The sequence below is a fragment of the Pelagivirga sediminicola genome, from assembly GCF_003072125.1.
GTDB classification, from domain to species: Bacteria; Pseudomonadota; Alphaproteobacteria; order Rhodobacterales; family Rhodobacteraceae; genus Roseovarius; species Roseovarius sediminicola.
Genome location: NZ_QCYH01000008.1, coordinates 114,351 through 169,108 on the forward strand (window position 1 = coordinate 114,351; position 54,758 = coordinate 169,108).

Annotated in this window: 50 protein-coding genes and 1 tRNA gene; 17 read left to right on the top strand and 34 right to left on the bottom strand. The window is 59.9% G+C overall.

The window, feature by feature from the left end:
- Positions 1 to 58 precede the first annotated feature (58 nt).
- The 3 genes from DC366_RS13875 to DC366_RS13885 all read left to right on the top strand — a co-directional run bounded on the left by DC366_RS13875 (position 59) and on the right by DC366_RS13885 (position 2,745).
- Complete coding sequence (locus tag DC366_RS13875) at positions 59 to 655, top strand: dimethylamine monooxygenase subunit DmmA family protein (protein WP_108692822.1); 597 nt, start codon at positions 59 to 61, stop codon at positions 653 to 655.
- The gene (locus tag DC366_RS13880) at positions 652 to 1,614 is read left to right on the top strand and encodes a PDR/VanB family oxidoreductase (protein WP_108692823.1); all 963 of its coding nucleotides are present in this window, start codon (positions 652 to 654) and stop codon (positions 1,612 to 1,614) included. Before DC366_RS13875 ends, DC366_RS13880 begins: the two co-directional genes overlap by 4 nt.
- Positions 1,615 to 1,677: 63 nt before the next feature.
- On the top strand, positions 1,678 to 2,745 hold the full coding sequence (locus DC366_RS13885) for a heme-dependent oxidative N-demethylase family protein (RefSeq protein ID WP_108692824.1): 1,068 nt from the start codon (positions 1,678 to 1,680) through the stop codon (positions 2,743 to 2,745).
- Positions 2,746 to 2,833: 88 nt separating this feature from the next.
- Here the strand turns inward: DC366_RS13885 and DC366_RS13890 are convergent, their stop codons facing one another.
- On the bottom strand, positions 2,834 to 3,211 hold the full coding sequence (locus DC366_RS13890; protein ID WP_108692825.1) for a rhodanese-like domain-containing protein: 378 nt from the start codon (positions 3,209 to 3,211) through the stop codon (positions 2,834 to 2,836).
- Between the two features lie 110 nt (positions 3,212 to 3,321).
- Between DC366_RS13890 and DC366_RS13895 the strand changes: the two genes are divergently transcribed.
- Together DC366_RS13895 and DC366_RS13900 are read left to right on the top strand one after the other, a co-directional pair.
- Positions 3,322 to 4,044, top strand: coding sequence for a FadR/GntR family transcriptional regulator (locus DC366_RS13895; RefSeq protein ID WP_108692826.1), 723 nt, complete (start codon positions 3,322 to 3,324; stop codon positions 4,042 to 4,044).
- A 132-nt stretch (positions 4,045 to 4,176) separates the two neighbouring features.
- Positions 4,177 to 5,511: a trimethylamine monooxygenase gene (locus DC366_RS13900; protein ID WP_108692827.1), complete on the top strand. Its 1,335-nt coding sequence runs from the start codon at positions 4,177 to 4,179 to the stop codon at positions 5,509 to 5,511.
- 94 nt (positions 5,512 to 5,605) lie between these two features.
- Here the strand turns inward: DC366_RS13900 and DC366_RS13905 are convergent, their stop codons facing one another.
- The 3 genes from DC366_RS13905 to DC366_RS13915 form a co-directional block, all read right to left on the bottom strand.
- Positions 5,606 to 5,917, bottom strand: a complete 312-nt coding sequence (locus DC366_RS13905; protein WP_133176211.1) for a hypothetical protein — start codon at positions 5,915 to 5,917, stop codon at positions 5,606 to 5,608.
- A gap of 287 nt (positions 5,918 to 6,204) precedes the next feature.
- Positions 6,205 to 6,630 (bottom strand): globin domain-containing protein, encoded by a 426-nt coding sequence (locus tag DC366_RS13910; protein ID WP_108692829.1) that lies wholly within the window; start codon positions 6,628 to 6,630, stop codon positions 6,205 to 6,207.
- Positions 6,627 to 8,996: a trimethylamine N-oxide demethylase gene (locus DC366_RS13915; protein ID WP_108692830.1), complete on the bottom strand. Its 2,370-nt coding sequence runs from the start codon at positions 8,994 to 8,996 to the stop codon at positions 6,627 to 6,629. The genes DC366_RS13910 and DC366_RS13915 overlap by 4 nt, the downstream gene beginning before the upstream one ends.
- On the opposite strand from DC366_RS13915, the gene DC366_RS19670 reads away from it, so the two are divergent.
- Together DC366_RS19670 and DC366_RS13920 are read left to right on the top strand one after the other, a co-directional pair.
- On the top strand, positions 8,975 to 9,322 hold the full coding sequence (locus DC366_RS19670; RefSeq protein ID WP_133176212.1) for a hypothetical protein: 348 nt from the start codon (positions 8,975 to 8,977) through the stop codon (positions 9,320 to 9,322). The genes DC366_RS13915 and DC366_RS19670 overlap by 22 nt on opposite strands.
- Positions 9,309 to 10,337 carry a M48 family metalloprotease gene (locus DC366_RS13920; RefSeq protein ID WP_108692831.1) on the top strand — a complete coding sequence of 343 codons (1,029 nt, stop codon included), beginning with the start codon at positions 9,309 to 9,311 and terminating at the stop codon, positions 10,335 to 10,337. Before DC366_RS19670 ends, DC366_RS13920 begins: the two co-directional genes overlap by 14 nt.
- A gap of 84 nt (positions 10,338 to 10,421) precedes the next feature.
- On the opposite strand, the gene DC366_RS13925 is transcribed toward DC366_RS13920, so the two are convergent.
- Both DC366_RS13925 and upp read right to left on the bottom strand, forming a co-directional pair.
- Entirely contained in the window at positions 10,422 to 11,819 is a 1,398-nt protein-coding gene (locus DC366_RS13925; RefSeq protein ID WP_108692832.1) for an SPOR domain-containing protein, read from the bottom strand.
- Between the two features lie 77 nt (positions 11,820 to 11,896).
- On the bottom strand, positions 11,897 to 12,529 hold the full coding sequence (gene upp, locus DC366_RS13930; RefSeq protein WP_108692833.1) for a uracil phosphoribosyltransferase: 633 nt from the start codon (positions 12,527 to 12,529) through the stop codon (positions 11,897 to 11,899).
- Between the two features lie 190 nt (positions 12,530 to 12,719).
- Here upp and DC366_RS13935 point away from each other — a divergent pair, with 190 nt between their 5' ends.
- Positions 12,720 to 14,996 (top strand): NADP-dependent malic enzyme, encoded by a 2,277-nt coding sequence (locus DC366_RS13935; protein WP_108692834.1) that lies wholly within the window; start codon positions 12,720 to 12,722, stop codon positions 14,994 to 14,996.
- Entirely contained in the window at positions 14,989 to 15,378 is a 390-nt protein-coding gene (locus tag DC366_RS13940) for a hypothetical protein (RefSeq protein ID WP_108692835.1), read from the top strand. The genes DC366_RS13935 and DC366_RS13940 overlap by 8 nt, the downstream gene beginning before the upstream one ends.
- A gap of 74 nt (positions 15,379 to 15,452) precedes the next feature.
- Here DC366_RS13940 and DC366_RS20475 read toward each other — a convergent pair whose 3' ends face one another.
- A complete protein-coding gene (locus tag DC366_RS20475) occupies positions 15,453 to 15,584 on the bottom strand; it encodes a hypothetical protein (protein WP_279305762.1) in 132 nt (43 codons plus the stop codon).
- A gap of 306 nt (positions 15,585 to 15,890) precedes the next feature.
- Here DC366_RS20475 and DC366_RS13945 point away from each other — a divergent pair, with 306 nt between their 5' ends.
- A complete protein-coding gene (locus tag DC366_RS13945) occupies positions 15,891 to 17,780 on the top strand; it encodes a propionyl-CoA synthetase (RefSeq protein ID WP_108692836.1) in 1,890 nt (629 codons plus the stop codon).
- Between the two features lie 90 nt (positions 17,781 to 17,870).
- On the opposite strand, the gene DC366_RS13950 is transcribed toward DC366_RS13945, so the two are convergent.
- From DC366_RS13950 to DC366_RS13965, 3 genes are all read right to left on the bottom strand, one after another.
- Positions 17,871 to 18,695, bottom strand: coding sequence for a carbon-nitrogen hydrolase family protein (locus tag DC366_RS13950; protein WP_108692837.1), 825 nt, complete (start codon positions 18,693 to 18,695; stop codon positions 17,871 to 17,873).
- A gap of 79 nt (positions 18,696 to 18,774) precedes the next feature.
- Positions 18,775 to 19,953: a type III PLP-dependent enzyme gene (locus DC366_RS13955; RefSeq protein WP_108692838.1), complete on the bottom strand. Its 1,179-nt coding sequence runs from the start codon at positions 19,951 to 19,953 to the stop codon at positions 18,775 to 18,777.
- Positions 19,954 to 20,204: 251 nt separating this feature from the next.
- Positions 20,205 to 20,966, bottom strand: coding sequence for a DUF1013 domain-containing protein (locus DC366_RS13965; protein ID WP_108692840.1), 762 nt, complete (start codon positions 20,964 to 20,966; stop codon positions 20,205 to 20,207).
- 153 nt (positions 20,967 to 21,119) lie between these two features.
- On the opposite strand from DC366_RS13965, the gene DC366_RS13970 reads away from it, so the two are divergent.
- Complete coding sequence (locus DC366_RS13970) at positions 21,120 to 21,749, top strand: ribonuclease T2 family protein (RefSeq protein WP_108692879.1); 630 nt, start codon at positions 21,120 to 21,122, stop codon at positions 21,747 to 21,749.
- 101 nt (positions 21,750 to 21,850) lie between these two features.
- Here the strand turns inward: DC366_RS13970 and DC366_RS13975 are convergent, their stop codons facing one another.
- The 10 genes from DC366_RS13975 to DC366_RS19935 form a co-directional block, all read right to left on the bottom strand.
- Entirely contained in the window at positions 21,851 to 22,915 is a 1,065-nt protein-coding gene (locus DC366_RS13975; RefSeq protein WP_108692841.1) for a Hint domain-containing protein, read from the bottom strand.
- Positions 22,916 to 23,093: 178 nt separating this feature from the next.
- Positions 23,094 to 23,696 carry a GNAT family N-acetyltransferase gene (locus tag DC366_RS13980; protein ID WP_108692842.1) on the bottom strand — a complete coding sequence of 201 codons (603 nt, stop codon included), beginning with the start codon at positions 23,694 to 23,696 and terminating at the stop codon, positions 23,094 to 23,096.
- Positions 23,696 to 24,088 (bottom strand): ketosteroid isomerase-related protein, encoded by a 393-nt coding sequence (locus tag DC366_RS13985; protein ID WP_108692843.1) that lies wholly within the window; start codon positions 24,086 to 24,088, stop codon positions 23,696 to 23,698. The genes DC366_RS13980 and DC366_RS13985 overlap by 1 nt, the downstream gene beginning before the upstream one ends.
- A complete protein-coding gene (locus DC366_RS13990; protein WP_207768724.1) occupies positions 24,085 to 24,549 on the bottom strand; it encodes an arsenate-mycothiol transferase ArsC in 465 nt (154 codons plus the stop codon). The genes DC366_RS13985 and DC366_RS13990 overlap by 4 nt, the downstream gene beginning before the upstream one ends.
- Before the next feature lie 4 nt (positions 24,550 to 24,553).
- Positions 24,554 to 25,033, bottom strand: a complete 480-nt coding sequence (locus DC366_RS13995) for a UPF0262 family protein (protein ID WP_108692844.1) — start codon at positions 25,031 to 25,033, stop codon at positions 24,554 to 24,556.
- 64 nt (positions 25,034 to 25,097) lie between these two features.
- On the bottom strand, positions 25,098 to 26,399 hold the full coding sequence (hisD, locus tag DC366_RS14000; RefSeq protein ID WP_108692845.1) for a histidinol dehydrogenase: 1,302 nt from the start codon (positions 26,397 to 26,399) through the stop codon (positions 25,098 to 25,100).
- A gap of 27 nt (positions 26,400 to 26,426) precedes the next feature.
- Positions 26,427 to 26,897: a DUF2948 family protein gene (locus tag DC366_RS14005; RefSeq protein ID WP_108692846.1), complete on the bottom strand. Its 471-nt coding sequence runs from the start codon at positions 26,895 to 26,897 to the stop codon at positions 26,427 to 26,429.
- Positions 26,894 to 28,162 carry a UDP-N-acetylglucosamine 1-carboxyvinyltransferase gene (gene murA / locus DC366_RS14010; RefSeq protein ID WP_108692847.1) on the bottom strand — a complete coding sequence of 423 codons (1,269 nt, stop codon included), beginning with the start codon at positions 28,160 to 28,162 and terminating at the stop codon, positions 26,894 to 26,896. The genes DC366_RS14005 and murA overlap by 4 nt, the downstream gene beginning before the upstream one ends.
- A gap of 36 nt (positions 28,163 to 28,198) precedes the next feature.
- Positions 28,199 to 28,534 carry a hypothetical protein gene (locus tag DC366_RS14015; protein ID WP_108692848.1) on the bottom strand — a complete coding sequence of 112 codons (336 nt, stop codon included), beginning with the start codon at positions 28,532 to 28,534 and terminating at the stop codon, positions 28,199 to 28,201.
- Entirely contained in the window at positions 28,531 to 28,689 is a 159-nt protein-coding gene (locus tag DC366_RS19935) for a hypothetical protein (protein WP_165802918.1), read from the bottom strand. Before DC366_RS19935 ends, DC366_RS14015 begins: the two co-directional genes overlap by 4 nt.
- An 82-nt stretch (positions 28,690 to 28,771) precedes the next feature.
- Here DC366_RS19935 and DC366_RS14020 point away from each other — a divergent pair.
- A tRNA-Thr gene (locus DC366_RS14020) sits at positions 28,772 to 28,846 on the top strand.
- On the opposite strand, the gene DC366_RS14025 is transcribed toward DC366_RS14020, so the two are convergent.
- From DC366_RS14025 to DC366_RS19675, 7 genes are all read right to left on the bottom strand, one after another.
- Positions 28,836 to 30,380, bottom strand: a complete 1,545-nt coding sequence (locus DC366_RS14025) for a recombinase family protein (RefSeq protein ID WP_108692849.1) — start codon at positions 30,378 to 30,380, stop codon at positions 28,836 to 28,838. The genes DC366_RS14020 and DC366_RS14025 overlap by 11 nt on opposite strands.
- 26 nt (positions 30,381 to 30,406) lie before the next feature.
- Positions 30,407 to 30,736, bottom strand: a complete 330-nt coding sequence (locus DC366_RS14030; RefSeq protein WP_133176213.1) for a hypothetical protein — start codon at positions 30,734 to 30,736, stop codon at positions 30,407 to 30,409.
- Between the two features lie 233 nt (positions 30,737 to 30,969).
- The gene (locus DC366_RS14035) at positions 30,970 to 31,218 is read right to left on the bottom strand and encodes a hypothetical protein (protein WP_108692851.1); all 249 of its coding nucleotides are present in this window, start codon (positions 31,216 to 31,218) and stop codon (positions 30,970 to 30,972) included.
- Positions 31,219 to 31,240: 22 nt separating this feature from the next.
- Positions 31,241 to 32,851, bottom strand: a complete 1,611-nt coding sequence (locus DC366_RS14040) for a type IV secretory system conjugative DNA transfer family protein (protein ID WP_207768725.1) — start codon at positions 32,849 to 32,851, stop codon at positions 31,241 to 31,243.
- A gap of 203 nt (positions 32,852 to 33,054) precedes the next feature.
- Positions 33,055 to 33,351: a hypothetical protein gene (locus tag DC366_RS14045; protein WP_108692852.1), complete on the bottom strand. Its 297-nt coding sequence runs from the start codon at positions 33,349 to 33,351 to the stop codon at positions 33,055 to 33,057.
- 80 nt (positions 33,352 to 33,431) lie between these two features.
- Complete coding sequence (locus tag DC366_RS14050) at positions 33,432 to 33,761, bottom strand: hypothetical protein (RefSeq protein ID WP_108692853.1); 330 nt, start codon at positions 33,759 to 33,761, stop codon at positions 33,432 to 33,434.
- A gap of 96 nt (positions 33,762 to 33,857) precedes the next feature.
- Positions 33,858 to 34,319, bottom strand: a complete 462-nt coding sequence (locus DC366_RS19675; protein WP_133176214.1) for a hypothetical protein — start codon at positions 34,317 to 34,319, stop codon at positions 33,858 to 33,860.
- 154 nt (positions 34,320 to 34,473) lie between these two features.
- Between DC366_RS19675 and DC366_RS14055 the strand changes: the two genes are divergently transcribed.
- A complete protein-coding gene (locus DC366_RS14055; RefSeq protein WP_108692854.1) occupies positions 34,474 to 35,640 on the top strand; it encodes a hypothetical protein in 1,167 nt (388 codons plus the stop codon).
- A gap of 2 nt (positions 35,641 to 35,642) precedes the next feature.
- Here the strand turns inward: DC366_RS14055 and DC366_RS14060 are convergent, their stop codons facing one another.
- On the bottom strand, positions 35,643 to 36,119 hold the full coding sequence (locus tag DC366_RS14060; RefSeq protein WP_108692855.1) for a hypothetical protein: 477 nt from the start codon (positions 36,117 to 36,119) through the stop codon (positions 35,643 to 35,645).
- 634 nt (positions 36,120 to 36,753) lie between these two features.
- Here DC366_RS14060 and DC366_RS14065 point away from each other — a divergent pair.
- Positions 36,754 to 40,899 (top strand): Eco57I restriction-modification methylase domain-containing protein, encoded by a 4,146-nt coding sequence (locus DC366_RS14065; protein ID WP_108692856.1) that lies wholly within the window; start codon positions 36,754 to 36,756, stop codon positions 40,897 to 40,899.
- Entirely contained in the window at positions 40,896 to 42,575 is a 1,680-nt protein-coding gene (locus DC366_RS14070; RefSeq protein WP_108692857.1) for an AIPR family protein, read from the top strand. The genes DC366_RS14065 and DC366_RS14070 overlap by 4 nt, the downstream gene beginning before the upstream one ends.
- Positions 42,576 to 42,629: 54 nt before the next feature.
- Here DC366_RS14070 and DC366_RS14075 read toward each other — a convergent pair whose 3' ends face one another.
- Complete coding sequence (locus DC366_RS14075; RefSeq protein WP_133176215.1) at positions 42,630 to 44,609, bottom strand: DUF262 domain-containing protein; 1,980 nt, start codon at positions 44,607 to 44,609, stop codon at positions 42,630 to 42,632.
- A gap of 126 nt (positions 44,610 to 44,735) precedes the next feature.
- Positions 44,736 to 47,666: a UvrD-helicase domain-containing protein gene (locus DC366_RS14080; protein WP_108692859.1), complete on the bottom strand. Its 2,931-nt coding sequence runs from the start codon at positions 47,664 to 47,666 to the stop codon at positions 44,736 to 44,738.
- Between the two features lie 450 nt (positions 47,667 to 48,116).
- On the opposite strand from DC366_RS14080, the gene DC366_RS14085 reads away from it, so the two are divergent.
- Entirely contained in the window at positions 48,117 to 49,016 is a 900-nt protein-coding gene (locus DC366_RS14085; protein WP_108692860.1) for an ArdC family protein, read from the top strand.
- Positions 49,017 to 49,071: 55 nt separating this feature from the next.
- Here the strand turns inward: DC366_RS14085 and DC366_RS14090 are convergent, their stop codons facing one another.
- The 3 genes from DC366_RS14090 to mobC all read right to left on the bottom strand — a co-directional run bounded on the left by DC366_RS14090 (position 49,072) and on the right by mobC (position 51,680).
- Positions 49,072 to 49,251, bottom strand: coding sequence for a hypothetical protein (locus DC366_RS14090; RefSeq protein WP_108692882.1), 180 nt, complete (start codon positions 49,249 to 49,251; stop codon positions 49,072 to 49,074).
- A 189-nt stretch (positions 49,252 to 49,440) separates the two neighbouring features.
- Positions 49,441 to 51,255, bottom strand: a complete 1,815-nt coding sequence (locus DC366_RS14095) for a relaxase/mobilization nuclease domain-containing protein (RefSeq protein ID WP_108692861.1) — start codon at positions 51,253 to 51,255, stop codon at positions 49,441 to 49,443.
- The gene (gene mobC, locus DC366_RS14100) at positions 51,252 to 51,680 is read right to left on the bottom strand and encodes a plasmid mobilization relaxosome protein MobC (RefSeq protein ID WP_108692862.1); all 429 of its coding nucleotides are present in this window, start codon (positions 51,678 to 51,680) and stop codon (positions 51,252 to 51,254) included. Before mobC ends, DC366_RS14095 begins: the two co-directional genes overlap by 4 nt.
- A gap of 897 nt (positions 51,681 to 52,577) precedes the next feature.
- Between mobC and DC366_RS14110 the strand changes: the two genes are divergently transcribed.
- On the top strand, positions 52,578 to 54,212 hold the full coding sequence (locus tag DC366_RS14110) for an MFS transporter (protein WP_108692864.1): 1,635 nt from the start codon (positions 52,578 to 52,580) through the stop codon (positions 54,210 to 54,212).
- Between the two features lie 98 nt (positions 54,213 to 54,310).
- Here DC366_RS14110 and DC366_RS14115 read toward each other — a convergent pair.
- On the bottom strand, positions 54,311 to 54,758 hold a 448-nt coding region (locus DC366_RS14115), incomplete at its 5' end, for an MmgE/PrpD family protein (RefSeq protein WP_165802919.1).

A 54,758-nucleotide genomic window follows, 5' to 3' on the forward strand; every position in this document is an offset into this window, starting at 1 on the left:
CCGCCGCAGACCAACCAACGAGACGACCCACGACATCCAACAGGAGACGAAGGCGCACATGTCGAAGTTTGAATTCCCCCCCTCAATCAGCAGCCGCCCCGTCTGGGGCCGGCTTGAGGCGCGCGCGGGCAAGCATCACCTGATGATCGCCGAAGCGGAGGGCGCCGAGGCGATCATGGACATCGCCACGCCCGATCTGATGGCCAAAAGCCACATCATCTATATCCCCAAGGGCACCGATTACGAGGAAAAGCTGAAGGCGCTGAAGCCCGGCATCCTGCATGTCGGACCCAGCTATGCTGCCTCGCTCCCGCGTATCCGCCGCGTGCTGATGGACGCGCATATGGGCCTGCAGGTCTATCTGACCGGAACCGAAGGCATGATGGGCCAGGCCATGAACGAGGCGGTGAATGCCGGCATCCCGCACACCGGCATCCAGACCGAACATCGCGGATCGGTCGCGCGGCGCATGCAATGCGTGCACTGCAAGGGCATCACCGAGGATGTCGAGCTGGATCCCTTCGTGTGCAGCCATTGCGGCCTGAACCTGTTCGTGCGCGATCACTATTCGCGCCGCCATGCCGCCTATCAGGGCGTGTGCGTCGATGCCGAGGATCCGGGCAACGTGCCCGAGCAAAAGAGGATTTACGAATGAGCGGAGCCACCAAGATCAAGGTGCGCGTCACCGACATCGTCCCGCTGAACGATCTGGTCACGCGCTTTCAGTTCGAGCCGGTCGATGGCAGCATGCTGCCCACCTTTTCGGGCGGCGCGCATACCGTTGTCGAGATGAAGGATGGCGATCGCACACGCCTGAACCCGTATTCGCTGATGTCCGATCCGGCCAATCGCAAGGCCTACACGATCTCCGTGCGGCGCGATGACGAGGGGCGCGGCGGATCGCTGTTCATGCACAAGAAGATCAAGGTCGGCGACGAGATGGTCATCTCGAACCCCGTCAACCTCTTCAGCCTCGATCTGCGCGCGAAAAAGCACCTGATGATCGCGGGCGGCATCGGCATCACGCCCTTCATGGCCCAGATCAAGCAGCTGGACCGCAGCCACGGCAACTGGGAGCTGCATTATTGCGCCCGCAACGAGGATCTGGCCAGCTACGCGCGCGAATTGACCTCCGAGCATCCCAATGACGTGCATGTCTATTACGACGTCAAGGGCGAGGCGATCGACCTTGAGCATTTGCTGGACGGTCAGCCGCTCGGCACGCATATCTATGTGTGCGGGCCCAAGGGCATGATCGACTGGGTGCGCGGCACCGCCAAGGATCTGGGATGGCCGCGCGAGGCGATCCATTACGAGGAATTCCTGGCCCCCAAGCCCGGCAAACCCTTCGAGGTCAAGCTGGCGGTGTCCAACAAGGTGATCGAGGTCGGCGAGCATGAAAGCCTGCTGGAAGCGATCGAGAACGCGGGCGTCGATGCCCCCTATCTGTGCCGCGGCGGCGCCTGCGGCCAGTGCGAGACGAATGTTCTGGAATGTGACGGCACGATCCTGCACCGCGATCACTGGCTCGACCCCGAGGAACACGACTCGAACGAGAAAATCATGCCCTGCGTCAGCCGCTTTGAAGGCAAGACGCTGGTTCTGGACCGATAATACATCGCCCCGACCGCCGAGGCCGAACAGCCTCGCCGCGGCCGGGGAACAGGGAGAACTGACATGACGATACAATTCAACGACGAGACATTCCGCGACGATTATTCGTTCCACAATTCCGAATGGGCGATCAAACGCTTCCCCTTCCCGTTCGACAAGGACGACTACATGTATTCGGTCAACATGGAGCCCCATGGGACCGGACGCAAAGGGTCGATTTTCGCCAACCGCTTTGACGTGGACGAGCATTACGTCAGCGAGATGCGCGACCGTGCGCTGGTGCTGGAGCAGGATCCGCTGCGCTGCCAGTCTCTGCCGCATATGACGCTGGCGGGCTGGGATCTGCTGGAGCTGATCATGGTCAGCAAATCCGAGGATTACCCGGACCTTTTCGAGCTGCATCGCGACGGTGACAAGTGGCGCTGGATCAACAAGCCGCTGGGCATCGACGACACGTTCACGTTCCTCGACGACACCACCCTGCCCTATGGCCCGATGGAGTATATCACCCGCCAGACGCAGGGCGATTTCGCGCTGCTGGACCAGCGCGACGACAACCTGTGGATGGACGCCGGGATGGTGACGACACAGGCCGACTGGAGCCTGGATTTCGACATCGGCATGAACTTCTTTGAATGGCACGCGCCGGTGCCGCTCGCGGCCGAGATGGGTATTTTCGTGCGCGCGCTCAAATTCCTGCTGAACATTCAGCAGGGGATGCCGGCACGGCGCCTGAACTGGACCATGACGGTCAATCCGCTGCTGGATACCAGCCCCGAGAACTATCACAAATGGGGCGTCCAGAAGACCGAGCTGACACCCGAGAACATCGGGTCCAAGCAACATCTGCGCGTGGAGTTGCAGACATTCTTCCGCCTGCCCCGCTCGAACGGGATGGTGTTCCCGATCCGCTGCTATCTGTGCTCGTTCGAGGATCTGATGACCGTGCCGAAATGGGGCCGCCGCCTGCACCGCGTGATCCGCGACCTGCCCGAAGAGCTGGCCGAATACAAAGGCTTCATCGCCAACCGGCCGCTAATGCTGGACTATCTGGAAAAGTTCGACGACGGGCTGCCGACGTCGCCGGGCATCTGGCCCGATCTGGAGACCGAGCCGCCGCTGCAGAAGTAACGCGCGGCCGCCCGGTTCGGCATCGTGACACTACAAAAGAGCGGCCATCCACGGGCCGCTCTTTTTCCATGCAAGCGAATGGCGCGCGTCAGTCGTCCTTGGTCATCTTCTTGGGTGCGCCGCTGGAAATGTCGGTGCCGATATACTCGTTTCCGCCCTCTTTCCAGGCCGCCATGCCGCCCTCCATATGTGCGATCCGGTCGATACCGGCCTCAAGGCACATCGCCGCCGCCTTGCCCGACCGCACGCCCGATCCGCAATGCAGCACGATTCGCTTTCCCTCCTGCCCCGGCAGGCAATCGGGCCGAAACTCCTGCAGGGCCATCAACATGGCGCCTCCGATTCGCTCCAGCGCGTGTTCCTGCGGCGTGCGCACGTCGATCAGGACGATCTCGCCGCGTGCCTTGTCCACCTCGGCGGGGGTCCACAGCTCGACAGGGCCATGCTCGGTATCTTCGGTCTTCATATCCGGGTCCTTTCTGCGTCTTTGAGTCATGTCAACGCCGCGGGCAGTTTGGCGATGCATGCTGTCACGGCTTTGTGTAACCTGCACTCAGCAGTCGCGAAAGGACGCCCATGTCTCTGGCCCAGACCACCGCCGCCTTTGCCGCCCAGACCCAGATGAGCGCGACGGTTCAGGCCGTTGTCGACACCATTTTCGGACGGATCCGCAGCGGCGAATACGCGGTCGACGAACGCCTGCCCTCCGAGCGGACGCTGTCCTCGGACCTGGGCGTGGCCCGCAATACGGTGCGCGAGGCGCTGGAAGTTCTGGAAAGTCATGGGCTTATCCGCCGCCGCGCGGGCAGCGGCAGCTTTGTCAACCCGCAGACAAAGGGCGCACCGCAGCCCTCGCATAGCGAAATCGCGGCCTCCTCCAGCCCGCTGGATTTGCAGGTCATCCGCGGCATTCTGGAGCCCGACATGGTGCGCCTTGCCGTGGTCAACATGCCGCCCCGCGACATCGAGGCGCTTGGCGAGATTCTCAGCCAGATGGAAGCGGTCCAGACCGATGCCGACGCCTTCGTGCGAATCGAGGAGGCATTCTATCGCAAGATCGCGGCCGGCACCGGCAATCCGCTGATCGCGGGATGTTATGATCTGGTCATCGATGCCTGCCGCCAGAGCTTTCGCACCGCCCAGTTGCGGCGCCACCTGACGCCCGCGCGCATCGAGGATTATCAAAAGCGATATAACAGCCTGTTCAACGCGATAGCCTCGCGCGACACCGATGCGGCCGTGGAATACATCAAGCTGCACCTGATCGAGGAGCAACGCCAACTGCTGCACGAGCCATGACGAGGCACTGAACGTACCTGAATCAAGTTTCCTCGTAGTCAAAAATCTTGACAGACGGACGGGGCGCCGGTTGAATTGGTTCATACCAAAGGAACCGGCACGTAAACCGGTTTGAACCAACGGGAGTGATCTATGACCAAACGCATCGCAATACTGGGCGCCGGCCCTTCGGGCCTCGCGCAGCTGCGCGCCTTTCAGTCTGCCAAGGAAAAGGGCGAGGATATCCCCGAGATCGTCTGCTTCGAAAAGCAGGACGATTGGGGCGGCCTTTGGAACTACACGTGGCGTACCGGCGTCGATCAGTATGGCGAGCCGGTTCACGGGTCCATGTACCGCTACCTGTGGTCGAACGGCCCCAAGGAGGGGTTGGAATTCGCCGACTATTCCTTTGAGGAGCATTTCGGCAAGCAGATCGCCAGCTATCCGCCGCGCGAGGTTCTGTTCGACTATATCAAGGGCCGCGTCGAAAAGGCCGGTGTGCGCGATCTGATCCGTTTCGAGACCGTCGTGCGCCATGTCGAAAAGATTGACGGCAAGTTTCACGTCACGGTCTGCGATCTGCCAAATGATCGGGAATATACCGAGGAATTCGATCACGTCATCTGCGCGACCGGCCATTTCAGCACGCCCAATGTGCCGGAATTCAAGGGCTTCGACAAGTTTCCGGGCCGCGTGCTGCATGCGCATGACTTCCGCGACGCCGTCGAGTTCAAGGATCAGGATATCCTCATCATCGGAACGTCCTATTCGGCCGAGGATATCGGCAGCCAGTGCTGGAAATACGGCTGCAAATCCGTCACCGTCAGCCACCGCACCGCGCCGATGGGCTTCAAATGGCCGGACAACTGGCAGGAAGTGCCGCTGCTGACGCATGTCGACGGCAACACCGCACATTTCAAGGATGGCACGTCCAAGGATATCGACGCGATCCTGCTCTGCACCGGCTATCAGCACCATTTCCCCTTCATGGAGGACGCGCTGCGCCTGCGCACCGCCAACCGGCTGGCGACGGCCGATCTCTACAAGGGGGTTGCATGGGTGCATGATCCGGACCTGTTTTACCTCGGCATGCAGGACCAGTGGTTCACCTTCAACATGTTCGATGCGCAAGCCTGGTGGGTTCGTGACGCGATCATGGGCAAGATCCAGATCCCCGGCAAAGCCGAGATGGAAAAGGACGTTGCCGATCGCGTTGCGCGCGAAGACGCGGGCGAAGACGATTATGCCGCGATCGAGTATCAGGCCGAGTACATCAAGGAGCTGATCTCCGAGACGGACTATCCCAGCTTCGACGTCGACGGCGCCACCGAGGCGTTCTTTGCCTGGAAAGGCCACAAGAAGGAAGACATCATGACCTTCCGCAACAACAGCTATAAGTCGGTCATCACCGGCACGATGGCGCCCAAGCACCACACCCCGTGGAAGGACGCGCTGGACGACAGCCTTGAGGTTTACCTGCAGAACTGATTGCCGTCTGCTGGCTGAATTGGAAAAGCGCGGTGGGTATCCACTGCGCTTTTTCCTTTGCTTCGGGGGCCGCAAATCTGGCCCTGCCGGATGGCTACAATCTGATCTTGACCCAAGATGCGGCTAAACCGCTGCGCCAGGTCCGCATCGTCCGCTTTGAGCCTGTTGTTTTAATTTCGAATATGTCGCGCATGACTGCCATCTCCAGACGGCCGTAACCCATCAAAAATACGCGGTGGTTTTGAAACGGGCCTAAAGTAGCGAAAATAGAAGCTTGGTCATCCTTGAACTCGATATCCAGCTTGTTGGAGTTGCTTGCTTCAAACCGCACCTCGAACTCGGTCGATGATTCGCTGGCCGCTTCGAATTTCATATTCTTGTCAGCGGATGGGTCGATAATGAACACGTCCCCGTCGTTGACCTGGATGGTTCCACCAGCCTTGATTTAAAATGGTCCGAGCGGGCTCTGGTTGCTGGCAACAATCGTGTAGGTAGGCATAATGCATCCTTTACCGATCCGAAGAGCAATGCAGTCCTATAGACAGTACCACGAATACAGCCAATAAGCGAGGAAGGCCAAAGACCATCCTCTCCGGAACACAGAAACCTTACTTAGAAAATCGCCCGGCCCCTGCCCTGCAAGCGGTTCCGGGCCCGATCAAGATCTTCGCATGTGCAGCTCGGAAACCGTCCCTAGCTGCGCGCCAGCGGCTTGCTGTCGGCCCCCACGACCTCGCCGTCATTGACCAAGACCAGCGCCACACGGCGAAGCGTGGCGCGGATGCGCTCGACATGGGCGCCGGAATGGCCCAGATCGGCCAGCGCGCGGTCCATCAGGCCCAGCCAATCCTCCGCATCCTTTTGCAGGATCGGGATATGCTCGTGGATGAGCTTCACGTTCATGTGGCCGTGAAGCTCCTTGTAGTAATGCCGCCCGCCGAAAAACCCGCAGAGGAAATTGAACTGCTGCTCGCGCGTGGCGGCGATACCGTGCCCGTCCATGTGAAGGCGCACGATCTGCGCGCCTTCGGGACGGGACTCGACCAGATCATAAAAATGCTCGACCAGCTGTCTGAGTGCGTCCTCGCCCCCAAGTTTATCAAGCACCGTTTCCGTCATGAGCGCGGGCGTTCCTTCTTGGGATCATAGGCGGCAAAAGGCACGATGGTTGCCGGCAGACGCTTTTGATGTCCATCCAGCTTGCCGACCTCCACCTCGGTGCCGAACTCGGCATGGGTCACGTCGACGCGGGCCAGCGCGATGTTCTTGCCCAAAAGCGGCGAGATCATCGCCGATGTCACCTCGCCGATCTGGGCGCGGCCGATATGGATGCAATCGCCGTGCCCGACCTGCACCTTGCTGTCGATCTCAAGGCCGACCATCTTGCGCACCGGATTTTCCTTGCGCCGGATCAGGGCATCGCGGCCGATGAAATCATCCTCCTTCGATTTCAGCGGCACGGTGAAGCCGATGCCGGCCTCAAACGGGTCGGTCTGGTCGGAGAAATCATAGCCGGCAAAGATCAGCCCGGCCTCGATCCGGACCATGTCCAGCGCCTCAAGCCCCATCGGCTTCAGCCCGAATTCCTGCCCGGCCTCCCAGATCGCCTTGAAAATCTCGTCGCAATCCTTGGGGTGGCACATCACCTCGTAGCCCAGCTCGCCGGTATAGCCCGTGCGGCTGATCACGAAGGCGGTGCCGGTTTCGCTGTGCAGGCGCGCGGGCGTGAAGCGGAACCATCCAAGCTGGTCGAATTCGGGGTTGTGCGGCGCGGTCCAGACCAGCTTGCGCAGCAGATCGCGGCTGTTGGGTCCCTGCACCGCGACGTTCTGCAACTGGTCGGTGGACGAGCGCACCAGCACCTTCAGCCCCAGTTTCTCCGCGACTTCGCGGATCCACTCGCCGCCATATTCCGTGCCGCCGATCCAGCGGAAATTCTCCTTGCCCAGCCGGAAGACGGTGCCGTCGTCGATCATGCCGCCATGCTCATAGCACATCGCGGTATAGACGACGCCGCCAATCGCGAGCGTCTTCATGTTCCGGGTGAAGACATACTGGCACAGCGCCTCGGCGTCGGGGCCGGTGATCTCGAACTTGCGCAACGGGCTGAGATCCATGATCGCGCAGGCCTTGCGGCAGGCCCAGTATTCCTCGATCGGGCCGGTCTCGGCAAAGCAGTTGGGCAGCCAATAGCCGTTATATTCGACGAAATTGCGCGTCAGCTTGGCGAAGTTGTCGTGAAATCCGGTTTCTTTGGTCATCTTCGCCTCTGAATTGGGTGTCGCGCGATACGCAATCGACCGCGAGAATTTCTCTTCGCCGCTATAGGTGCGGATGTGAATGTCGGTCGGGTTCCAGCCATTCGCGGCTGTCGTGTCGTCCGGGCAGGCCGAACTGACGCAGACGATATCCGTCAGCGCGCGCAGCAGCACATAGTCGCCGGGGCGCGACCACGGCTCGTCCGTATACATGACCCCGTGATCGTCGATATTGGTGTTGAAAAAGAAGTTGATCGCCATCCAGCCGGGCCGCCCGGTGACGTTGTAGGCCGCCAGCGCGTTGTTGAAATTGGTCGAGCAGTTCACATGGCCCGGATAGCCGATATCGTTGTAATATTTCTCGGAACAAGCCATCGCAAAGGCATCGTGACGCCCGCAGGTATCCTGAATGACCTCGACCAGCGGCAGCATTTCTTGATCGTAGTACTTCGCGTGCAGGCCCGGCATCGGATAGGAGTGATGCATCAGGGTGCGCGTGGTGGTCACGTCCAGCGCGTGTTCGATCCCCTTGTCCAGCTTGGAGGCAGAGAAGCATTCGAAATCCGTGCATTGGCGGCCATCGACATCCTGGATCTGGATGTAGTCGCCGGCCTTGACGAAATAGGCCTCGGCGGTGGCGCTGTGAACGCGAATGCTCTGCAGCGGGTCGGCCAGCGGATCGGGCAGCTCGAATTTCGCGTGCCGCTTGATGACGGCGCGCGTCACCATCACGGTCAGCGGCGTCACCGTATCCTGCGCCTCAAGGTCCATCGCGCCGCCGGGCGCCGCGACGATCAGCACGCCGTCGCGCTCGACCGCGAAACCCTGCTCGGCCTTGGCGGGCGTGCCGCCATCCCAGAACCGGTGCGCGCGCGCCTTCGACAGATCCAGACCGCGCGCCTCCAGCCCCATGCGCAGCCCGCGCAGCGAGCCGTCCTGGGTGGACAGGAGCGCCTTCAGCCCGGCCGCGTCGCTGTTGGGCGCGCCGCCGATGATGGCCGGATCGATGCGGCCCTTTTCGTCCGCGGCAACAATCTCGCACGGTTGGCCGCCCTCATCGTTGCTGATGGTAAAGCGGTCGCCCTCCTCGATGCGAATCAGAATCGCGCCGCCGCCGGGGACGACATAGCGCTCGGTGCCGGGGGGCATCGAGAACACCCGCGGTTCGATTATCGAGCTGGGACGCGGCGGACCGGGCCGGACCCTTGCATAGAGATTATCAAGCATCGTCCATTCTCCCCCAACGCGCAGCAATTGCTTCTGTGGAATATTTATTTAACCTTGAGAATATCGACAAAAGCAATCCCAAATCAAGACCAGCCTGCATGATTATGCATGATCATCAAGTCAATTTGATCGGCCGCCGCAAATGCCGCGATGCGGCATGGCTCACGGGGTCTTTCAGCGGTCCTGAAAAACCCCCGCCGCAAGCCCTCGCGATACCCCGGCGCGCCGCCGCGATCGCGCGCGGGCAGGCGATTGCCGCTGGGTGCGCGCGCATGCTAATGTCCGCTGAAAAAGCAGGGCAGACCGGCATAAATGACCGCACTTAGCGAATACCAAAGGCTTGAGGCGTCCGGCCTGTGGCGCAGCACGCCCGGCGATCAGCGTTGCGAGGTGGTCGTATCCATCGGCGATGCCACGCTCGTCATCACCGACATGCGCGACCGCGCGCTGACCCATTGGTCGATCCCCGCCGTCGTGCGGGCCAATCCCGGCCAGATCCCGGCGATCTATCACCCCGATGGCGACACCGGCGAGACGCTGGAGCTGGACGCGGGCGAGCGGCAGATGATCGACGCTATCGAAAAACTGCGCGCGGGCGTGGCGCGACTGCGGCCCCGGCCCGGACGTCTGCGGCTGATGATGATGCTGGGCTCGATGGCGGCGGCCGCGGCGCTGGCGGTGTTCTGGCTGCCGGGGGCGGTGCGCGATCACGCGCTGCGGGTGGTCCCGCCCGTCAAGCGCGCCCAGATCGGCGCGGCGCTGGAGGCGCAGATGCAATCGGTCACCGGCCCGCCCTGCCGCGCGCCCGCCGGCACCGCCGCGCTGACGCGGCTGGCCGAGCGGTTGCCGGCCAAGCGCGGCACCGGCGCGCTGCGGGTGGTGCGCGGCGGCGTCCGCACCACCGCCACGCTGCCCGGCGGCACGATCCTGCTGCACCGATCACTGGTCGAGGATTTCGAGGAGCCCGACGTCGTGGCCGGATACATCGTGGCCGAGCGCGTGCGCGCGCGCGCCTATGACCCGCTGGGCCGGCTTCTGGATCATGCCGACCTGATCGCGGCGTTCCGCCTGCTGACCACGGGCGAGCCGGGACAGGAGGCACTGCGCAGCTATGCCGAATACCTGCTGACCGACGCGCCCGCCGCGCCGCTGGACGACGCCGCGCTGCTGTCGGGATTTCAGGCGTGGTCGGTGCGCAGCACGCCTTATGCCTATGCGCGCGACATCACCGGCGAGACGACGCTGGGCCTGATCGAGGCGGACCCGTTCACCACCGAGGTTCCGCCCGCCCTGCTGAGCGACGGCGATTGGCTGCGCCTTCAGGGCATTTGCGGAAGCTAAGCCGCCTGCCCCGGAAAATGCAAAAGGCCGGGGCCATCGCGGCTCCGGCCTTTCCTCTTTGTATCGGCCATGTTCGTGCGGGCGTCAGCGCAGGGTGGCATTGCCAAATCCGGCGCGCCGGGTTTGCGACAGCGCCGCGTCCAGCGCGCTTTGCGTGTTGTAGGGGCCGCTCAAAACCAGCGTATAGGTCGCGCCGCTCTTGCTCATCCGGCCCAGACGCGCGGGCAGGCCCGCACCGGCAAGGCGCTGCGCGGCCTGCTGCGCCTGTGCGCGGCTGGCATAGACACCGGCCTGAACATAGCTGTGGCTTGCCGCCTGCGCCTTCGGCGCGGCTGAAGGCTGGCGCGACTTGCTCGACACATAGACGGTGCGGCCTGTCGCCCCCTGCCCCGCTGCGGCATTGCTGCGCGCCGACTGCGCCGCGCGCTGCTCCTCATAGCTTGTGTAGGGATAGACCAGACCGGGATATTGCGCGGTCACCTCGCGCCCCGTGTCGGTCAGGATCAGGCGGCGCGGCACGGTATTTGTCCACATCCGGGCCATCGCGGCCTTGCCTGCCAAGGTCTGGTGCGCGCGATGCGGATTCAGGCGCCCGTCCATCCAGACACGCTTGTACCCGTGGGGGATGCTCACGCCCTGCACCGCGTTCACCCGCGCGCGCACCACATGGCGCGGCGCGATGCGCGTTGTATAGGGATCCACGATGCGCGTCCGCGGTGCGACCGCAGTGGCGCGCGGAACAAAGACCGGCACGCCCGACACGGTATACCCCGTTCCGCGATAGAGCGGCGGGGTGTGGACGGGGGGCGAGCGCATGATTTCATATCGCACCGGCGCGGGCCGGGGTGCAGGCGCCGCCGCGCGCGGCGCAACGCGGACCGCCCTGGTGCCCGGCACGCGTGTCACATGCGCCTCGGCCTGCGGGCCGCAGCGCACCGGGTAACCGGGGCCGGGCGACGTCATGTAGCGCGACGATTGCACGCTGGCAGTCGAACAGGCAGGCGTGCGCACGCGGCGCACCTGCACCGGGGTTACCGAGGGCTGGGGCGGGGCGACTCTCACGGGCGTGCGGGGCGCCTGAACCGGAACCGGAACCGGCGCGGCGGTCGCCGCAGGCGCCGGAGTTGCGCGCACAGTGCGCTTGGCCGCGGGTTTTGGCGCCGGGGCGGCGATCACCGCCTGCGGCTTGGGCTGCACCTTGGGCGCAGGCGCAGGTTCGGGCGCGCGTGCGGTCGGCAGCGATGGCTGCTGTCCGCACAATGTCTGGCGCGCGCGCGTGACGCGCGGCACCCACGTCACGTTGCCGTCGATGCCGGCACGCACAAAGACGCAGCCCTTGCTGTCGACATACTGGCGCCCGGTATAGGAACTTGGCGGAAATTCGGCTGGCTCACCGCTGTCACGCAAGGATTTGGCCTGCGCAACCCCCAGGCCGCAGGTCGCGGCAATAACCGCCAACGCGATAACTCGTGTAACTTTCATAATGCCCCCACAATATGTGGGAATATTCTGCCTCAATTCTCGCGCCTAGTAAACAGGCAAGCCGCAACCGGGCTGCCCTATTTCGTGCCGAACATCCGATCCCCGGCATCGCCCAGACCGGGCAGGATATAGCCCTTTTCGTCCAGCGCATCATCCAGCGACGCGGTGACGACCGGCACATCGGGATGCGCCTCCTTCATGCGCGCGACGCCTTCGGGCGCGGCCAGCAGGCACAGGAAACGGATATCCCTGGCGCCGGCCTGCTTCAGCAGATCGACGGCGGCGGCCGAGGAATTGCCGGTGGCCAGCATCGGATCGACGACGATCACCAGCCGCTGGTCCAGCTGGTCAGGCACCTTGAAATAATACTGCACCGGCTTCAGCGTCTCCTCGTCGCGGTAGAGCCCGACAAAGCCCACCCGCGCCGAGGGGATCAGCTCCAGCATGCCGTCCAGCAGCCCGTTCCCGGCGCGCAGGATCGAGATCAGCGCCAGCTTGCGCCCCTCCACGACGGGCGCATCCATCGTCTGCATCGGCGTCTGGATCTTGCGGGTCGTCATCGGCAGCTCATACGTGACCTCATAGGCCAGAAGCTGCGAGATTTCGCGCAACAACTGCCGGAAAACGGCGGTCGACGTGTCCTTCTCGCGCATCAGCGTCAGCTTGTGCTGAACCAGCGGGTGTTTGACGATCGTGAGATGCTCTTGCATGAGGTATCCTTCCGGCGTGTGGCGCTGGGGTCTTTTATCCGGATGGCGGCGCAAAGGGCAATGGGCGCCGCCGCGCCCGAACACGCCCCGCCATTCCCGATTGCACCTTTTTGCGCAAACATGCATCCTCGCACGGGGTTTCCGCAAATTGGTTTAACGCTGAACCAACACACCAAAAAGGAGCGGCCGGATGAGCGACACAGGCGATACGCTGCGACAGGCGGCGCTGAACTACCACGAGTTTCCCAAGCCTGGAAAACTGGAAGTCCGCGCGACCAAGCCGCTCGCCAATGGCCGCGACCTTGCGCGCGCCTACTCGCCCGGCGTTGCCGAAGCCTGCCTTGAGATCCAGAGCGATCCGGCAAATGCCAGCCGCTATACCAGCCGCGGCAATCTGGTGGCGGTCGTGACCAACGGCACCGCCGTTCTGGGCCTTGGCAATATCGGCGCGCTGGCCTCCAAGCCGGTGATGGAGGGCAAGGCCGTCCTGTTTAAGAAATTCGCCGATATCGACTGTTTCGACCTGGAACTGGACGAATCCGACCCGGTCAAGCTGGCCGAGATCGTCTGCGCCCTGGGGCCGACCTTCGGCGCGATCAACCTCGAAGATATCAAGGCCCCCGACTGTTTCATCGTCGAAAAGATCTGCCGCGAGCGGATGGATATCCCCGTATTCCACGACGATCAGCACGGCACCGCCATCGTCGTCGGCGCCGCCGCCACCAATGCGCTGCACGTCGCCAAGAAGCGTTGGGAGGATATCAAGGTCGTCTCGACGGGCGGCGGCGCGGCGGGCATCGCGTGCCTCAACATGCTGGTCAAGCTTGGCGTGCGGCGCAGCAATATCTGGCTGTGCGATATCAACGGGCTGGTTTACGAGGGCCGGGCCGAGGACATGAACCCGCAAAAGGCGGAATTCGCGCAAAAGACCGATCTGCGCACGCTGGATGACGTGATCGGCGGCGCGGATCTCTTTCTTGGCCTGTCGGGCCCCGGTGCGCTGACGGTCGATCAGGTCAGGCGGATGGCGGCGCGGCCCATCATCTTTGCGCTGGCCAATCCGACGCCCGAGATCATGCCCGACCTTGCGCGCGAGGCTGTGCCGGACGCCATCATCGCGACGGGGCGCAGCGATTTTCCCAATCAGGTCAACAACGTGCTGTGTTTCCCTTTCATCTTTCGCGGGGCGCTCGATGTGGGCGCGACGCAGATCAACGACGCCATGCAGATCGCCTGCGTCGACGGCATCGCCGCGCTGGCCCGCGCCACCACCTCGGCCGAGGCGGCCGCGGCCTATCAGGGCGAGCCGATGAATTTCGGCGCCGACTACCTGATCCCGAAGCCCTTTGATCCGCGACTGTCGGGCATCGTCTCGACCGCTGTGGCGCGCGCCGCGATGGAAAGCGGCGTCGCCACGCGGCCGATCGAGAACCTGGACATCTACAAGGCGAAACTGGACGCCTCGGTGTTCAAATCCGCGCTGTTGATGCGCCCCGTCTTCGAGGCGTCCAAGAAGGACGCGCGCCGCATCGTCTTTGCCGAGGGCGAGGACGAGCGCGTGCTTCGCGCCGCGCAGGCCGTGCTGGAGGAGACCAGCGAACAGCCCATCCTGATCGGCCGCCCCTCGGTGATCGAGGCGCGCTGCGAACGGCTGGGTCTCAATATCCGGCCAGGGCGCGATTTCCGGCTGGTCAACCCCGAGGATGATCCGCGCTATCGCGACTATTGGGGCAGCTATCACGAGATCATGAAGCGGCGCGGCGTGACGCCGGATCTGGCCAAGGCGGTGATGCGCACCAACACCACCGCGATCGGCGCCGTCATGGTCCATCGCGGCGAGGCCGACAGCATGCTGTGCGGCACATTCGGCGAATACCGCTGGCATCTGAGATATGTCAAACGGGTGCTGGCCGACGCCGATCACCACCCCCATGGCGCCCTGTCGATGATGATCCTTGAGGATGGCCCGCTTTTCATCGGCGACACGCATGTGCGCGTCTTCCCCACGCCCGAGGATCTGGCCGAGACCGCCATCGGCGCCGCCCGCCACGTGCGCCGCTTCGGGATCGAGCCCAAGGTGGCCTTCTGCTCGCAATCCAATTTCGGGAACCAGGGCGAGGATTCGGGCAAGCGCCTGCGCGCCGCCATCGCCCTGCTGGACGCCAAGCCGCGCGATTTCTGCTATGAGGGCGAGATGAACATCGACGCCGCGCTGGACGAGGAGCTGCGCGCGCGCCTGCTGCCCGACAACCGGATGGAGGGGGCGGCGAACGTGCTGATCTTCTCCAATGTCGATGCGGCATCGGGCGTGCGCAACATCCTGAAAATGAAGGGCGGCGGGCTGGAGGTGGGGCCGATCCTGATGGGCATGGGCAACCGCGCGCATATCGTGTCACCCTCGATCACGCCGCGGGGCCTTTTGAACATGGCCGCCATCGCCGGCACGCCGGTTGCCCATTATGGCTGAGCGCACCAATCGCTGGGGGTTCTGGGCCCGGATCGACGACCGCACCAGCGCGATGGACGCCGTGCGCATGTCGGGCTTGCCGGTGTTCCTGATCGGGCTGACCTTGATGATCAGCGGGGCCGTCATATTGATGGATCCCGTCGGCGCGTCGGGCAACGGATGGTCGCTCTTGGCCCTGTCGGTCCCGTTCGTCGCGCTCGGCCTCGCGCTGCGTGGCGGTGCCGCCGCACTTGCCCCGCTGGCCTCTGCCGTCTTCATCGTCATGGTCGCGATCGAGGCGTGGCTGGCGCCATCCTGGGGCCTGCTGGTGCGGCTCCTGATCGGGCTGGTCGCCATCTCGGGGCTGCGCGGATGGTGGTGGCTGCGCAAGCATCCGGCCTGACGCGCAATTGCGGACATGACTTCGCCGCCCCGTTTCGGGGGCGGCGTCGGTTCCGGCATCACTGCCGGTTCGGCTTACTTGGACTTCGACTTGTCAGCGTCGGTCTGTCCGGGCTTCTGATCGCCGCCCTGACCCGGTTTCTGATCGGCCGTCTGGCCGGGCTTCGCGCCGGGAATTTTCGAGTCTGATTGTTTGTCGTTCGACATGTTGAACTCTCAATCTATGTGGCTTGGCATGATGCCGCGCCTCCACTCGATATCGTGCGCCGATCCTGAAATATAAGGGCGCCGCGCGATTTGGGCTGCAACCCGGGCGCGCAATGGGCGAAGACGCGCCGCATTCCGTGCAATCAGGCGACAAGCGGCCTGCGGCGCCGCCGCGGCGCGGCACCGGGGGAACAAAGGCATCCTGCGGCGCGTTATCACATGCCTGCATGCCGAACCCCACGCATCGCGTCTTGCCCCTACTGCCACCTCGGCTTTACAACAGAAGGTGGCAGTAGGGAGGCTTACATGGGCTACACGGACATTTACCAAAGCTGGAAATCGGACCCGGAGGCCTATTGGCTGAAACAGGCCGAGGCCATCGACTGGGTCGAGGCACCGACAAAGGCGCTCTTTGATCGGGGCGATGACATCTATGAATGGTTCGCCGATGCCAAGGTGAATACCTGCTACAACGCCGTCGACCGCCATGTCGAGGCCGGACGCGGCGCGCAGGCCGCGATCATCCACGACAGCCCGGTCACGGGCATCAAGCAGCGCATCACCTTTTCGGATCTTCAGGCCCGCGTCTCCAGCCTTGCCGGCGCGCTGCGCGCCAAGGGTGTAGAGAAGGGCGACCGCGTCATCATCTACATGCCCATGATCCCCGAGGCGCTGGAGGCGATGCTGGCCTGCACGCGGATCGGCGCGATCCATTCGGTCGTCTTCGGCGGATTTTCCGCCAGCGAACTGGCCGTGCGCATCGACGATTGCACCCCCAAGGCGATCATCGCCGCCTCCTGCGGGATCGAGCCGAACCGCATCGTCCAGTACAAGCCCCTGCTGGACGGCGCCATCGAACAGGCCACCCACAAGCCCGATTTCTGCGTCATCTTTCAGCGCGAACAGGAAGTGGCCAAGCTGGTGGAGGGCCGCGACGTCAGCTGGTACGCCTTCCAATACGGTGTCGAGCCTGCCGAATGCGTCCCGGTCGAGGGCAACCATCCGGCCTATATCCTCTATACCTCCGGCACCACCGGCGCGCCCAAGGGCGTGATCCGCTCCACCGCCGGTCACCTCGTGTCGCTCAACTGGACGATGAAGAATATCTACAACGTCGATCCGGGCGATGTGTTCTGGGCGGCCTCCGATGTCGGCTGGGTCGTCGGCCACAGTTATATCTGCTACGCCCCGCTGATCCACGGCAACACCACCGTCGTGTTCGAGGGCAAGCCGGTGGGCAACCCCGACGCCGGCACGTTCTGGCGCGTCATCGCCGAACATGACGTGCGCAGCTTCTTCACCGCGCCCACCGCCATCCGCGCGGTCAAGCGCGAGGACCCGGACGGCGAGCTGCTCAAGAAATACGATCTGTCGCGCCTGCGCGCGCTCTACCTCGCGGGCGAGCGGGCGGACCCCGACACGATCCACTGGGCACAGAAGATGCTGGACAAGCCCGTATATGACCATTGGTGGCAGACCGAAACCGGCTTTGCCATCGTCGCCAACCCCGTGGGGATCGAGGCGCTTCCGGTCAAGGTCGGCTCGCCCACGCTGCCGATGCCGGGCTATGACATCCAGATCCTCGGCGAGGACGGCCACCCCAAGCCCAAGGGCGAGCTGGGCGCCATCGCGATCAAGCTGCCCCTGCCCCCCGGCACCCTGCCCGGCCTCTGGAACGCCGAAGGGCGGTTCCGCAAATCCTATCTCGACACCTTCCCCGGCTATTACGAGACCGGCGATGCCGGCATGATCGACGAGGACGGATACCTTTATATCATGGCGCGCACCGATGACGTGATCAACGTCGCGGGCCACCGCCTCAGCACCGGCCTGATGGAGGAGGTGCTGGCCTCCCATCCCGATGTCGCCGAATGTGCGGTCCTTGGCGCCAAGGACGATCTGAAAGGCCAGGTGCCCATCGGCTTCGTCTGCCTGACCAAGGGCGTCGACCGCCCGGCCGAGGAGATCACGCGCGAATGCGTCGCCCTCGTGCGCGACCGCATCGGCCCCGTCGCCGCCTTCAAGCTCGCGGTCGTGGTGGACCGCCTGCCGAAAACCCGCTCGGGCAAGATTCTGCGCCGCACCATGGCCAGCATCGCCGATGGCGAGGAATACAAGATGCCCGCCACGATCGACGACCCCGCCGTTTTGGACGAAATCGCGGCGGCTCTCAAAACCATCGGCTACCCGAAATAACGCAAAGGGCGCCGCCCCGGACGCGGCGCCCCTGCTTCATCTTGGCAAAAATATCCTCGCCGAAGGCGCCGGAAAATTCGCAGAATTTTCTCAGACCCGCGCGAAATCCACGTCGTTCATCAGGCTGGGGATGCGCCCCTCGGTCTGGCCGATCATGTCCAGATCGATGCGCGCCGCCACCACGCCCGGTCCCTCGCCGCCATCGGCCAGCACCTCGCCCCATGGATCTATGATCAGCGAATGGCCATAAGTCGCGCCGCCGCCCGGCACCGGCCCGGTCATCGCCGCCGAGACGACAAAGCGTGTCGTCTCGATCGCGCGGGCACGGTTCAGCACATGCCAATGCGCCGCGCCCGTCTTGGCGGTGAAGGCCGCGGGGCAGGCCAGTATCTCGGCCCCGCCCTGCGCCAAGGCGCGAAAAAGATGCGCAAAGCGCAGATCATAGCAGATCGTATGCCCGACGCGCGCCAGCGGCGTGTCGTGGATCACCGCACAGCTCCCCGGATCGACGCGGTCGCTCTCGCGATAGACCTCGTCTGCCGAAAGCTGGATGTCGAACAGGTGGATCTTGTCGTAATGCCCCGCGATCTCGCCCTCGGGCGTCAGCATGAAACCGCGGTTGATGATCCGCCCGTCCGGCCCGTCCACGGCGATGGAGCCAAGGTTGATCCACACGCCATTTTGTGCCGCAATCTCCTGCATCCGCTTCAGAAACGGGTGATCCTCCTGAGGCGCCGAGGGCGGCGCGACGGCGGCCCCGTCTGAGCGCAGGCCGCCGCAATATTCGGGCAGGAACAGCATCTGCGTGCCGCCTGCCACCGCCTTTTCGACGAGCGGCAAGGCGTTGTCCAGCGCGGCGTCCATTTCGGGCATGGGCCGCAATTGCAGACACGCGATATCGAGGGGGCGGGACATGGCAAGGCTCCTGCTATGACAACAGGCGCAGCCTAGTCCCGCGCCGCCGCCGGATGCAAGGCGGCGGCGCGGAAAACCGTCAGATCACCACGACGTCCAGCGGCGGAAAGCCGTTGAAGCCGACGGACGAATAGCTGCTGGTATAGGCGCCGCAATGGCGGATCACCACGCGGTCGCCGCAGGCCAGCGCCAAGGGCAGCATGACGGGGCGCTGCTCGTAAAGGATGTCGGCGCTGTCGCAGGACGGCCCGGCCAGGATGCAGGCCCCGGTCTCGGCCCCGTCATGGGGCGTCTCGATGCGATAGCGGATCGCCTCGCCCATGGTTTCGGCCAGCCCCGAGAACATCCCGATATCGAGGTAAACCCAGCGGTGCAGATCGTCGGCGGATTTGCGCGATACCAGCAGCACCTCGGCGACGATATGCCCCGCCTCGGCCACGAGGCCGCGGCCCGGCTCGGCCATGATGTAGGGAACCGCACCAAAGCGCGCGCGCACGGAGTCCATGACGGCGGCGGCGTAGCTTTGCGGGCCCATCACCTCGTCCTCGTAGGTGGCGGGAAAACCGCCGCCAAGGTTCAGCACGCGCAGGTCATGCCCCGCGGCGCGGCCCGCGTGCCAAAGCTCGGCGATCTGGTCCAGCACGGGGTTCCAGAATTCGGGGCGGCGCGTCTGGCTGCCCACGTGGAAGGACAGGCCCGCCACGTCGACGCCTTTGGCGCGCGCATGATCCATCAGCGCGGGCAGCGCGGCGCGGGCGCAGCCGAATTTGCGGCTGAGCGGCCAGTCGGCCGACGAATTCTCGACGATCACGCGCAGATACACGCCGCAGCCGGGCGCATGGGCGGCCAGCTTGTCAATCTCGGCCTCGCTGTCGGCCGCGAAAAGGCGCACCCCATGGGCGTGCGCATAGGCGATGTCGGCAGGCTTCTTGACGGTGTTGCCAAAGGAGATATCGGCGCCGGTTGCGCCCTGGCCCAGGCACAGCTCGATCTCGCCGCGGCTGGCGGCGTCGAAGCGCGCGCCCTTTTGCACCAGCGTGCGGATGATCTCGGGGGCCGGGTTCGCCTTGACCGCGTAGTGGATGCGCGCCTCGCCCAGACCGGCGACCAGCGCGTCATATTGCGCGGCGACACGCGCGCGGCTGACCACCAGTGTCGGGCGGTCAAAGCTGCGCGACGCGATGAACGCGGCGGCGGGATCGGACAGGGAAACGGCATCGGCGCGCAGGGCGCCGGGGAACATAGCGGTCATGGTCATCTCCAAAAGGATAGCCCCGGCCTGTGCGGGGGGATCGGCAGTCAGAGACGTTACCGTCGCTACATAAACGCGGGGTCAGTCAGATTTGGCTGACCGGCCAGAGGCGCGTGCGTTGGCGTCTTGAAATCGCATTTATACCGTTTTGCAAATCGCGCAAGGGGTAATTTGCGCGGCGCATGAAAAATCCCGGCACGCCGAAGGCGGCCGGGATTTTCGCGATATTGCTGCAACAGCCGCCGGGGCGGGACGCTTCAGCGGCGCTTGCCGCCGTCGTCATCGTCCTCGTCGTCATCACTGCCCTCGGGCAGGTTGAAAAGGCTGTCGGCGTCATATTGCTTTTCCGTGACCTCCGGCTCGGCCTCGCCCAGGGTGAAGGTCTCCAGCCCCTCGATGGCGGTCGGGATCTTGTGCTCTTCCTCATTGCCGAGGCTCTGCTCGGTGCTCAGCAGCTTGCGGCGGTCATCGTCGCTCATCGCCTCGCCATCGCGGGCCTTCTTGGCGGCGGCCTTTTGCACCGCGGCGTCCAGCTCGGACTGCTTGCACAGGCCCAGCGCGACCGGGTCGATCGGCTGGATATTGGCAATGTTCCAATGCGTGCGCTCGCGAATCGCCTGAATCGTCGGCTTGGTCGTGCCCACCAGCTTCGAGATCTGGCTGTCGGCCAGCTCGGGGTGGAACTTGACCAGCCACAGGATCGACGCCGGGCGGTCCTGCCGCTTGGAAAGGGGGGTATAGCGCGGGCCGCGGCGCTTTTCCTCGCCCTCGGCAGAGGCGTTGTATTTCAGCTTGAGCTTGCGTGCCGGATCCTTTTCGGCCTCGTCGATCTCGGATTGCTCCAGCTGGTTGTTGGCGACGGGATCGAAGCCCTTGACGCCGGCGGCAACGTCGCCATCGGCGATGCCCTGCACCTCAAGCTCGTGCATTTCCGTGAAATCCGCGATCTGCTTGAAGCTGAGCGTGGTATTGTCCACCAGCCAGACGGCGGTGGCCTTGGCCATCAGTGGTTTCGCCATTTTCAAATCTCCTACACCTATGCGTTCCGGGCAAGCCTTCCCTGTCTCCTGTCTCCAGGAGGCTTCGGAGGTAAGGTCCGAAGCGGGTCGCCATTGTCGGGAAACTTGGGGCTCCGTATACTGCGCGCGATGTCAAATGGAAAGACGGAAATCATGCGCATTGTCGCGATCCTGCTGCTGAGCGCCACCATTGCGCGGGCCGAGGGCGAAAAGGCGGGCGCGTTCGACTATTACGTGCTTGCGCTCAGCTGGACGCCGACATGGTGCGCGCAGACCGGCGACGCGCGCGGCGCACCCGAATGCCGCAAGGATGCGGAGGCCGGATGGACGCTGCATGGCCTCTGGCCGCAATACCACCGGGGCTGGCCCAGCTACTGCCCGACGGCCAAGCGTCCGCCACCCCGCGAGATGACGCGCGCCATGAGCGACATCATGGGCAGCGCGGGTCTGGCCTGGCATCAGTGGAAAAAGCACGGCCGCTGTTCGGGACTGAGCGCGCGCGCCTATTTCGCCCTCGCCCGCGAGGCGTTTGGACGGATCGAGCGCCCGGCGGTCTTTGCCAAGCTGACGCGGCCCGTCTCCCTTCCGGCCCGCGTGGTCGAGGCCGCATTTCTGGAGGCCAACCCGCAACTGGAGCCGGACATGGTGACGATCACCTGCCGGGACGGACGCATCCACGAGGCGCGGATTTGCCTGTCGCGCGGGCTTGCGCCGGTGCCTTGCGGCCAGGACACGGTGCGCGATTGCCGGCTGAAGGATGCGCGGCTGGATCCCGTCCGCTGAAGGCGGCGCCTGCAGCGGGGGCAGGATCTTGGGTATTTAGACCAAGAAAAAGCCGGGGGCGCGAGATTCGGGAATGGGCGCATGCGGCGGCAACGGCGGCGTCAGGCTGCCTCATGTGCGAGAATCGCGGCCTCGGGGCTGCTGAGGCTGCGGCGTGCGAATGCGCCGTAGGTCTGCGGCTCGAACTCCAGCGAGGGAAAGCGGGCCAACAGGCGCAGCCGGTCTGCCTGCTCCAGCGTCGACAGGGCGGCACTGGCGGGATGGAAGCTCTCGGTTTCCAGACCGTTTGCCCAGATGATCTGATGGCGGGGCAGAAGGAGGTGGATATAGGTCACCTCGCGCACGGACAGATCCACCTTGATCGTGCCGGAATTTATCAGATCCTTGGCGGAAATCAGCACTTCGGGCGTGTTGAAAAGCGCGCGCGCCACATCTCCCTGCACCAGCATCCTGTGTTCGGGCGATACCAGAAGCTGCGCATCGGGCCGACCCGCGCCCAGCGCGCCCGCGCTGATGCGGATCGGCCGCAGTTTGGGCATCGCAAAGAGCCGCGCGCCGGTCATGCGGCGGCTGCCGATCCACTGGATCTCGTCGGCGCCGTTGTCCTTGGTCTGCACGCGGTCGCCCTCGCGCATCTCCTCCACCAGGCGCGGACCTTCGGGGGTTTCGATGCGCGTGCCGGGGGTGAAACAGATCACGCCGCCCGAGGCGGGGCCGGTCGACGCCGATTGCGCCCCCTCAAGCGTGTGATGCACAACCCACATTTCGGTATTCTGCGGCGGGATTTCGTCGATGAACATCAGCAGCGGCGGCGCCGCGCGGCCCAGATCGATCACGCTGACCGTATAGCTTTGCGCGCCGTTGGTGACGACGAAGCTGCTGTCGGGCAGCGTGTCGTCCACCGCGACTGCGCCCAGATCGCGCGTGCCGGTCATCGCCGCCCCGACAAGACGGCGCACCATCCGTGCGGCGCTTTTGCGATTTACCCCATGTCCGTCCGTATTTTCCAGGCGCAGTAATTCTGGCGGTCCGTCGACGCGCACGGGCTGTCCCTGCCAACGCCAGGTGGCGCCAACGGAAATCTGCTCGACCGCGTCCGGCGCAAAGCCGTCCACCTCAGTCTGCGACCAGGAAATGACGAACGTGCCCCGAAAGCCCGTTCCCATACCTGTATATCCTGCCTCGATCGTTTTTTTATTAATGCAAATTTAACAAACGGAGGGGCATGTGGAAAGACGCGTCAAGAACAAGCTGTCAGAATTTCACGTGTAGTCGCACCGATCCCACAGCCTGTCCTTCGGGCTGTCCGCTGAATTCGCAGTTGCGCGCTGCGCAGCCGGGCCGTCAGATCCTGTCCAGGCGGCGCATCCAGAACTGAAGATCGTGGTCCGTCTCGGCGTCCTGATCCACGTCCTTCCAGCGGAACTGTGCCACGGCACCGGGCAGCGGCGCATATCCGCGCCCGCGCCAGAACGGATCGAGCGATGCATAGCCTGCGGGCCTCAGCGGGTGCCCCTCTGGGCGCTGGACGCTGCAGAACACCGCCGCATCCCGGCCCAGCGCGCGGGCATGCGCCTCGCGCGCGTCAAAGAACCCGTGCCCGGCGCCCTGCCCGCGATATTCCGGCAAAAGCACCGATTCCGCGCAATAGAAGATGCGCGTCAGATCCAGCCCCTGCCCGGCAAAGGCGGCCGCGAAATCATCGGCGTGGTCCTCCAGCGGCGTGCCGGTCGAGGCGCCGACCAGCCGCGCCCCGTCAAACGCCCCGACAAGGATCGCGCCGGGGCTGTGGCGGTAGATCTCAAGATAGCGCCGCTCATATGCGGCATCGCCGTCGTAAAGATAGGGATAGGCGCGAAAGACCGCGATGCGCAGCCGCGCCACATCATCCAGCGCCGCGTCCAGCGCGGCGCCCGTCAATGTGCGCAGCTCCACCTGCCCCGCCATCAGGAGACCTGATTGCGCCAGTCCGACAGGTTGTAATAGGTCGTGATGCGCGTGATCAGGCCGTCCTCTATCGTGAAAAACGAGCCGGCGGGCAGCTTGTAGGTCTGCCCATCCGCTTCGGGCAATCCGTCATCGGTTTTCAGGTAGGTGCCGCTGACGACATATTCGGCGGCACCGCGCTTGCCGTCGCTGGACATGAAAATCACCATCTCGGACAGCTCTTCGCGATAGCTTTCTTCCATATGGGCGCAGAAATCACGGAACATGTCCTTGCCGTGGCGCACGCCGCCCTCGTTGACATGGTGGGCGATGTCATCGGACAGGCAGGCCAGCATCCCCTCGGTATCGCCGATGTTGAATGCGTCGAAATAGTGCTCGATGATCGAAGTCATGTCTCGTCCTTTCGTGGATCGCCCCAGCGTTCTGTCATATGCGCGACGATCTGGTCGCGCGATTGTCGGTATGCGTTCATCTTGGCCTCGCGCGTCTCGCCAAGGCCGGTCGGGTCCATGATCGGCCAGTAGAGCACGTCGAGATGATAGACCCGCGTCAGCTCCAGCGCGCGGCGCTGGCTGGCCGGGCTGAGCGCGATGACCATGTCGAACGATCCCAGATCGTCGCCCCATTCGGCCATCTCGTCAAAGCTGCGCACGCGGTGGCGCGACAGCCCGACGCCGATTTCCTCGCAGACCGCGATGGAGAACCCGTCGATATCCTGATCGGATTTGACGCCGGCCGATTGCACATAGGTGCCGGTGCCATAGAATTTCTTCATGATCCCTTCGGCCATCGGCGATCTTACCGCGTTGTAATCGCAGCAAAACAGCACCGAGTGGGGAAGCGGATGCACCATCGTGTCAGCTGCCGAAATGCAGCACGCAAATCAGCGTGAAGAGGCGCCGCGCCGTGCCCTCGTCAATATCGGCCTTGCCCTCCAGCCGCTCCTCAAGGATGCGCGCACCCTCGTTGTGGATACCGCGGCGGGCCATGTCGATCGTCTCGATCTGACTGGGGGGCATGTTCTTGACGGCGTCGAAATAGCTCTCGCAGATGGCCCAGTAATCCTTGACCACCTGCCGGAACGGGCTGAGCGACAGGTGAAACTCGGCGGCCGGCGCCTCGGCCTCGGTGGTGATGGTGAAGACAAGTCGCTTGTCGCGGATCGACAGGCCGACGCGGTAGGGGCCGCCCGGAACCTCGCGGCCCTCGCGGGCGGGCAGGCGAAACGTGTTCTCCTCCATCAGATCGAACATCGCCACCTTGCGCTCCTGTTCGATTTCCGGGGTCGGCGCGGGCAGGTTGGCGTCGTCGAGTTCGATGTGGCTGATGCGGCTCATAACGGGGTCTTTCGCGGAACGTTCGGGTTAGCAGTAGCGCGGCGGCGCGCAGGGGGCAATGCCCCTACCCGTTCAACTTGTCCAGCCGCGCGCGCACGGACAGGCCGTGCGCCTCAAGGCTTTCCGAGCGGGCCAGCGTCTCGGCGGCGGGGCCGACCGCGCGCAGCGCTTCGGGCGTCATGCGCGCCAGCGTGGTGCGTTTGAGAAAATCCAGCACGCCGAGGCCCGAGGAGAACCGCGCGGAGCGTGCCGTGGGCAGCACGTGGTTGGGGCCGCCGACGTAATCGCCGATCGCCTCCGGGGTCCACTGGCCCAGGAAAATGGCGCCGGCATGGGTGATCTGCGCGGCCAGCGCATCGACATCGGCGACGCACAGCTCCAGATGTTCGGGCGCGATGCGGTTCGACAATCGCGCGGCGGTGGCGAGATCCGGTACGGTGACGATCGCGCCAAAGTCGCGCCAGCTGGCGCCCGCGATGGCGCGGCGCTCCAGCGTTTGCAGGCGGGTGTCGATGGCATCCGCCACCTTTTGCCCGAAAGCGGCGTCCGTGGTGATCAGGATCGACTGGGCGCTTTCGTCATGCTCGGCCTGGCTGAGCATGTCGAGCGCGATCCAGTCGGGATCGTTCTGGCCATCGGCGATGACCAGAATCTCGGACGGCCCGGCGATCATGTCGATGCCCACCTTGCCGAAAACGCGGCGCTTGGCGGCGGCGACATAGGCGTTGCCGGGGCCGGTGATCTTGTCCACCGGCGCAATCGTTTCGGTCCCATAGGCCAGCGCGGCCACGGCCTGCGCGCCGCCGATGCGATAGATCTCGTCCACGCCCGCGATCTGCGCGGCGGCCAGAACGGCAGGGTTCAGGGCGCCGTCCGGCGTTGGCACGACCATCGCAAGGCGGCCCACCCCCGCCACCTTGGCCGCGATCGCGTTCATCAGGACCGAGCTGGGATAGGTCGCGATCCCCCCCGGCACATAAAGCCCGGCGGCATCCACCGGCGTCCAGCGCCAGCCAAGCGTGGCGCCCGCCGGGTCGGTCCAGCTGTCATCGGCGGGCATCTGGCGGGCGTGAAAGGCGCGGATGCGCCCGGCAGCCAGCTCCAGCGCGGCGCGCACATCGGGCGGAACCTGCCCGGCCGCCTCGGCCACCTCGGCGGCGCCGAGGCGCATGGTTTCGGGCGTCAGGGACACGCGATCAAACCGCTCGGTCAACTCGATGACCGCCGCGTCGCCGCGGGCGCGCACATCGGCAATGATGGCCGCCACGGTATCGTCCACATCGGGGCTGTCCTCGCGCTTGGCGCTCAGAAGGGCGGTGAACGCGGCCTCGAAATCAGGCGCGGCATGGTCTAGGAAACGCGGCATGGCTGGTCCTTGCGAGTGGAGCGGCGGTTAGTCAGGGTGGCGGGGCGTCTTGCCCGACGGGGCAACATAGGGGCGCGTGACGTCTTTCAGGGTGACGTCCAGCGCCTCGACCTGCAGCCGGATCGCGCCGTCACCGGCAAGCGTCAGCAGCACATGCCCCGCGGCATCCTCGCCCGGCTCGAAGGTGATGCTGAGCAGCGACAGAACCACATCCTTGTCGCTGCGATCGAGGCCCTGAGAGGCGACATGCAGAACGCCGTCCACAACCAGCAGCGACTGCACCCGTTCGGGCGCGTGGCGCGCGGCGCCGCCATCCTCCCAGCGAAAGCGGTTCAGCAGGAGCGCGAAGCGCCGTGCGCCCTTTTGCCACTTCATCTCGGTGATCGGAAAGACGGCATCCTGCGCCAGTCCCGAAATCACCTGCAGATCATCCGCATCCAGCGCGCCAAGGTTCAGCGCCGCCTCGCGGGCGTCTTCAAATCTGGCGTCGTCGCTCATTGGCCTGATACCCGCTCTATCTTGGCGCCGACGGCGCTCAACTTGTCCTCGACATGCTCATATCCGCGATCAAGGTGGTAAACGCGGTTCACGATCGTCTCGCCCTCGGCCGCCAGCCCGGCCAGGATCAGCGACACCGAGGCGCGCAGATCGGTCGCCATGACCGGCGCCCCCTTCAGCCGCGCCACGCCCTTGACCGTGGCCACGCCGCCATGCACGTCGATATCCGCGCCCATTCGGATCAGCTCGGGCGCGTGCATGAAACGGTTCTCGAAGATGTTCTCCTCCAGGGTCGAGGTGCCGTCGGCGGTGCACATCAACGCCATGAACTGCGCCTGCAGATCGGTGGGAAAGCCGGGAAACGGCTCGGTCGCCACATCGACGGCGCGGATGTCGCCATTCTTGCGCGCCACGGTCAGCCCCTGGCCTGTCTCGGTGACGGACACCCCGGCCGCGTCCAGCTTTTCGCAGAAGGCCTGCAAAAGATCGATCCGCCCGCCAAGGCATGTCACCTCGCCGCCGCAGATCGCCGGGGCCAGCATGTAGGTGCCCAGCTCGATCCGGTCAGTGACGACGGGATGCGTCGCGCCGTGCAGGCGCTCGACGCCCTCGATGGTGATGGTGCTTGTGCCGTCGCCCTCGATCTGCGCGCCCATGCGGCGCAGGCAGGTGGCCAGGTCCACGATCTCGGGCTCTCTCGCGGCGTTCTTCAATACCGTGGTGCCCTTGGCCAGCGTGGCGGCCATCAGCGCGTTTTCGGTCGCGCCGACCGACACGATCGGAAACTCATACGTGCCGCCCTTCAGCCCGCCGGGCGCCTTGGCATGCACATAGCCTTCGCGCAGATCCAGCTGCGCGCCCATCGCCTCCAGCGCCTTCAGGTGCAGATCGACGGGCCGCGCACCGATGGCGCAGCCGCCGGGCAGCGATACTTCCGCATGGCCGAACCGCGCCAGAAGCGGGCCCAGCACCAGGATCGACGCACGCATCTTGCGCACGATGTCATATTCGGCCCGCTGGCTGGTCAGCGCATGCGACGACATGGCGATCACCTGCCCGCCCTGCAGCGTCGAGACCTCGGCCCCCAGCGAGCCCAGCAGCGCCGACATGGTGCGGATGTCCGACAGGCGCGGCGCGTTGGTCAGCGTCAGCGGCTCGTCGCTGAGCAATGTGGCCGGCATCAGCGTCAGGCACGCGTTCTTTGCCCCCGCGATCGGGATGGTGCCGCTAAGCGGGCCGTTGCCCGTGACGATGATGCTGTCCATGTACCTGCTATCTTTCCGATGACTGAATTCGTGTTGTTACTTCCAGGCACATATACGGCTTTGCGCGTTGACCCAACACCCGCCGACACGGATCATCCGGCCCAGCGGCTCGTGCGCGTGGGTATTGCCCGGCGCGCCGTTCCAATAGCCCGCCCCCTGCCCGTCGGAACTGACCAGCAGATTGGCAAAATGCCCGAAATCCGGCAGCCGGTCGAAAATCTTGAAACTGCCGCCGCCCTGGGCCGCGAACTGGCACCGGCCCTGGATCACGATGGTCCCGTCCGTCTCGAAATAGCAGAACGCATCGCCGGGCTCCTGCGCGTTCGCGGCGGAAGCCAAGACGGCAAGGGCGACAATCAGCAGATATTTCACGTCTCATCATCCTTCGTCGCCGCCGGTTTCGCATCCCCCCGCACCTTGGCCTGCGCCTTGCGCCGTGCCAGATTGGCCTTCAACGCCTGCTTGAGCCGATCCTCGCGGCGATTGCCCTTGGGTTTGGGCGGTTTTGGGGTGCCTTCGCGGGTCATGGCACGTGTCTACATGAGCCATACCTGCGGGTCCAGATAGGGGTTGCACGAGACGCAAGAAGCGTCTAATCAGCGCCCGATTGCTGTGGTAGCTCAGTGGCAGAGCACACCCTTGGTAAGGGTGAGGTCGAGAGTTCAATCCTCTCTCACAGCACCATCTCACACTTTTGGTTGTCAAAATGACCTAACACCTTGAAAGGTAAGGTCGTTTTTGGTGTTCCATACACACCTTCCGGCGTGAATGTCAGCGGATCAGAAAAAGCCAGTCTCAGGACTGTTTGGCGAACCGCGTAGCTCCCATTTTTGTAAATATCCCAAGGTCTTGAGAGGAATCGAAGGGAGAGTTCAATACACTCTTCAAATTTGCCTACATTCGGCAGTGGCTCAGCAGCCTTCTCAACAAGCGCGAACTTCTCCCGTTCGAGCTTTTCGATCTTGGTTTCGATGGCTTTGACGACCGTGGGGTTCTTGGTCTCCACCAGCCGGTCGATGAGTTCCAACAAACTCTTATCAGCAGCTTCGGCCTGACGCCGCCACTCGTCGCGTTCAGCTTGGGCCAGCTCCAAACGGCTGTTCCACGCATCGCTGAACATGGCGATGGCGAGATCAAGCAGGCGCTTGCTCGGCTGAAGGCGCTTAAGGATATCCTCGAAGCCACCTTCCAACTTGGCGCGTGCAATCGACTTGCTCTTCTGGGAGCAGCCACGCGTCATGCATCGGTAGTAGGCATAGTACTTGTACTTTCCCTTCGACCAGGCACCCGTCATGTGGTTCCCGCACTCGCTACAGGTGACAAAGCCGCGCAAAGGGAAGTCCTCGCTGAAATCAGCGCGCGCAGGTCCGCGCGCACCCTCAGCCAGGTTCTTTTGAATCTTCTCATGCGTGGCGAAGCTGATCAGCGGTTCATGATGGCCGCGCCGCAGAGAAACATTCCACTTCTTGGCCTGCACATACCCGGCATAGATCGGGTTCTTGAGTATCTTGGTGATCTTCCACGCCCTAATCTTGCCGTTCGGCAAGTCTTTCGGGAAGTCCGGCTTGCTCTCAAGGAAGCGCTGAACTTCGGCCTGCGAGCGGAAGCGCCCGTCCGCATATCCGGTCAAGGCCTCGCGCAAATAGTCTGCAATCGGCTCATCCGGCGCGAGCAGCTTTCTATGGATACGATCCGTTGTGAATTTATACCCCGTTGGCGCGTGAAAGACCCAATAGCCTTTCTCTACGCGCGCGGTCATCTTCTGTTTTACCTGGCGTCGGTTTTGATCGCGCTCTAGCTCACCTTGGGCGGCAATAATCGTTTCAATGAACTTGCCTTCTGGCGTATCTTCGAATGCGAAATTCAAGCATTCAATCTTCGCACCGCGATTGGCGAATTCACGGCGTAGCTTGATATGGAATTCAACATCACGGGCGAAGCGCTTGAGGTCATCAAAGATGACCACGTAATCTTTGCCGCGCTGCGCATCGAGATATGCCAGCATCCCGCACATGCCAGGGCGTTTGAGGAAATCCCCACCGCCCGAGGCGTCGTCAGGAAATACCATCTCGACGTTGTAGCCTTTGCTTTCGGCGTACTGACGGCAGCGGTATTCTTGGCTGTCCAGGCCCGATCCGGTGAGCTTCTGCTTCGTGGTCGAAACCCGGCAGTAGATCAGGGCCGATACTTCTTCTGTTCTTATTTGTGGGACACCCATGAATCCTCTCTTTCCCGCGCAAGCCGTCAGATGGCTGGCGCGTCTAAGTCTGGGTCATTTTCATCTTGGTTACTTTCAGTGGACTCCGAATTCCCCTTGCGATCAAGGGATTTCTGCCGTTTTCCACAGGCTTGTTGGGCAGGATGCACCCCAAACCCAAGCTCAACAAAGGCGGTGATGATCGTCCACAGCGACCTGACGATTTCTGCCTTCTGATCGGCGGTCAGGTCCGGGTCATCCAGATAGCTTTGGTAGTGATCAAGATCGATCTCAAGTCGGCTGGACATGGTATGGCTGGCAGCTCTGTCCATCGCTCCCGCGAGGTCGAGGCTATGCATGTCATCGGAATCTTTCACGTTTCGATCCTTATGGTGCGGGCAAGCGGGCTCCGTGCGCACTCACGGCATGCGTGGTGCGGTGCGGCACTTGCGTGTCTGGAATGGTCTCGCAACCGGACGTGTCTCGGTTGGCGATGGTGCGATGCAGCGTCTATCGCCCAGTGAGCGGGCTTTGCGAGCAATCGCCTACAATCCAATTATACCATGGATTGCAGGCGCTTCGCAAAAACGCGCAAGCGGTGTATGCCGCTCTAACGTTCCCTTTCGTCGCGTTCGCGACGACGCGGAGTCGAAGAACGCATCTCATCCAGACGCTCTTTTGGCGTCCTTAGGACAATTTTGTCGTTCACCGGAAGCGCATTTAGCGAAATCGTATGGCCTTCGCCGTCCTTATGGCGAAAGGCCGTGCCAATTCGGTTGAAAAACGACTTGTCATCGTTTCCCTCCTTCACAGAAAACACTTCGAAGCTGGGTTCGGTTTTGTCATCACGTTTTGCCATGATCGGAATTCCTTATCTAAGGTCAGCGCGGTCGGTAGCCCTGTACATAAGACCAGATGCCCGCGTCATATTGCGGAGACTGTGCATACTTGCGCGGCACAGGCTCCGTGACGATCCTAGCCGTTCCGCCACCCCAACGGCGGGGGATAGAGACGCGATCAAGCGGCGGATGAAACGGGTTTGGCAGGAAGCGCCCTGCAAACTCAGGCCGCGCATAGTACGGATATTTGTGCCCCAGTATCGGCCCGAGGCTGTGCCCCGATAGGAAGCAGATTTGTCGATCCTCCGGCATCGCCAGAACTTCATCTGGTGTCATCAATGAACGTGCCTGTTTGGTCCGGTGCGTTTCTTCGAAGGCGTGCAGCCGCAAGCTATGTGCGGCAGCGAATGGATCGCCGCCGCCCAGGACGTTCATCGCCGCCTGTTGCTTTGCCCGCCGTGCCTGCGACTGGCGCAGCGTATCATCATATTCGAGGGTTTCTTGGCCGAGCATGGACGAGACGAGCTGCGCGGTCTGATAGTCGCGCACCCCGAAGAACTGGCGCAGCGCCGCCGAGCCCATGAACCCTTGCAATCCGGTCGGCCCGAAGTTGCGTGTGATCTGCCCAGCATCCTGAAACAGCGCCCAGGCGCGCACGCCCGCACCGCGACCGAACGTGTAAGCGCGCAAGAGCGCATCGAAGCTGCCGAGCTGACCAGCCTCATCGATAATCATGTTGATCGGGGGAGAAGACGGATGGCGCGATTTGTAGAGCATCTGCACGGTAAACATTGTGCGCAACACCGGAGCCCAGATGGCGACATATTCGACCGGCACGTTGATGAACCAGGTCGCCGCCTGGCGCGGATCGCATGTTGCTGCGAGCGATGCGCACGGGTTTTCAAGCGCGCGCTGCAACATGGGATCATCGAGAAAGTTCAGGTAGGCATAGAGTTCGCCGACTATCGCGCCAAACTCGCGCGCGCTGTCCTGCTGCTTGGCCAGCATTTCACCCGCGCAGCGCCGAACGCTCTCCATGTTCGAGGCGAGCATGCATTCGAGGATATCCGGCCATTCGCCAGTGTTCGACTCGATGGCATTGATCTTTCGATACAGCGACGGGAATGACACCGATCCGTCGCGCTCGACCAGCATCTTGACGAACGCCTCACCCCACTCACGCGCACGCAGCTCAAAATACTTGCCGCTGGACGAGCCGCTTGTGGGGATCAAGCTTTCGAGGATGAACTTGCAGTCCGCATGAAAATGCGGGCTGTTCAGCTTTAGAATGTCGAGCGGCTGCATCGCGTGCTGCGGCAGGTTGTGGAGGCCCATAGGGTTCCAACAATAGGCATGGCTACCGGCCATAGCGAAGTTGACCATGGTCACGCATGCGATCTCCCCGCGCGGATCGAGGATGAAGTTGCGAGAACTGGCAGCGCCTGCGACCGCCATCGACAATAGATCACGCATCTTACCGGCACCGGCCCCGGCGATGGTCAGTCTTGGCGCATCCGTTTCAAGCCGCATCGGCGTGTTGCCGTGGTAGCCGATTTGCAGTCCCTCGGCTCCGAGCAAACCCGCATTCGAGATGTCTCGCTCGCTCGCCCAGGCTGCGCTCCCGAACCGTTTCGCTTCATTGTCGAAAATCATGGGCCTCTCCCAAGAAAAAAGGGCCGCCAGCGGCGACCCCTTGGTTTCAGTTTGTGACGCGGCGGATCAGCCGAAGACTGCGCCGAGAACGACGAAGAAGAGCACGACCCCGATCACAGCGGGCCAAGCGCTTTCGCGCTTTTTCCAGACGGTGCCGACGCGATCATATTTTGCCATGAGAAGTCCTCCTTTTTGGCAGTGGATCACATGAAGCGGGTGACGATTGCCAACCCACCGAAGATCAAGGCCGTACCGACTGACGCCCTTGAAATGAAGAAGACGAGAAAGATGCAAATGCCGAACCAAGCAATGGAGGCGATATCCACCCATGCAGGACCATTCATCTGATAGGTCACTTCTCGTACATAGCCGACGGTCCGCCGCCAGAGTTCCGGCGCACCGAAGAAGGTCACGATTACCGCGACGGTGTTTGCCAGGCCGACGACAGAAGACATGAAGATATTCTGCCCCGCCTGCGCGTGGTTTTGGTTCCTCATCATTGATGGTTGCTCCAAGGTTTGAAGAGCGCTTCCTCTCTTCGATTCCCTTGATAGCGCAGTGCCCAGATGAGTTTCGGGGGTTAGGCCGGTTTCGCGCTGAGCGCGAAGAGCCAGATGCTGCACAGCGCGCAGATCAAGCCGCCCAGTTGGTAATTTCCGAGACGTTCACCGAACGCAACAACTCCGAGCACGGACATGACGATCAGATGGCTCATGCTCGACATGGCCACGCCTTGACCGAGCCCCTTGGACAGTATTTGCGCGTATGCCAGATTCGAGAGCGCGAAGATCGTGAAGGCAAAGCCAAGATCACCCAGCGTGCCAAGGTCGGCATAGCGTTTAAGAAAGTAGCTGCCCGCAGAGAACCCCAAGCTAGAGGCGAGCAGGCTGAGCCATGACACTCCTGTCATCGGACACCCCTTTAAAATGGAAAGAAAGGCACCGCCCAGGGATGAGCGGTGCCTTTACCATAGCGGTAGTGCCGATGGCTCTTCGGCGGATACGCGTCAGCTAGCGTCTGGTGCACGATTGTCGTTCGCTGCCTGATGCCTCCACTCTGTCCGTTCCCACGGACGCCACGCAAAATATATACTCCCCAAAGCTTGCCACCGTGGCCGTGCCTCACAACGCAGCCTGACAATAGGCTTTTCAGCGACTGCTGGCGAAAAGTTGTCTCGCCACCATTCAATCGGTGCTTCTTCCAGCGGGTCCATATCAACATAGACCTCTTGAAACTTTCCGGTCTGTAAGTCTAGGAAACCTGCTTCAGGATCGAAGAAGCGACCGATGTAATCGCGGTTCAGGTTGGAAAAGTAGTCGAGCAGACTTGCGTGCTGAACGCCCAACGCAAGAATGCGCTGCTTCAGGTTCGTGATCTGCAATGGGCAGGACACTTCCGAAAATGACAGGAGCGGACAGTAGGTATCGAAGCAAAACACTGTCAAACCGATGGGTTGGCGATTTTTCATGGGGACCTCCGTGTAGAACCATCTCCGGGTTGACCATCCCGGTGCCTGTCCATTCTCGACCGAGGGAACCTAGCCTCATAGTATCGGAGCGTTGCGTCGTTGTTGCAAAGTGTTGCAGAACATCTGTCAGACGTCGCAAGCAAGAGTACCGTCAATGCCCACAGAGCGTGAATTGTTGCCCAAGTACCTAACCGAGCGTCTGGCCGAGTTGGTGCTTTCAGACGATAAGCTCGCCGTAAGTAGTGGCGTCAACCGCGCCACGATCTTCAGGATACGAAAAGGGTACTCCTTCCCTCATACAAATACTCTTCGGAAACTGCTGATCGCGCTAGATGGCGGCAGAGGCATCCAGCGCTACCGCGACTACATTGAAAAAAACAATGCTACACTGTCCGAAAGCCAAGAAATATCCAAGGTCCAAATCAAGCATGAGTATAAAAGGGAAAGAAAAATTGCGCTACATCGTGAGCGTCAACGAGAATTTATTACGTTTGATAATATCAATTTGAGCTTTCTCGCCCGTAAAGATGAGTTAGACAAGTTCTCAGAAAGTCAGTTTGAAGAAACCATCGATGCCTGTGAGCGCGCATTCGCAGATCGCACATTTGAAGTCTCGTTTACAACGAGTAGCAGAAAAAGATATGCGATCAGAATTCTCCCAGATCACATTGATAGGATAAATTTTATATCAGCCAAGATTCTGGGCGCGGAGTCATTTCAATCTCTAGCACCGCTTTTGGCAATATACCTACAAAATTATTCAATAGTCGCGCTCGACGCAGAAGACAAAAATAGCGCCTACGATGCCTCTAAATTGTCTGAGACACTGCTTTGTGATTCAGGGCAGTCCCGCTCAAGTCATCGGTTTGACGCAATCTTTCATACAGCCGACGCTTTGGAAGAGATGCATAAATATGAAGACGCCCTAACTTGCTACGTGAGAGCTCTTGACGTGATAAAGGATTGGAGCAGTTCTACCCTGAGGTCGCTGCCCTTTCTTTTTGAGGATGTTTTGGACTCCTGCATCCAACATTTTTGTAAGCGGCAGGAATTCGACCTTCAATTTGAAGCATTGGCATTGAAAGTGGAAATTTCCGACATTCAGTTGTCGAAACCCGACCTAGAACACCTAAAACCAGATGTACTTGCTCCGATACTCCTTGATATTATCAAGCATCAAATAGACATCTGGGAACAAGATGACAGCACCGAAAAAATTCATGATGCAGCATTCACATTTGACAGCTCTGCGACAAAGTACGGAAAGCGAGTTCAGGAAAAGCTGGAAAGATTAATCGCTTTGAATGAGGTGGAGATATAGCTTTACGGCTCAACGGTATTTTCAAAACCTGGGGAAGGAAGAGAGAGAGAATCGCGAACATAGCACTGGAAATCACGGGAAAGTTCGGACACCCTTGAAGACAACAAGACGGCGGATATTCGGGAGGCGGCCTCATCAATAGTAGCGTATTCGATGTCTAGCTCATGACGATCTAGTTCGTTGTCGCTTTCTACGTCGCTAGAATACCACTTTCCAATCTCAACAACTGCCTCGCCATGGGACCTGACCCATATGCTGAGAGTAGAGCGCCCCCGTTCGTCGTTGAAGCCGCTGGCCGAAATAACATCGACCTTGTACTCCCCTGGAACAGAAAAGGGCAGAAATCGTGTATCCCAGTCGTAGTCGACACCATGCGGCGACTGGAGGAATTCCTCCATCAGTGATCGCACGTGCGTTGCGACGCTTTCAAAGTGGTTAAGCCTTTTCTGTAATTCGTTCATTTGATGCGACAAAGTCATCAAGAATCTTACCACATCCCCTCTTTTATATGCAATTTTTTGAATGCATTATTCCTTCGTGAAGATGCCGTCGGTCGCTATCGGGTGCGCTTCACTAAGTCACCACTTTGGTCGCGGAGTGTTGCGTTGCGCAAATTCCGCCGGTTCTCTGTTATCTCTCACCCGCAAGATGTGTGGTGTACTACACCACATCTTGGCAAGGGGGCCCGCTGCGCGCCCCCGTTGCATCCCCCCGACTGTGGCTCTTCCAGGGTGTTGAACCCATTTCAGAGCCAGCAGACCGTATCGCCGGTCAAACACTCGCAGGGCTTGGAGACGTCCCTCTCCACCTGCACCGAACCATGGATCAGGGGGCTATCGCGCCCCCTTGAAACCCACTCGCGGGAGACTTCGCTCTCCCTGCACCCATCAACTTGGCGGGCGTTCCTGCCCCCAAGACCCGTGACCAGGAGGGAGGCTTTCGCTCTCCCTCACTGGACCTCCCATCACTTTTGGGGCAATCCGCCCCAAGCCCCCGACCGAACTCACGCTGATTGGATAGCATCTGTGGACAGCCTCGAACTGGGCACGTTTTAAACGTGATGCGAGCAAGCTGTCCTGTTACGCTGACCGAAAATAAAGAGGAATCAGATCATTGAGCAGTGAGATTGCTAGTCAGGGCAGCCTATTCACATCCGACTTCTTGACCGAAACCATTCACACGGTTTCGGAATGGGCTTCCCTTATTGACGCTGATATCGATCGCATTGAATGTGAATTGCGTTCGGTATTTGATGGCTTTCCCGTCACCCAGACACCGAACGAAAGCCAAACTGAAGATGACCTGATTTGGCCGATCCTAGAAACTCTTGGCTGGACCGAATCTCTTCGCCAGCAAAACCTTTCCCCCAAAGGTCGAGAAGATGTTCCTGACGGAATTCTCTTCGAAAGTGCCGAAGCCAAGAAGAACGCGAACCGTTTTCCCGAGGAATGGAAGCGATACGAGTTCGGTAGTGTTGTAGTCGAATCCAAAAGATGGGCGCGCCCCCTCGATCGGCGATCTGGCCGACGCGGAGAGGAAACCGCGCCCTCGACCCAGATGCTCCGCTACTTGCGCCGCATCGACGACATCACGGGCGGGACTCTGCGTTGGGGCATTTTGACAAACGGCTCAAAATGGCGGCTCTATTTTTCGGGCGCGCGATCTGTCTCCGAGCAGTTCTTTGAGCTCGACATTGCCGCGATCCTCGATCTACCAGGACACAATGACGGGCTTTTCGCGCTCAACGAGGACGATCGCCGTCATTGGCTGAAGGTCTTCTTGCTGATCTTTCGGCGTGAAGCCTTCATTCCTGCGGGCGCTGATCCTCGCACCTTCCACGAGAAAGCTCTCGATGAGGGCAAGTTCTACGAAGAGCGCGTTGCTGAAGACCTCTCAAACAAGGTTTTCGGGGAGGTGTTCCCCGATCTGGTGCGCGCGATCGTCAAGGCCGCACCCGAGGCCGATCTACAAGCAGTGCGCGAAGCCGCGCTGATCCTGCTCTACCGTCTCTTGTTCATCCTCTACGCCGAAGACCGTGATCTCTTGCCCGTCAAGGACACGCGCTATGACGATTACGGGCTGCGCAACAAAGTGCGCCTCGATGTCAAAGAGCGCAAAGACAAGAACGATGTCTTCTCCGAAACCGCCGCGCGTTATTGGGGCGCGATGGCTGATTTATTCATCGCGATCGACCAGGGCGACGCTTCGATCGGTTTACCGCCCTACAATGGCGGTCTCTTCGATCAGGAACGCCATGCGATCCTGACCAATATCCGCATCCCCGATGCTGTCATGGCGCGCGTGATCGACGCCCTGTCATTCGAAGTGACGCCAGACGGGCGGAAATACATCAACTACCGTAACCTCTCGGTGCAGCAGCTTGGCTCGATCTACGAGCGGCTTCTCGAATACGAGGTGACGCGCGACGGCGATGACATCACCGTTCAGCCCAACATCTTCGCGCGCAAGGGATCGGGCAGCTACTACACGCCCGACGACTTGGTGCAACTCATCTTGACCGAAACCCTTGAGCCGCTTGTCGAAGAGCGCAAGCGAGCTTTCAGGGACAAGATCACAGAACTGGAAGGCAGCACCCGCGCTGACGATCGCAAGATTGGGCAACTTCGTTTGCATGACCCCGCGACCGCGCTTCTTGAGCTGAAAGTCTGCGACCCCGCCATGGGCTCGGGCCATTTCCTTGTGAGCTTGGTCGATTTCATGGCCGACCAGGTGATCACCGCCATGGCTGAGGCAGAGCTCGACGCGCCCGAGGAGTGGGGCGACTATATTTCGCCGCTTGGCGAGCGGATTGACACAATCCGCAACACCATCCTTGCCAATGCCGATGAACGTGACTGGACGATCGACGAGGAACAGCTCGACGATCGACACATCATCCGCCGCATGGTGCTCAAGCGCTGCATCTATGGTGTGGACAAGAACCCGATGGCTGTGGAGCTCGCTAAGGTGGCGCTGTGGCTGCACACATTCACCGTGGGTGCGCCGCTATCCTTCCTGGATCACCATCTTCGCTGTGGCGACAGCCTCTTCGGCTCTTGGGTGAAGAAGGGCATCGACAAGGCCGCGATCTATGGCACACCGCTCCTGCTGCATGAGCCCATGAAGCGCGCGCTGCGGGCAGCATCCAAGATGCAGATCGTCGAAGGGCTAACCGACGCCGAGATCGCAGAGGCACACCGATCGGCAGACGTGTTTGCCGAGGTCGAGGACATGACTGCGCCGCTCGATGCGCTTCTAAAGCTGATCCATGCGATCGACTGGCTCGACATCAAGGGGAAGGAAAAGAAGACCGCGATGCAAGCCTTCTTCGATGGCGAGCTTGGCGATCCGCTCGATATTGCCTTGGGCAAACGAAAGCTAACAAGACCGAAGGCAAAGGCCGCAGATCAGACCCTCAAAGGAAGGATGAGCGCCGCTGAAAAATTTGATCTGTTCTCTGATATCTTCGCGCAGGCGCAGATGCTCATCGCAGAAGAAAACTTTCTCAACTGGCAAGTGACCTTTCCTGGTATCTGGTCAGATTGGGAAGAAGACGAGTTGACGGGTGGTTTTCATGCCGTGATCGGCAACCCGCCATGGGATCGAATGAAGCTTCAACAGATTGAATGGTTTGCGGAACGCCGCCCCGAGATCGCGATGGCCGCGCGCGCGTCCGACAGACAGAAGTTAATCGCCGCCCTCGAAGGAGCAGGCGACCCGTTGGCACAGGACTATGCCAGGGCGTCGCAGAGAGCCGAGGCGGGAACGCGCATGGCGCGCAAGGGCGGGGATTATCCCTTGCTCTCCGGCGGAGACGTGAACCTCTATTCGCTCTTCGTTGAACGCGCGATGACCGTGGTCAAACAAGACGGGCTGATCGGCCTGCTTGTCCCGTCCGGTATTGCCTCGGACAAGACCGCCGCCAAGTTTTTCAAGGGCGTGGCGACAGAAGGGCGGCTAAAGACACTCTACGACTTTGAGAACGGAAGGCAGGGCAGAACAGGCGGGCCGTTTTTCCCAGATGTTCATCGCAGCTTCAAATTCTGTGCCTTGGTCGCGTCTCCTTCACCGACAGATCATGCGGCGCAGTGTGCCTTCTTCTTGCACGATGTGTCCGACCTTACGGAGGAAGGGATAAAGTTTGCGCTGAGCGCCGAGGACTTCGCGCGGGTGAACCCGAACACTGGCACCGCGCCGATTTTCCGTTCCAAGCGTGATGCTGATCTGACAACGGTCATCTATGGCAACGCCGTGCCTTTGGTGGATCGGTCTTCCGGCACGGAAGTGAAGGCATGGCCGGTAAAATATTCGACCATGTTTCATATGACGAACGACTCACGCCTTTTCCGAACCCGCAAGGAGCTCGATGAGCAAGAGGCGGCTTATCCGCTTGGCGGTAACGCGTTTGGGAGCGCGGCGGGAAACTGGCTGCCTCTCTATGTGGGGCGGATGATCCACCAGTTTGATCATCGCGCGGCATCGGTGGAGGTCAATGAGTCCAACTTGCACAACGCGGCGCTGAGCGGCGCGGTATCGGAAGAGCAGAAGGCCGATCCTGACTTCGTGCCGACACCTCAATATTGGGTTCCGGAGAGTGAGGTCGATCTCCCTTTGGGCATCGAATGGACGATCGCATTTCGGGACATCGCCAGGGCCACCGACGCGCGGACAATGATCGCGGCGATCGTTCCCAAGGCAGGGTTTGGCAACAAGGCACCACTTTTGCTGCCTGAAGAGGTTGATGCTTACCGGGCATGCGCCGACCTGATCGCGGCAAACCTTAATTCTCTAGCGCTTGACTTCGTCGTCAGGTCTAAGGTGCACAGCACAAGCGTTAATTGGTTCATCGCTGAGCAGTTCCCGATGATCCCACCGGATAAATTCCAAAGCGAGCGGTTTGGTACTAAGCGCGCCGCAGAGGTCGTGCGCGAGATCGTTCTTGAACTCACCTACACCGCCCATGACATGGCAGCGTTTGCGAGGGACATGGGCTATGTGGACGAGGCTGGAACCGTGAAGGCCCCCTTCACCTGGGATGAAGAACGCCGCCTTGCCTTGCGTGCCAAGCTCGATGCCGTCTTCTTCCACCTCTACGGCATCACCGACCGCGACGACATCCGCTACATCTATTCGACTTTCCCGATCATTGAGCGTGAAGAGAAAGCCGCTTATGGCGGCAAATACCGCTCCTGCGAATTATGCCTCGCCTACTTGAATGCGCTTACAGCCGGAAACCCTGACGCGGAGATCAAGATATGAAACCGATTTCAAAGATGGATTGGGACATCATCGAAGCGCGTGTTGCAAAAGCATGCGACCGGCATCAGTTCCAGAAGAAGACAGTTGGGTTCCTAGCGCTTGTCATTGATCAGATATTTCCTGGTCATGAAGATCAGTTGCAAGAGATCATTACGGATGGTCCAGATGATCGGGGCGTTGACGCTATACACATCGTCGAAGGCGAAACCAGCGCCGAGATTTTTCTCTTTCAATCCAAATACAGGGAAAGCCATGCAACGTGTCACAAGACGATTAATGACGCCGAAGTCCTGAAAGTTTCTTTATTTTTGAACGAACTCTTCGACAAGGCAGATACATTGGCTGATAGTGGAAATTTTCAACTCCAAGAAGCCGTTCGGCGGATTTGGGAGCTACACGACAAAGGGAAGATTTGCCGCTACAAGGTAATATTTTGCTCGAACGGTGGGGGCTTTGCAACATCTGCTCAGGGGATCATCGACAGTGTTAAGGCATCGCATTCATCAGTTTCGTTTGAGTTTTACAGTGGGCACGATGTCGTGCAAGCCATGGCCATTGAAGGTCGCGACGCAGAAGACGGTCAACTTCAAGTGATCGGAAGGGAAATCCTTGAACGTTCAGATGGCGACGTGCGAGGAGCTATTGCATCTGTCGATGCACAGTCCTTCGTGGACTTGATCACCGCAGAAGACGGTGAGACGATCAAGCGCCACTTGTTCGATGATAACTTGCGCGTTTTTCTGGGCGCGAAAGGTGGCTATAACCAAGCTATTATTTCGACCGCCACATCCAGTGACAGCTACCTATTTTGGTATCTTAACAACGGGGTAACGATCACCTGTAAAAGCTTTTCATACAACAAGGGTCACACAAACCCGAAGCTCGTTTTCAAAGACTTCCAGATCGTCAACGGGGCGCAAACCTCACATTCTCTTGTCGAGGCTGCGCGAACGAACCCAGAAGCGCTTGCTGACGTTGTTGTAATGGTTCGAATGTACGCGACAGATAGAGCGGACATTGCAGAGAGGGTAGCGGTTGCGACCAACAGCCAAGCACGAATACAAAGCCGCGATTTAATGTCGAATCATGAGATCTTAAAAAAGTTAGAGCTGGCTTTTAAAGAGCGGGGATATTTCTTCGAGCGGAAGAAAAATATGCACTCCGATAAGGCGGAAGAAAAGCGGATTGATGCCTTAAAGCTTGGCCAGATTATTCTGTCCTACGAGCTCAGGGAACCCGACAAAGCAAAAACAGAGTCAGATTCAATATTTGATTCTCGATTTCGTCAAATTTTTGACAATCCGAAGAGCATCGAAGAACTTATCAGGCTCTACAATCTTTATGAGATTATAGAGCAAATGCGAGACGGCTATCAAGCGGAGTTTGCCTCCTCACCTGAAAGCGGACACGAACACCAATATCTTGTCTATGGACATTGGTTTGTGCTCTTCGCGTGCAAATTATTGCACGTGAAGTCGCAGGAGACACATTTGCCAACTGGCGACGATGCCCATGCTCTGGTTGAAGAAGCTATTCGCAGGGTTGCGGCAGCATGTAGCCAACAGAAAGCGGTGGCACACTACCAAATGTTCCGTAGCCCGCGTACAAAAGAGCGGATTCTTGGAGAGATCAGTGCGAAGCAAACCGACTTCTTCGATCTGCTTGCAGTCTCATAGTCTTATCATGATCTACCTTCAACGTGCACGTGCGAATAGCAGCAATCTCATGAATCATCCCGGGTAGGGCCACAATCCTAGAGCAGCCTCGAAAAGCGCTCTACCACGCTCCTCGATACACTCTTCGTCCCAGTTCTCGCTCTTGATGATCTCTCGGTTCAGGACAAGCAGAGAGTGATCACTTAGAGCGTCCCGCTTATCCTTATAGGGTCCGTGGCGCACACTGGAATTCAGAGGCTTGGTCAGAACAGTCAGATTTCCGAAAGTATTCAAAAGTCGATTGCGCCGAACAATCTGGCCGATCCTTGAGTCATCCTCTTCATTGGCAAACATGGCTTGCAGCTTCTCATCACTCGATGGCGTTTCGCCGTCCGGTAACGGCCAGTGTTCCTCCCACTTTGATGGTAGGATATGCTCGACAGATAGATTAGGTGCAAGTTGATCGGTCTCGTGAAATTTCTGGCGCTTCTCGCGCTCAATAGCCTCTAATACGGCTCTCACGCGCAAAGGAGTCAACCTGCGCCCATAGACAGGCGCAGACATCCAGGCACCTTCGAATTCTTTATCACTTGGAAGACGGGCACTTTCGGAAGTCTGGGCTGACAGGAATTTGGCTAGGTTGGTCTTTGAGAAAGCGTTAGCTTCGAGATGTCGCAACACCGAGAGAAAGAATTTATTATAGTTTTTGGTGGTCAGCCCGCAGATCGCACGACGGACAATGAATGTCAGGAGGATAGATAGGCACTCAGCCTTTTCAGCCTCATCCACTTCCTCGGACCACAAACGCAGTACCAGCGGGTAGACCGTGGTTACATCCCAAGGATGTAATAACTTAGCGAAGTGTCCGAGCGGATCATCAGCATCACGTTCGAGCAAACGTCGATATAGCGCACCAAAGGCTCTGAGGTCTTTCAGTTCAGCTTCGACACTTGGGTATCCACCAGTTGCTTTGTTGGCCTGTATCTTGACGAAAGCCTTGTACTCGCTGAAAAGCTTGGAAAGCGTAACCTCTCCTGCGACCTTACCAGCGATGAAGTTTGCAAGAAAGAACTCGATCCGCTCCCTATTGTAGCGACCTTGCTTCTCCATGACGCTCCAGAACGGATCTTCGAAATCTTTCCAGTACTTGTCGAAGAGCTTGTCGGCATGCTCACGCCGAGCGTCCGCACGATGAAAGATATTGTTGCGAACGAGGTCTGCAGCAAGGAGCGGCTTGCCTCTTTCATTGAGAGTTTCGAAGATGACCTGTGCATCATCGCCTTCCTCAAGCGTGATCTCGACAACTTTGAATTCCTCGATCAGCGCCTCCCACAGCGCGTCCAAGCGCTGCTCCATAGCGATACGATCTAAGTCATGTTCTGCTTCCGTAGCGGCGATATCTTCTTCATCATCTTCCTTAACTTCAATTGTTTCCGCGAAGTCGTCTTCAAGATCGTCGCTCTCAACCGCATGTTTTATCCGATCAAAGAAAAAGCCGTACGCGCCAAGCAGGCTTGGCACGGTGCTATATTCGTAGATTTTGTCGCGGCTCTTATAGAAATATTCCCGATACTTCTTCCGAAGCTCCGGACGTTCTTCAAACAGAATGTCCTGAAAGAGCTCTCGGTCATATTTAGTTGGCCACACCTTATACTTTTCAATTTCTGGGTCTTCCATGAGGTGCTCTTTCTCATTGAAGAGGTAGCCCTCAATCAATCCAACGCTGTCTCCAAATCCTGCTTGCTCGGCATAATCTCTGGCCGCTGCAAGAAAGAGCTGAAATGTCGTTAGCCTTTGTTGGCCGTCGACCACCTGAAAGGAGGTTACTTGGCGTGAAGAAGCAGCACCACGGGCTTCAAGCACGACCGCGCCCATGAAATGAGAAAAACGGCGCTCCCGATTGTTGAGGCGTTCGATGGCCTTGGTGCGCACATCATTCCAGAACGGTTCCCATTGCTTATCCCGCGACCATACGTAATGGCGCTGATAGATTGGCACACAAAACCGTTGACGGTTCTCAAGGAGTTGCCTGACGGTGACGGGGCCTGCTTTCACTGTATTACCTTTCTGCTCTATCAACTCATGGTACAGGCGGGGTTTGATTTTTCAATGATAATCGAGAGTTATACTCATCGTCGTCGCGCGCATCCTCTATAAGTGGATCGCCATTCAGCCATGTAACTATGCTCGCGCTTTCTTCGCTTTGGGCAGCTGGCGCTTGCCAGTGCATGCGGGATAGCGAACACAGCTCAGAAATTTACCGTACTTTCCTCTACGTTCGATGAGCCATCCATCGTCGCATTCGGGGCACGCTGGGAAGGTCGCGCCACAGCTACAAGTCAGTTCATTCGGGTTGGTCTTGGACACTTGGGGTAAATCTTCCCCACATACGCTACATGGACTTAGCTTCTCGCCGCAGAGATAACCGTGCTCACATGTGAAGTAAGTGCGTCCTTTTTTCGTGGACTTTGCCAACATGCGCCCGCCACAGGACGGGCATCGATGGTTTGCAATGCCCGCGTCATCTAGCTGGAGCACTTCGTATGTCGGCTCTTCGATCAGCTCACGCGCAAAGGCGGACGGTTTTTCACGATCTGCCAAGATGGTGACGGTCTTGCGTGCTCTTGTAAGGGCCACGTAGAACAGCCGCCGCTCTTCGGCATGCTCGAAAGATTCAGGCTTGGGCAGGACAAGATCGAGAAGTGGATCATCAACAATCTGGGACGGGAAGCCCATTGTGTCGGCTTCTGCCCGCAGGATCACCACATGATCGGCTTCCAAACCCTTGGAGGCATGAACAGTCATGAATTTGATGGAGAGCTTGGGATAGCTCCTTTGCAGTGCGGATAGGCTCTTGGGGCGCAGGAAGTGATACCGGCCCAGAAGCAGCACGCTTATTTTCTTTGTGGCTTTGGATGCGATCTGTTCCAGCGATTGTTTGAGTGCGGCATCATGCTGGCCATACGCATAATGCCTGAGCATGATCGCCGGTTCATCAGTTTCAGCGGCGGTGATGACCGTCTTTTCGATCTGCGAGGGGTTCTGCAAAACGAAATGCCGCGCTGGCAGCGCAATCTTATCGACGCTTCGGAAGGTGCGCCCGAGATCGACGACACGATGCACGCCACGCTCGTCCGCACTTTGGCCGCCGAATTCTTCCCCAAAATCGCGCATGAGATGGATGTCGGAGCCGGTGAAGCGATAGACAGACTGCCAGTCATCGCCGACTGCGAAAAGTCGTGCGTCATCATGCTGAGCTTTCAGCGCCTTCAGCAGACGAGCGCGCCCCTCTGAAATGTCCTGGAACTCATCCACGAGAAGATGGCGATAGGGACTTTTGTAGCGCCCAGTCTCAACATGTTCGGCTGCACGGATGATCATGTCCTCGAAGTCAATGCGATCATCCAAACGCTTTTGATAGGCCTCAATCAGGGGCTCGAATATCTTCAAGAATGCTTTGCCTCTATGCTGATCGCTCGACGTTTCACTGCGGTCATGGCAACGCTTCAGCGTTGCGCCCGAGCTCTTGAAATGCCGGAGAAATGTCGTGAGCGTTCCTGTGAACGCATCGAGCTGACCCATCTCTGACAAGACATCGAAGACTTGATCCTGGGGAACCGGATTGATTGTGACATAGGGCGCGATCTTTTCCGCGAGCGCTTCGGTCAGACGGCCTTCGACTTGTTCATAGCTGAATGTTTCGACCAACACCGTGTTGTTCTCTTCATGGACCTTGCGCTTCCAGGCCATGTCTTCGAGATAGCGTTCCCGGTTGATATGCGGTGCCGTCACCAACCGCTCGGTGCCATTTGGTCCATTGGCTTTGCGCACCCCGAAATGCTCAATGTAGACGCCGCTCTCGCTTAAATGGAAATCGGGGGTGTAGGCACGGCGCGTATTGTCGGGCAGGTCATGCTCGTATGTTGGCTCGTACTCATAGGCGATGCCGTTGAGGTAGAGCCAATTGGCGATCTGTAATTCCTCGAAGCTCTTTACCCGATCTCCTTGCAGCGTCCGCAGCTCGTGCGATTCAACATATTGGTAATACTCGCCTTTCGTCTTAAAATCCCATTCGCTTTTGAACGGCCAGAAGAACTCGGAAAACCACTCCAGCATGAGGTCCTTCATGCCCCCGAGCTTTGCGACATCGGTGAGCAGAATGTCTCTCAACAATGCCCGGAACTGTGCATCGTCGCTTGCGTGAGCAGCGAGGGCTGGCGCGCCACCTTCAACCTCGCGGATGATTTCGTATCCAAGCGCATGGAAGGTCAGCGCATCTACGTCCGCGCCCGAGCGTTCCTTGATCCGCGTTGCCATTTCGGCGGCGGCGTCCTTACCAAACGCCATCAGCAGGATTTCATCGGGCTGTCGGATATCGCGTTTGATCAGGTAGGCTGCTTTGGCGACTATGACGCTTGTCTTGCCTGATCCGGCACCCGCCAAGACCAAGGTGGCGTCTTCGTCCGAGACAACGGCCAAACGCTGCTCTGGCGTGAGCGGGTTCGATTCGATGCCATCGAAGAACGCTTTCATCTCATCGAGCTCAGTGGCGACAAAACGCTGCGCGGCATCCTCACGCATACTCTGCGCGTTTTCTTGGAACGCGATGACCTTATTCAAGAGCTGGCGTTTTTCATCGGCGACGGCATCATCAGGAATGACCGCTGGTAGTTCCTCCATGATTTTGGACGCGCGTTCGAAGAAGGGCTGCAACAAACATGCAGATGGATATCGCCTTGGGTTCTCAAGGCGTTCAATGGCCTTAGCTAGCGTTTGAAGCTCCGCTCCAACGTGATCGATCTTTTCTCCGAAATAACGCCGGATCGTATCATGTGCGGCTTTGTTGAAACGCGCAGCGTCATCATGCCCAATGCCGATGACGCTCATCTCCGAGCCGTTCTTCAGCGCAAATGTTGCTGACTGAAACCCGAAGACTCTCTTTGTCGTAGGAAGGGCGGCTAGGTCAGAGAAATGAATCTGCTTGCCACCTTTGCCTAAGAGCGAGAAGCCATCACCCGTTTGTTCTACCCCCCAATAGCCATGACCCAGGGGCCGCAGCAGCACACCTGCAAGCTGGCTTCGTCGTATCCGCTCTGTTTTTGCGGTCGCCATCACTCAGTTTTCAACCTTTTCAACGTAGCCTCGCCATCTTGCCTGAGACGCAATAATTACTCAATATAACAACATGTTAAGGTAAACGGCACTGATTAGATACCCTTATTCACTGTTGCGAGCGCATCCTGAATGGACCGGGCTGTCGTGAACCGAGCCCGCCCTTGGCGGTCTCGGCCATCCGGCTTCCATCCCTTGCGCATTTACGGCCAGCCCTGGCGGGCTGACGCTTTCTTTCCTGTTTGGGGTCTGCGACCCCGTCCTCCGTCAAGACCAAGCCCTCCGCATATGCTGCGGGCGCAGCCAGCGGTCTCCCCGTCCTTCCGCGCCTTGCTTGTGCAGGACGGGTGATCCCCCTCCGCTGTCTGCGATCTTGACGGTCTCCCCCCGCTCATTGGCGCGGGCCTAGTCCGGTTGCATGCGCAACCGGCTTTGAAAGGAGAAAAGGCCATGAAACAGGACATTTACCAGAAAGTTACAGACAAGATCATCGCCGATCTGGAGCAAGGCGAACTGACATGGCACAAGCCATGGTCCGCCGGAAACATGGACGGGCGGATCGTCAAGCCGCTGCGCCATAACGGCATGGCCTACAGCGGAATCAATGTGCTGATGCTCTGGGGCGCGGCCATGGAGGGCGGCTACCTCTCGCCGTTCTGGATGACCTACCGCCAAGCCAAGGAATACGGGGCGCACGTCCGCAAGGGCGAGCGCGGCAATCTTGTTGTCTATGCGAACACCATCACCAAGACCGAAGAGCAGGACGACGGCAGCGAGGAAGAGCGCAAAATCCCGTTCATGAAGGGCTATAGCGTATTCAACGTCGAGCAGATCGAAGGCTTGCCCGAGCATTTCTATGCCAAACCCGAGCCAATCATCGACCCCGCGCAGCGGATCGAGCATGCGGAGGAATTCTTTGCAGCAACCGAGGCAGACATTCGCCATGGCGGGAATTCTGCCCATTACAGCGGCGGGACGGATCATGTGCAGATGCCTCACTTTGAGAGCTTCCGCAGCCCCGAGGCCTACTATGCCACGCTTGCCCACGAGCTGACCCACTGGACGAAGCACAAGAGCCGCCTTGATCGTGACTTCGGGCGCAAGAAATGGGGCGATGAAGGCTATGCCCGCGAAGAGCTGGTCGCCGAGCTGGGCGCAGCATTTCTTTGCGCCGATCTGACCCTGACGCCGGAACCTGGTACCGATCACGCGGCCTATATCCAGAGCTGGCTCAAAGTCTTGAAGAACGACAAGCGCGCGATTTTCAGCGCTGCCGCCCATGCGCAGCGCGCTGCGGATTTCTTGCATGGGTTCCAAGGTGAAGACGAAAAAGTAGGAGCGGCGGCATAGCCGCTCCAAACAACAGCAGAAAATTGCGGTGGGCCTTCGGCCCACCGCGCGAGGCTTAGAGACCTGGCATTCTTGATGCCAGTTCAGCCTCGATGTTTTCCAGGGACGCCAAAGCATCCTGGCGCTCCTGCGAAGCACGTGGCGCGACAGAAAAGGCATTGAACGCTTCTCTAAAAAGACCGTGCAATTGCGCAGTGCTGCGGGATGCTGCTTCAAATCGAGTGACGAGTTTCATGTGATCCTCCATCGTCAAGGAGGCCCCAAACCACTCAGGGCCTTTCGGCCCACACCCATCAAGGCGCTTGATGGTTTGGTTGGTCTGCTTGTCGTGGCAGTGATGGATCGCAGAAATAAGGTAAAAGATTTGTGCAGCAATTTTGCTGCGTCCTGCACAATTTCGTGCTCTCTTGAGAGCGGTTTTGCATTATCTGTCGAGCTCTGGTCCGCGCGGTCTTTGTGTTTGCCCGTCACGAAGGCGTTGAAGGCGTTCTTTCGGGGACACGTTCCCACGTCCAGCCACGCGCACCGGCACGGAAGGTTTTTGCTGCTGTTCTTCGCGCAGTTTTTGTAGGCGCTCTTGCGCCGTCTCTACACGCTGAGCTGTCATCTTGGTTTGGCTGTCGGTATAGGCCTGCTTCGCAGAGCGAGCCGCAGCTATTGGTTTCTCGACTCGGCCAGCCGTGGACAGTTTCGTAATGTCGCCCTGACGAGCGTATTGTTCCGTTGATTTCGGTTTGTCTGTTTCCACCCGCTTAGCTGATACTTTCGGCTCAGCCGCTCGATCTATGGAGGGCTTTCTCGTATCTTTCACAGGTGCCTTGTTCGGCGTTTTCTCACGCTTCGGCGAAGCAGGCTTGGGCGCAACGCGTTCGCGCTTTGGACGCTCCATGGAAAAAGCACGAGACAGGGCTTTCACATGCTGCTTGCCAAATTCAGCGACAGGCTTTGCCGAGAGTTCAACCCTTGCGGCTGCATCCATGACCCGCTTCAGCGGGGAAAAGGCGCGCTTTGCCAAGGGCTCCAGCCCTTGCTTCATCATCCGATAATTCGTTCGATCACGATGCAACTCGCGCAACACCGCAGCATGACGGTTGCGCGCCGCCCGAATATCGTTCTGAAGTGTCTGGCGGTCCTTTATTTGGGCTTCGACCAGGGCATGGCGCTGTTCACGATCACGCTGAAGCGACCAAATGGCTTCCATCTGGTTTTGTTTTTCAAGCGCAGCACGCTTGCCGGTCACGCGGTCTAGGAGGCCGCGCAAGCCTTTGCGCAAACGCGCCGATCTCGCGGCTGCTTCGGCATCAGCGCGCTCTTTCTGCCCGGCGTCTAGCTTGGCGCGTTCGGCCTGTTGCTGAGCCTGCATTTCTAGGCGGCGGGCCTCAAGGCAGGATTTTTCCTTGTTTGCGTCGGCGCTTGCCTTTGCCACATGTGAGCTGAGCTTCGGCAAGATATCCTTGGCGATGCGCTGGCGGGTTTCACTGACGCTGTTCAGTTCCTGCGGCTTGCCCAACCGTGTCGTGATGTCCTTGGATGGTTTGCCAATGGCGCGCGGGATCGAGATCACTTCGCCCTCAAATGTCACCGCGACATGCCCACGCCGATCACCGCGAGCGAGGAAAAGACCACGCTCTTCCAGCGCATGCGAAAAGCTGTTGCGGCTATCGGAGATCGCCCAGGCTTCCTGAATATCGGATTTGAGGTCTCCGGCATGCCGCTCGATCCGCTTGGCCTGCTGCCATTCAGCCAAGGTGAAATTGCGCGGATCGCGGTCCTTCGCGTTGGCCAGGCCCTTGGGCATCTGCCAGCCATGTTCGAGATAAAGCTGTTTAGAGACTTCCATCAGCTTGTTCTTGAAAAACGGAAGCGGCTTGGCCGTCATGGTTTCGGCGTCGATGCGGCTCCATACAGCATGACAATGCCGCCGACCTTCCTTTTCATGAAAGACGACCACGCGGGGTTGATCGCTCAGGCCGTGCCTTTCTTCAATCGCCGCTATGGCCTGTTCGAACGTTTCCACGCGAACGGATTCGGTTTCAGGCGGATTGAGCGAGACAGAAAATAGGAACTGCCTGCATTTTGTGCCCTTTGACACAGCCTCAGCTTCCCGCAGCGCGCCCACGACGTCATCGGTCATGAAGCCTCTGACATCGTGGATTTCGACATGTTCGTTCTCGACTGTCTTCAAGAGATGAAGCCCGAGTTGCTTGGCACCGCCGCGCTGAGAGCCTTTGAGGATCATGACGACCCCGCATCGCTCCGCTGCCCAAGTGCGCGCAGCAGTTCTTCGCGCATCGCAGCAACATCCGCGCACGCCCGGCGTATGTCGCGTTCGGTTTCTGCGACAACGGGGAGTGAACCCAGATTCACGGCCTTGGCGAGTTGGTTGAGGTTGTTGGCGATGCGCGAGCTTCCCAGCAATGCCAGCAGCTTCGCCATGCTGGCATCGTCCTTGACGGTCCGTCTCAGCTTGGAGCGGGCACGTTTGTGCGATGCACCATGCCCGTCGAAGAGTTTGCGCTTGATATAGCTGCCCAGCGGCTCATCGCCCGCCAGTTCCTCCAGGCGGCTTCTTTCCTCGAAGGTGAGGCGCAAAGAGAACGGCGCAGGCTTCTTCTTCGCCTGCTTTCCCGCTATCGCATTGAAACTATTGTCTGATGTGCTCATCGTCGCACCTCAGATCGCTTGGATCATGCTGTGCGAGATGGGTTTCCCATTCGAGAAGAACGTCAAACAGAGAGTTCAAACTATCTCTCTGTAACTGCACCATTATATATAATTTACTCTTTTGTATTCTGATGCTTATGCAGCGTTAGCTTTTTTCAATCACCCTAACAATCCACCCTCCGATTGTGGCAGAGGACGAAGAGCCACTTGGCCTTACCGCCTGAAGATGAGCATCTTTGCGCAGATGATGGCTGACCTGGCCTCCCAGCACGGCGAGAAAAGTCAGTGATGATTGATGCCGCCTATGCAGACCGGGTTGGAGTGGGCGATCCGCAAGGTTGCATCTACGCATGATTTGGACGATGTCAAAAGGCGCTGGCTCGATCAGATCGGAAAAGAGATGACAAGCCAGGTCGTCATTGACCGAAAGGCCTTGACGACCCGCCTTTCGCACAACAGGGCGGTTATCCTTGACGAGATCAAAGCCGAGGCATGAGAGCCCGCTGCTTGACACTCGACGGTGACATCTGCCCAGTTCTGCTCTGGCGTGGCACGACACTCGACTTGCTTCCTGAAATTTGCAAAGTCTGTTTCGGGAGCTTCGATGTCGTTGCACGGCTTAATGCCATTCCGTTTCTTCGAGACGTCGTGGCGAAACTCGGCATTTCGCGTGAGGCAATAATGAGAGGCGAGTTCGACAAATTTCCAGCATCAGTGCATGCGCTCTACGGTGCAGAGCAGACAACGGGAGATATGCATTGGAGACATGGCCAAGCATACGTGACAACAAGCAAGCCCCATGCTCTCAGGTATGCTTCACGCGCCCCCTCAGGTTGCCCGGGCCAATAGGCAGCGATATCAATTATAGATGAGCTTAGCCAAGGAAAGGAGCGTCTGTTGCCGCAAAACACGTCCACGCTGACGCTTTTTCGAAACCAGACTTTCCGAATGCTCTGGATTGCAGCCCTCGCCTCGAATTTCGGGGGGCTCGTTCAGGCCGTCGGGGCTGCCTGGATGATGACATCGCTGACAGAATCGCAAAGCATGGTCGCGCTGGTGCAGTCGTCGGTGACCCTGCCGATCATGGTTTTCTCTCTTTTGGCAGGGGTGTTCGCGGACAATTTCGACCGCCGGAAGGTTATGCTTATCGCACAATCCTTCATGCTGGTGGTGTCGATCATACTCGCCATAATGGCATATGAGGGACTGCTCTCGCCCTGGCTTCTATTGGGATTCACGTTTCTGATCGGCTGTGGCACGGCATTACACAATCCCTCCTGGCAGGCATCGATGGGCGATATCGTGTCGCGTGATGAATTGTCGGCAGCGGTGTCACTCAACAGTATGGGTTTCAACCTGATGCGGAGCATCGGGCCTGCTGCCGGCGGCGCGATCGTGGCCATCGCGGGCGCTGCGGCTGCGTTCACGGTAAACGCCTTCAGCTATGTCGGCATCATTACGGCCCTTTGGTTCTGGCGGCCGTCAACGCCGCAGCGACGCTTGCCGCGCGAACGGATGGGCAGCGCATTCTCCGCAGGCCTGCGCTATGTCGCGATGTCGCCCAACCTCATGAAAGTGATCTTTCGCGGTTTCATGTTTGGCCTGTCGGCCATCGCGATTCTCGCGCTCCTGCCGCTGATCGTCAGAGAATTGTTGCATGGTGGTGCGTTTGTCTACGGTGTGCTGCTGGGCTGTTTTGGTATGGGCGCGGTATGCGGTGCGCTGCTGAATGCGGGGTTGCGGGCACGGTTCCAGAACGAGCGCATAACGCAGGCAGCATTCCTTGCGTTTGCGGTCAGCAGCATCACTCTGGCTCTCAGCCATCACTATGTATTCAGTGGCGCGGCACTGCTGCTTGCCGGTGGCAGTTGGGTCATGGCCCTGTCGTTGTTCAATGTCACGATACAGCTCTCTACTCCCCGTTGGGTCGTCGGCAGGGCGGTTGCCCTCTATCAGACCGGGGTATTTGGCGGCATGGCCGGGGGAAGTTGGGCATGGGGCGCGATAGCCGAAAACTTCGGTGCGGACCGTGCGATGCTTTTGGCATCCGCCTTGCTGATCTTCGGAGCGTTGGCTGGCCTACGCGTCCCCTTGCCGGATTCCACAGATCTGGACCTCAATCCGCTCAACACGTTCACGGAGCCAGCGCTGCGGCTTGATCTAAAACAGCGCAGCGGACCTATCATGATCATGGTCGATTATGAAATTGCTCAAGAGGATGTGACCGAATTTCTGGCCGTGATGAACGCGCGGCGACGCATCAGAATCCGCGATGGCGCGCAGCAATGGGCGCTTTTGCGGGATCTCGAAAACCCGGATGTCTGGACCGAGACCTATCACGTTCCCACTTGGGTCGAATATGTCCGCCACCACGAGCGTCGCACGCAAGCCGACGCCGAATCCTACGAGCGCGTTCTGAAACTGCATCGCGCCAAAGAAAGGCCAAAGGTCCACCGCATGATCGAGCGGCAAACAGTCTCGCTTCATGATGATACACCGCTGAAAGATGAACATGGCAAGATCACGGAATAGCGGATGCTGTTCTGAGCGATGCTTGCAGCGATCCGCGCTAGTTGGCCTGCCTGACCGAGGGATTCGCTATTGGGCGGAAGACACTCAATAACCTCAGGTCACACTTTTCCACGCCCTTTGACAGCGTCCAAAAGAGCGCTGCAATCTTCGGCTTTGTCCAGTTCCAATAGCGCTGTTAAAATGGCTTGGGCTTGGTCAGCGGTGACGACGTCCGCGACATTGGCCTGAAACTTGTCACCGACCGGGTTGCCGCGGTTGATCGCCACACGTTTTTCAATGGTGCGCCCGTCTGTGGTTGTGACGATCAGGTGGCCTGGAAAATAGACTGGAAATCCCGTCGTACCTTTTTCGGCATTCTCGAATGTGACTTCACGCGCCAAATCCAGAAGATCCGCGCGCGTGATGGCACCCGGCGTGAAAGACGCCTGATCGACGCGGCCATCTATCAGACCGCAAGCGACCAGATAGGTGAAGTGGTCCGGCAAACCTGGACAGCGTGCTAAGATGTATCCGACAATGACGACAGGATACACAAATGACGAAGAG

Coding starts and splice junctions, on each gene's coding strand:
- DC366_RS14045 (WP_108692852.1), bottom strand. CDS start 33,351: ATGATGAGGAACCAAAACCACGCGCAGGCGGGGCAGAATATCTTCATG.
- DC366_RS13900 (WP_108692827.1), top strand. CDS start 4,177: ATGACCAAACGCATCGCAATACTGGGCGCCGGCCCTTCGGGCCTCGCG.
- DC366_RS14025 (WP_108692849.1), bottom strand. CDS start 30,380: ATGGGTGTCCCACAAATAAGAACAGAAGAAGTATCGGCCCTGATCTAC.
- DC366_RS13995 (WP_108692844.1), bottom strand. CDS start 25,033: ATGAGCCGCATCAGCCACATCGAACTCGACGACGCCAACCTGCCCGCG.
- DC366_RS13910 (WP_108692829.1), bottom strand. CDS start 6,630: ATGACGGAAACGGTGCTTGATAAACTTGGGGGCGAGGACGCACTCAGA.
- DC366_RS13965 (WP_108692840.1), bottom strand. CDS start 20,966: ATGGCGAAACCACTGATGGCCAAGGCCACCGCCGTCTGGCTGGTGGAC.
- DC366_RS13895 (WP_108692826.1), top strand. CDS start 3,322: ATGTCTCTGGCCCAGACCACCGCCGCCTTTGCCGCCCAGACCCAGATG.
- DC366_RS13885 (WP_108692824.1), top strand. CDS start 1,678: ATGACGATACAATTCAACGACGAGACATTCCGCGACGATTATTCGTTC.
- DC366_RS13935 (WP_108692834.1), top strand. CDS start 12,720: ATGAGCGACACAGGCGATACGCTGCGACAGGCGGCGCTGAACTACCAC.
- DC366_RS14060 (WP_108692855.1), bottom strand. CDS start 36,119: ATGACTTTGTCGCATCAAATGAACGAATTACAGAAAAGGCTTAACCAC.
- DC366_RS14035 (WP_108692851.1), bottom strand. CDS start 31,218: ATGGCAAAACGTGATGACAAAACCGAACCCAGCTTCGAAGTGTTTTCT.
- DC366_RS14090 (WP_108692882.1), bottom strand. CDS start 49,251: ATGAAACTCGTCACTCGATTTGAAGCAGCATCCCGCAGCACTGCGCAA.
- DC366_RS14050 (WP_108692853.1), bottom strand. CDS start 33,761: ATGACAGGAGTGTCATGGCTCAGCCTGCTCGCCTCTAGCTTGGGGTTC.
- DC366_RS13980 (WP_108692842.1), bottom strand. CDS start 23,696: ATGGCGGGGCAGGTGGAGCTGCGCACATTGACGGGCGCCGCGCTGGAC.
- DC366_RS14085 (WP_108692860.1), top strand. CDS start 48,117: ATGAAACAGGACATTTACCAGAAAGTTACAGACAAGATCATCGCCGAT.
- DC366_RS13955 (WP_108692838.1), bottom strand. CDS start 19,953: ATGACCATGACCGCTATGTTCCCCGGCGCCCTGCGCGCCGATGCCGTT.
- DC366_RS13950 (WP_108692837.1), bottom strand. CDS start 18,695: ATGTCCCGCCCCCTCGATATCGCGTGTCTGCAATTGCGGCCCATGCCC.
- DC366_RS13875 (WP_108692822.1), top strand. CDS start 59: ATGTCGAAGTTTGAATTCCCCCCCTCAATCAGCAGCCGCCCCGTCTGG.
- upp (WP_108692833.1), bottom strand. CDS start 12,529: ATGCAAGAGCATCTCACGATCGTCAAACACCCGCTGGTTCAGCACAAG.
- DC366_RS14005 (WP_108692846.1), bottom strand. CDS start 26,897: ATGAGCGACGACGCCAGATTTGAAGACGCCCGCGAGGCGGCGCTGAAC.
- murA (WP_108692847.1), bottom strand. CDS start 28,162: ATGGACAGCATCATCGTCACGGGCAACGGCCCGCTTAGCGGCACCATC.
- DC366_RS13920 (WP_108692831.1), top strand. CDS start 9,309: ATGACCGCACTTAGCGAATACCAAAGGCTTGAGGCGTCCGGCCTGTGG.
- DC366_RS14095 (WP_108692861.1), bottom strand. CDS start 51,255: ATGATCCTCAAAGGCTCTCAGCGCGGCGGTGCCAAGCAACTCGGGCTT.
- DC366_RS13985 (WP_108692843.1), bottom strand. CDS start 24,088: ATGACTTCGATCATCGAGCACTATTTCGACGCATTCAACATCGGCGAT.
- DC366_RS19935 (WP_165802918.1), bottom strand. CDS start 28,689: ATGACCCGCGAAGGCACCCCAAAACCGCCCAAACCCAAGGGCAATCGC.
- mobC (WP_108692862.1), bottom strand. CDS start 51,680: ATGAGCACATCAGACAATAGTTTCAATGCGATAGCGGGAAAGCAGGCG.
- hisD (WP_108692845.1), bottom strand. CDS start 26,399: ATGCCGCGTTTCCTAGACCATGCCGCGCCTGATTTCGAGGCCGCGTTC.
- DC366_RS13915 (WP_108692830.1), bottom strand. CDS start 8,996: ATGCTTGATAATCTCTATGCAAGGGTCCGGCCCGGTCCGCCGCGTCCC.
- DC366_RS13925 (WP_108692832.1), bottom strand. CDS start 11,819: ATGAAAGTTACACGAGTTATCGCGTTGGCGGTTATTGCCGCGACCTGC.
- DC366_RS13890 (WP_108692825.1), bottom strand. CDS start 3,211: ATGAAGACCGAAGATACCGAGCATGGCCCTGTCGAGCTGTGGACCCCC.
- DC366_RS14040 (WP_207768725.1), bottom strand. CDS start 32,851: ATGATTTTCGACAATGAAGCGAAACGGTTCGGGAGCGCAGCCTGGGCG.
- DC366_RS13970 (WP_108692879.1), top strand. CDS start 21,120: ATGCGCATTGTCGCGATCCTGCTGCTGAGCGCCACCATTGCGCGGGCC.
- DC366_RS20475 (WP_279305762.1), bottom strand. CDS start 15,584: ATGTCGAACGACAAACAATCAGACTCGAAAATTCCCGGCGCGAAGCCC.
- DC366_RS14080 (WP_108692859.1), bottom strand. CDS start 47,666: ATGGCGACCGCAAAAACAGAGCGGATACGACGAAGCCAGCTTGCAGGT.
- DC366_RS13940 (WP_108692835.1), top strand. CDS start 14,989: ATGGCTGAGCGCACCAATCGCTGGGGGTTCTGGGCCCGGATCGACGAC.
- DC366_RS14070 (WP_108692857.1), top strand. CDS start 40,896: ATGAAACCGATTTCAAAGATGGATTGGGACATCATCGAAGCGCGTGTT.
- DC366_RS19675 (WP_133176214.1), bottom strand. CDS start 34,319: ATGAAAAATCGCCAACCCATCGGTTTGACAGTGTTTTGCTTCGATACC.
- DC366_RS13975 (WP_108692841.1), bottom strand. CDS start 22,915: ATGGGAACGGGCTTTCGGGGCACGTTCGTCATTTCCTGGTCGCAGACT.
- DC366_RS13945 (WP_108692836.1), top strand. CDS start 15,891: ATGGGCTACACGGACATTTACCAAAGCTGGAAATCGGACCCGGAGGCC.
- DC366_RS13990 (WP_207768724.1), bottom strand. CDS start 24,549: ATGGTGCATCCGCTTCCCCACTCGGTGCTGTTTTGCTGCGATTACAAC.
- DC366_RS13880 (WP_108692823.1), top strand. CDS start 652: ATGAGCGGAGCCACCAAGATCAAGGTGCGCGTCACCGACATCGTCCCG.
- DC366_RS14055 (WP_108692854.1), top strand. CDS start 34,474: ATGCCCACAGAGCGTGAATTGTTGCCCAAGTACCTAACCGAGCGTCTG.